Origin of the sequence: Enterobacter sp. HMSC16D10, from assembly GCF_001807145.1 — a bacterium.
Lineage (GTDB): Bacteria > Pseudomonadota > Gammaproteobacteria > Enterobacterales > Enterobacteriaceae > Enterobacter > Enterobacter roggenkampii.
In genome coordinates, this window is sequence record NZ_KV787896.1 from 57,672 (window position 1) to 102,379 (window position 44,708).

The following is a 44,708-nucleotide window of genomic DNA, read 5'->3' on the forward strand; positions in this document are numbered from 1 at the left end:
GAAGCTGAACCCAATAATCACCCGCGTGCTGTTCCCGGCGTTTGCCAAGATTCAGGACGACACCGAAAAGCTGCGCATTAACTTTTACAAGCTGCTTTCGGTAGTGGGGATCATCAACTTCCCGGTGCTGCTGGGGTTGATGGTGGTGTCCAGCAACTTCGTGCCGCTGGTGTTTGGCGATAAGTGGAACGGCATCATCCCGATCCTGCAGCTGCTGTGCGTGGTGGGGCTGCTGCGCTCCGTGGGAAACCCGATTGGGTCCCTGCTGATGGCAAAAGCGCGCGTGGACATCAGCTTTAAGTTCAACGTATTCAAAACCTTCCTGTTTATTCCGGCAATTATCGTCGGCGGGCACATGGCGGGCGCTATTGGCGTGACGCTGGGCTTCCTGCTGGTGCAGATCGTCAATACCGTCCTGAGCTACTTCATCATGATTAAACCGGTGCTGGGCTCCAGCTACCGTCAGTACATCCTGAGCCTGTGGCTGCCGTTCTATCTCTCATTGCCGACCCTGGCGGTGAGCTACGGCCTGGGCATTATCCTCAGCGGGCATCTGCCGCTGGCCGCGCTGCTGGCGGTGCAGGTTGCCGCGGGTGCGCTGGCCTTCGTCGTGATGATTGTGCTGTCGCGCAATGCGCTGGTCGTTGAGATGAAGCGCCAGTTTTGCCGTAACGAAAAAATGAAAACGCTGCTTCGCGCAGGCTAGTTATTTAAGAGGCCATTATGAAATTATTAATTCTTGGCAACCATACCTGCGGCAACCGTGGCGACAGCGCCATCCTGCGCGGTTTACTGGATGCAATTAACACCCTTAAGCCTGAGACCGAAGTGGACGTGATGAGCCGTTATCCTGTCAGCTCATCCTGGTTACTGAACCGCCCGGTGATGGGCGATCCGCTTTACAGCCAGATGAAACAGCATAACAACGCCGCGGGCGTGATGGGCCGCGTGAAGAAAGTACTGCGTCGTCGCTACCAGCATCAGGTGCTGCTTTCCCGGGTGACCGATACCGGCAAGCTGCGCAACATCGCCATCGCGCAGGGCTTTACCGACTTTGTTCGTCTGCTGTCCGGCTATGACGCCATTATCCAGGTCGGCGGTTCGTTCTTCGTCGATCTCTACGGCGTGCCGCAGTTTGAGCATGCGCTTTGTACGTTCATGGCGAAAAAGCCGCTGTTTATGATTGGCCACAGCGTGGGGCCTTTCCAGGATCCGCAGTTTAACCAGCTGGCGAACTATGTGTTTGGCCACTGCGATGCCCTGATCCTGCGTGAGTCGGTCAGCCTTGACATGATGAAGCGCAGCGAGATTGATACGTCAAAAGTTGAGCACGGCGTGGATACCGCCTGGCTGGTGGATCACCAGGACGACAGCTTCCAGCCGAGCTACGCGGTGCAGCACTGGCTCGACGTTACGGCGAAACAGAAAACCGTCGCGATCACCCTGCGCGAGCTGGCGCCCTTCGATAAACGTTTAGGCACGACGCAGGCGGCGTATGAGCAAGCATTCGCCGACGTGGTAAACCGCGTGCTGGACAGCGGGTACCAGGTGCTGGCGCTGTCCACCTGTACCGGTATCGACAGCTACAACAAAGATGACCGCATGGTGGCGCTCAACCTGCGCAACCTGGTGAACGATCCGTCCCGCTATCACGTGGTGATGGACGAGCTGAACGACCTGGAGATGGGCAAGCTGCTCTCCGCCTGCGACCTGACGGTGGGCACCCGACTGCACTCGGCCATTATCTCCATGAACTTTGGCACGCCGGCCATTGCCATTAACTATGAGCACAAGTCCGCGGGCATTATGCAGCAGCTCGGTATGCCGGAAATGGCCGTTGATATTCGTCATCTGCTGGACGGATCGCTCGGTGCGATGGTGGGCGACACGCTTGGCCAGCTGCCTGCAATCAATGAACGTCTGGCGCTGGCGGTGAAAGCCGAGCGCGAGAAGGGCATTGGGATGGTGAAATCGGTACTTGACCGCGTGCGGGAGGGGAAATGAAGGTTGGTTTCTTCTTACTGAAATTTCCGCTGTCGTCTGAGACCTTTGTTCTGAACCAAATCACCGCGTTTATCGATATGGGATATGACGTGGAGATTATCGCCCTGCAAAAGGGCGATACCCAAAACACCCATGCGGCGTATACCCAGTATGGGCTGGAGGCCAAAACACGCTGGCTGCAGGATGAGCCGTCCGGGAAGCTGAGCAAGCTGCGCCACCGCGCCAGCCAGACCTTACGTGGGATCCATCGCGCGTCGACGTGGCGGGCGTTGAATGTTTCCCGCTATGGGTCGGAATCACGCAATTTAATTCTCTCGGCCATCTGCGGGCAAACGGCGCAGCCGTATCGTGCTGACGTGTTTATCGCCCACTTTGGCCCGGCAGGCGTGACCGCCGCGAAGTTACGCGAACTGGGCGTGATTGACGGTAAAATTGCGACCATTTTCCACGGTATCGACATCTCCAGCCGTGAAGTGCTGAACCATTATACGCCGGAGTATCAGCAGCTTTTCCGCCGCGGCGACATGATGCTGCCCATCAGCGAACTGTGGGCCGGACGCCTGAAAAGCATGGGCTGCCCGGGAGAGAAAATTGCCGTGTCGCGCATGGGCGTGGATTTAACGCGCTTTACCCGCCGTCCGGTGAAGGTGCCGGGCAAGCCGCTGCAGATCATCTCCGTCGCGCGTCTGACCGAGAAGAAAGGCCTGCATGTGGCGATTGAAGCCTGCCGCCAGCTGAAAGCGCGCGGGGTGGATTTCCACTACCGCATTCTCGGGATTGGGCCGTGGGAGCGTCGTCTGCGCACGCTGATCGAACAGTATCAGCTGGAAGATGTCGTAGAGATGCCGGGCTTCAAGCCGAGCCACGAGGTCAAGGCGATGCTCGATGAGGCAGATGTGTTCCTGCTGCCTTCCGTAACGGGAGCCGATGGCGATATGGAGGGCATTCCGGTGGCGCTGATGGAGGCGATGGCCGTCGGGATACCGGTGGTCTCGACCATTCACAGTGGGATCCCGGAGCTGATTAAGTCTGACCATTCCGGCTGGCTGGTGCCGGAGAATAACGCCATGGCGCTCGCCGATCGCTTAGCTGCCTTCAGCGATATCGACCAGCAGGCGCTGGAGCCCGTGCTCCATAATGCCCGACAAAAAGTTGAAGCCGATTTTAACCAGCAGGTGATTAACCGTCAGTTAGCCAGCCTGCTGCAAACGTTGTAACGCCGAGGATGTATGCTGAAAAAGATTACCCGACGCACCTTTGTCTCGTCTCTGTCCGTTCTGGCGGCTACGCCGCTGCTGTCGTCCCGGATTGCGCGGGCGGCGAGTGGAAGAACGGTCTCTGTTAATCAGTACAATAACAACGACTGGATCGCGGCCTTTAAGCAGGCGTTTAATGACGGGGACACGGTCGTTGTCCCTGCCGGGCTGACCTGTGAAAACATCAACACGGGTATTTTCATTCCCGACGGTAAAACGCTGCTGATTCGCGGGGCGTTAACCGGCAATGGCCGCGGCCGCTTTGTTCTGCAGGAAGGCAGCAAGGTGGTAGGCGAAGGCGCTGGCCGCACGGAGAACATTACGCTCGACGTTCGCGGCTCTAACTGCGTCATCAAAGGGCTGGCCATGAGCGGTTTTGGCCCTGTGACGCAAATCTACATCGGCGGTAAGAAACCGAGCGTGATGCGCAATCTGGTAATTGATAACATCAGCGTGAGTCAGGCCAACTACGCCATCCTGCGCCAGGGTTTCCACAACCAGGTGGACGGCGCCCGCATCACCAACAGCAAATTTAGCCATCTGCAGGGCGATGCGATCGAATGGAACGTCGCCATCAACGATCGCAATATCCTGATCTCCGATCATGTCATCGACAACATCAACTGCACCAACGGCAAGATCAACTGGGGCATCGGCATTGGCCTTGCCGGGAGCACCTACGACAACGACTACCCGGAAAAGCAAACCGTTAAGAACTTCGTGGTGGCCAACATCACCGGCAGCAACTGTCGTCAGCTGGTGCATGTGGAAAACGGGAAGCACTTTGTTATCCGCAATATTAAGGCCAAAAATATCACCCCAGACTTCAGTAAAAAGGCGGGAATAGACAACGCCACGGTGGCGATTTATGGCTGTGATAATTTCATTATTGATAATGTCGACATGGTCAACAGCGCGGGAATGTTAATCGGCTATGGGGTCATAAAAGGCGATTATTTGTCCATTCCGCAGAACTTCAAGCTCAATAATATTCATCTCGATAACCGCCAGCTCGCCTATAAATTGCGCGGAATACAGATTTCATCCGGTAATGCGACGTCGTTTGTGGCGATTACCAATGTGGAAATGCAGCGCGCAACGCTGGAACTGCACAACAAGCCTCAGCACCTTTTCTTACGTAATATCAATGTGATGCAGGAAGCTGCCGTGGGTCCTGCCCTGAAGATCAACTTCGATCTGCGCAAAGATGTAAGAGGTAAATTTATGGCGAAAGACGAGACGCTGCTTTCGCTGGCGAACATCAAAGCTGTGAACGAGAAGGGGCAAAGCTCGGTGGATATTGACCGGGTCGACCAGCAGGTGGTGAATGTGGAAAGACTGAACTTTGCGCTGCCGCACAGATAATCGACAATAATCTGTTTTAAGACGATTCCTGGCATATAAGCGCGATCGAATCAGATTACAACTACAGAAATATGTGATGCTAAGGCGTAACATTGCTTCAGGATTACGGCAAATCATGCTGGCGAAAACAGGTTTAAGAGCTATAATTCGTCAACCATTTTAAGGTGGAAGAAATAATGATTAATTTGAAAGCAGTCATTCCGGTAGCAGGCCTGGGCATGCATATGCTGCCCGCCACAAAAGCCATTCCTAAAGAGATGCTGCCGATCGTCGATAAGCCAATGATTCAGTACATTGTCGACGAGATAGTTGCTGCAGGGATCAAAGAAATCGTCCTGGTTACGCACTCGTCCAAGAATGCGGTAGAAAACCACTTCGACACCTCTTACGAACTCGAAGCGTTGCTTGAGCAGCGCGTTAAGCGTCAGCTGCTGGCGGAAGTGCAGTCTATTTGTCCGCCGGGCGTGACCATCATGAACGTGCGTCAGGCGCAGCCGCTGGGTCTGGGTCACTTTATTCTGTGTGCCCGTCCGGTGGTGGATGATAACCCGTTCATCGTTGTGCTGCCGGATATCATTATTGATAACGCGTCTGCCGATCCGCTGCGATACAACCTGGCGGCAATGGTGGCACGTTTCAACGAAACGGGCCGTAGCCAGGTGCTGGCGAAGCGCATGAAAGGCGATCTCTCCGAGTACTCCGTAATTCAGACCAAAGAAGCGCTGGAAACGGAAGGGCAGGTGAGCCGCATCGTTGAGTTCATCGAAAAACCGGATCAGCCGCAGACGCTGGATTCTGACCTGATGGCGGTGGGCCGTTATGTTCTGAACGCGGATATCTGGGCCGAGCTGGAAAAAACCGAGCCAGGCGCCTGGGACCGTATTCAGCTCACCGATGCGATTGCCGAGCTGGCGAAGAAGCAGTCTGTCGATGCGATGCTGATGACCGGTGAGAGCTATGACTGCGGTAAGAAGATGGGCTATATGCAGGCGTTCGTGAACTACGGGCTGCGTAACCTGAAGGAAGGGGCGAAGTTTAGAAACCGGATTGAGAAGTTGCTGGCTAACGACTGATATTCCTGCCACAAATTGAACAAGCGGCAGTCATTATTTTGGTGTATTAATCTATAACCAAAATGATGGCTGCCGTTTTTTGTTATTAATGTAATGATTACATAGGGTTATGTGATTTAAATCTCAACAGCTTTGTAGCGATTTGTGCTTGTTTCTGAGGTCGTTTAGGACGACAATTAACGCCAGTTTTTTGTCTGTATCCAGACAAGAAAAATCATTTAATCAAGCATCGCTCAGTGCATTGGTAGCTGTTAAGCCAGGGGCGGTAGCGTGCTCAATTTCTGAAACCGTCAGTTAATAAGTACTCAGGTTTCAGAGCGGCAGTATCCAGACATTTCCAACATACGGAACAGATAACGTGAAAATTCTTGTGACGGGCGGGGCCGGCTTTATCGGCTCAGCGGTTGTACGACATATTATTAAAAATACCCAGGACGACATCGTCAACGTGGACAAGCTGACCTATGCCGGCAACCTTGAGTCGCTTAGTGAAGTCAGCGATAGCGACCGCTATGTTTTTGAGCATGCGGATATTTGTGACAAAGATGCCATGGATCGTATTTTCGCAAAGCATAAGCCTGACGCGGTGATGCACCTGGCCGCTGAAAGTCACGTCGATCGTTCAATTACCGGCCCGGCTGCTTTTATCGAAACCAATATCGTCGGCACTTATGTGCTTCTGGAAGCCGCTCGTGCATACTGGTCAACGTTGGATGAGCAGGCGAAGAACGCCTTCCGTTTCCATCACATCTCTACCGACGAAGTGTATGGTGATTTACCGCATCCGGATGAGCATCCGGCATCAACTGAGCTGCCACTCTTCACTGAAACTACCGCGTATGCGCCCAGCAGCCCTTACTCAGCGTCGAAAGCCTCCAGTGACCATCTCGTGCGTGCCTGGCTGCGTACCTACGGTTTCCCGACTATCGTCACCAACTGTTCGAATAACTATGGCCCGTACCATTTCCCGGAAAAACTGATCCCGCTGGTCATCCTGAATGCGCTGGACGGCAAAGCACTGCCTATTTATGGGAAGGGTGACCAGATTCGTGACTGGTTGTATGTAGAAGATCATGCGCGTGCACTCTACACCGTTGTTACTCAAGGAAAACCGGGTGAAACGTATAATATTGGCGGCCATAACGAGAAGCAGAACCTGGACGTAGTGCATACGATTTGCGATCTGCTTGATGAGATAGTGCCTAAAGAGGGGTCATATCGCGATCAGATTACGTATGTTGCTGACCGTCCGGGGCATGACCGTCGCTATGCGATTGATGCACATAAAATTGGCGTTGAACTGGGCTGGAAGCCTGAGGAGACGTTCGAAAGCGGCATTCGTAAAACGGTGGAGTGGTATCTGAGCAATATCGATTGGGTGGAAAACGTAAAAAGCGGGGCTTATAAAACCTGGATTGAGCAGAATTATGGAGAACGTAAATAATGAATATTCTGTTGTTCGGGAAAAATGGTCAGGTAGGCTGGGAGCTACAACGGGCACTCGCGCCCCTGGGAAATATTATCGCCCTTGATGTGCATTCTACCGATTTCTGTGGCGACTTTAGTAATCCTGAAGGTGTTGCTGAAACCGTACGAAAAATACGTCCAGATGTGGTTGTGAACGCTGCTGCACACACTGCTGTGGATAAAGCTGAATCCGAAGTGGACTTTGCACAATTGCTTAACTCCACAAGCGTAGAGGCTATTGCCAAAGCTGCTGCTGAAATAGGCGCGTGGGTTGTGCATTACTCAACTGATTACGTTTTTCCGGGTACCGGTGATGCGCCTTGGCTTGAAGAAGATGCCACTGCACCATTAAATGTTTATGGCAAAACGAAACTGGCCGGTGAAAGAGCATTACAAGAGCATTGTCCAAAGCACCTTATTTTTCGTACCAGTTGGGTTTATGCTGGCAAAGGCAATAACTTTGCAAAAACCATGTTACGTTTGGCTAAAGAGAAAACTGAACTTTCCGTCATTAACGATCAGTTTGGTGCGCCTACCGGTGCAGAATTATTGGCGGATTGTACCGCTCATGCTATTCGGATTGCACAGAAAAATCAGGAAGTTGCTGGCCTTTATCACCTCGTAGCGAGTGGTGTCACTACATGGTATGATTATGCTGCACTGGTATTTTCCGAAGCCAGAAAAGCTGATGTTGCACTTGCAATCAAGCAGTTAAATAAAGTACCAACCAGCGCTTACCCAACCCCTGCATGCCGACCAAATAACTCTCGTCTTAATAATGAAAAATTCCAGCGTACCTTTGGGCTTGTTCTTCCCAATTGGGAGAAAGGCGTTAAACGTATGCTGAATGAGTTGTTTGCTGCGACAGCAATCTGAATATAATGTTAGTGCCCGTCACTGGGTACTTTTGCGTATAAAGAGATAATGAAATGAAAACCCGTAAAGGCATTATTTTAGCTGGTGGTTCTGGTACCCGTTTATATCCAGTGACCATGGCTGTCAGCAAGCAATTGTTGCCCATATATGACAAACCAATGATCTATTACCCGCTCTCAACGCTAATGTTAGCGGGTATTCGTGATATTTTGATCATCAGCACTCCGCAGGATACACCTCGTTTTGAGCAATTACTGGGTGATGGCAGCCAATGGGGTTTAAATCTACATTATAAGGTTCAGCCTTCGCCGGATGGTTTAGCCCAGGCATTTATCATCGGTGAAGACTTTATCGGAAATGATGACTGCGCGTTGGTACTCGGCGATAATATTTTTTACGGACATGATCTGCCTAAATTAATGGAAACGGCGGTCAATCGAGAAAGTGGTGCGACCGTATTCGCATACCACGTTAACGATCCTGAACGTTATGGTGTCGTTGAATTTGATAAGAATGGAACTGCCATCAGCCTTGAAGAAAAACCGCTAGAACCGAAAAGTAATTATGCGGTCACCGGATTATATTTCTATGATAACGATGTTGTAGAACTGGCTAAAAACCTGAAGCCTTCCGCGCGGGGCGAGCTTGAAATTACTGATATCAATCGAATTTATATGGAGCAAGGACGTTTGTCTGTAGCAATGATGGGGCGCGGTTATGCCTGGTTGGACACGGGGACGCATCAGAGTTTGATTGAAGCCAGTAACTTCATTGCCACTATTGAGGAGCGTCAAGGCCTTAAAGTTTCTTGTCCAGAAGAAATTGCTTACCGCAAAGGATTTATAAATGCTGAGCAAGTTAAAAAATTAGCTGTTCCGCTATCAAAGAATGCTTATGGGCAATATTTGTACAAAATGATTAAAGGCTACTAGTAATGAATGTTATCAAAACAAATATTCCTGACGTATTATTGATTGAGCCAAAAGTGTTTAGTGATGACAGAGGCTTCTTTTATGAAAGCTACAATCATACGAAACTTGAGGCCTGTGTCGGTCGTACCCTTACGTTTGTTCAGGATAATCATTCCAGATCAAAACGAGGAGTATTGCGTGGATTACATTATCAGACTGGGCCTCATGAGCAGGGAAAATTGGTCCGTTGCATTGTAGGTGAAGTTTTTGATGTTGCAGTAGATATCCGGCCGGATTCAGAAACTTATGGTAAGTGGGTTGGCGTTATATTATCTGCAGAAAACAAACGACAGTTATGGATTCCTGAAGGTTTCGCACACGGTTTTGCCGTATTAAGCGATAATGCAGAGTTTTTATATAAGACTACTGACTATTATGCACCCACAGCAGAAAGAAGTATTGCGTGGAACGATCCCACGTTAAATATCGAGTGGCCTTTAGACGAAAATGAAATAATACTTTCTGTCAAAGATATGAAAGCTGGCAGTTTTGCAGATTTAAAATAAAGGAAAAAAAATGATTCCATTCAATAAACCCTATTTACATGGGGATGAATTAGTTTATATTGCACAAGCTGCAAAAGACGGAAAGATTTCAGGGGACGGAAAATTTACTAAGAAATGTCACGAGTTCTTTGAAAAAAAATACAATTTTAAAAAAGTATTACTTACTACTTCTTGTACTGACGCACTTGAAATGGCAGCAATATTGCTGGACATTAAACCAGGAGATGAAGTAATTGCACCTTCGTATACATTTGTATCGACTGTTAACGCTTTCTCATTAAGAGGAGCAAAAGTTGTATTTGCTGATAGCTATACTAACAATCCAAATGTTGATCCAGACTCAATACGTGCTTTAATTACACCACAAACAAAAGCGATAGTAGTAGTTCATTATGCTGGAATTGCATGTGATATGGATAAATTATTGGCTATATCTAAGCAATATAATATTCCTATTGTCGAAGATGCTGCTCAAGCGATTGATTCATATTATAAGGAACGCCCACTGGGAAGTATTGGAGCATTTGGAACGTTTTCGTTTCATGAAACAAAAAATATAATTTCTGGTGAAGGCGGCATGCTTGTTATTAATGATGACAAATATGTCAAACGAGCCGAAATAATTCGTGAAAAGGGGACTAACAGATCTTCATTTTTCAGAGGTGAGGTTAATAAATATGGCTGGGTTGATATTGGTTCTTCATTTCTCCCTTCTGATATCAACGCTGCTTATTTATATGCACAACTCGAAAATATGGATGATATTCAGAACAAACGTAAAGAGCTTTGGCAACGTTATCAAGAAAAATTAACACCACTTGCACAGCTAGGACTTATCAATCTACCTGTGGTTCCTGAGTATGCCACTAACAATGCTCATATGTTTTATATCGTATGCAGCAATATCAACGTTCGTACTGATTTAATTAAACATTTGAAGGATAATGGTATACATGCTGTTTTCCATTATTTATCATTAAATAAAAGTGATTTTTATTTATCTACTAACGAAGATGTAAACTTAAAAAATAGCGATTTGTTCACTGACAACTTGCTGCGCCTTCCCTTATTTTATGAATTAACTTTAGAACAAGTTGATTATATATGCTCCAATATAACTGATTTCTTCCGATAGAAAGAAAAGACGAGTTGATACTTTGTGAGTTGGTATGTTCAAAAAAATATCTATACTATATGCATCTCAATTATATCGAGCTGCATTTCCGTTATTGTTAGTACCTTTGATTATAGGATTATTAGGCACGGAGCGATATGGAATAGTTTCATTCTTTACTATGCTTATAACACTTATGGGGTTGTTAGATGCAGGTATCAGTGGAACATTTGTGAAATTAATAGCGACAAATAAGTATCAACTCGTAAGTTTCGCTAAAGTAATTAGTTTGTTTTTGAGAGTCTTTTGTGGCTTTGTTTTTATTGCTTGCATAGTTGCATTTATTTTTAACTATTTCTCACTATTTATAGTAAATGATTGGTTGAAAACAACTTTATCTAACAACGAAACATTATTTTGCATAAAATTGATAGGTATAATTTTAGCACTATTATATTTGCGATCTTATTTACAAAGTTTCATAAATGGAATGGAAAGGCAAGATCTCATAGCCCTATGGGGAATGGTCTATACAACTTGTTTTTATGGTGGCGGTTATATTGTTCTTGCCTATTACTCGAATTCATTAGCTGCTTTCTTTAAAGTATTGCTGGCTTTATCTGTTTTAGACGTCATCGTTACGGCTTATTGTGTTTACTACGTTATGCGCAAACATAATAAGCAACTGGAAGAAAAAGACAATAATAATAGCCTATATGAAGACGATGATCTTTCATTTGGAAAAGTAATAAAGTTTTCTCTACAACTTTCAGGCTTATCAATGATATGGGTTATAGCAAGTCAAGTTGATAAGATAGCTTTATCGACATATACAACATTAACAAATTACACACAATACCAAATCGGTGGCCAACTTAGTGCGGTAATCTTAACTCTGGTTATTCCCTTGTCACAAATTTTATTGCCACGATTGAGTGCGTTAATAAAAGAAAAAAACGAAAAGCAATTCATATCATTGTTCAGCTATAGTTCTATCGCATATGTTCTTCTCCTTGCACCATTAGTTCCGTATATGAATGTGTTTGGTAATGAACTGATTGCCTTGTGGCTTAAAAACGATGAGTTAGGCATTACCGTAAATCTTTATGCTAAATGGCTCGTCTCAGCTACTTTTTTTGCCGGTATAATGAATTTTATATTCATTCTGTTATACTCTATTGGAAAGTTAAAATATCATTTTTATGCATATGCTAGTTATTCAGCATTAACAATTCCATTGACAATAATTATTGCTAAGTATTTTGGTCCACATTGGTCTAGTATTTTCTATCTAATTCATACCGTTCTATTTCTTCTTATATGGGGTGGTTATTGTCTTCACAAAGAAATGGGCTCTTTTGTGATAACATTGACCCTTCTAACATTCTTTATATTATTATTGTCAACGCTTATTTTTGAGAGTATAAAGCGTTTCTCTTTATTTTCTGATTATAAATATGCTTACATATTTGGGTCTCCGCTAATAAATTTTGTTGTTTTGTCCGTTGGGGTATTGGTTCTACGTAATTATATTTTTCAAGCGATAGCTAAAGTTAATTTAAAAAATATTAATATTTAAATCAGTGAGATGGAAAATGAAAATCTTACATTTGTCGACCGGTGATAGCAAAGGTGCATTCTATGGCGCTTATCGTACACATACAAACCTTAAAAAATATAATCATGACTCTGTAATGTGTGTATTAGATAAAACATCAAATGACCCTGATGTTATCGAGCTATCACAAACTAAAAGAAAGATATTTAGTTTTATAAATAAATTACTTCGCCGTTTGATTGTTAATCGTGATATAAATGAAGATAAAACCTATCTAATATATAACACAACATTCAGCGTTAATGACATATTTAAGAAATACACACAAAAGCCTGATTTGATAATTGTATACTATGTAGCTGATTTTCTCTCTGATAAGGACCTGCACAAAATACAAAGATATTATCAATGTCCAATCGCTTTCTACCTTATGGATGCAGGGATGATCACTGGTGGTTGCCATTATCCGTGGCAATGTGAAGGCTTTAAAAGTGAATGTAAAAATTGTCCTGCAATGCTGTATCCTAAACTTATAAAAATGCCACAGCGTGTGCTCAATAACAGAAAAAAATATTATTCAGAAATGGACTGTTTTTACTTATCTGCAAGTAAATGGCTAGATGAGCGCTGTTCGATGAGTGCAATAAAAGCCAGGCATGGAATGAAAAAAGCGCTGATTGGCATTGATGAAACTATTTTTACTCCACGACCGGCACACATAGCAAGTAAGCATCTCGGCATTAGCATTCCGGAAAAAAATCGGGTTATTTTTTTAGGAGCTCAGTCATTAAATGATCCAAGAAAAGGCGTTAAGTATGTTCAGCAATCGCTAGAATATATTAAAAAAACTTATCCAGAACTTTTGCAAAATGTAACTATTTTAACTGTTGGCGCCCAGTCTCAAAATATGATTATAGAAGATGTATCATTAGTCAATATTGATTTTATCCATGATAAGACTAAATATCCATATCTATATAACATTGCTGATGGATTCATTTGTTCCTCCGTTGAGGATGCAGGACCGATGATGATAAACGAAGCTTTAATGTCCGGCACGCCTGTTATTTCATTTAAAATTGGTGTGGCCGAAGATCTTATAATTAACGGGGAAAATGGTTTTCTTGCTGACAACATTAGTGCTAATGCACTGGCAGATGCTATAGTTAATTTTTTAAAAATATCTGTTTCTGAATTAACAGTAATGAAAAATTCCAGCAGAAATGGAGCTCAAAAAAAATGCTCATCATTATCACAAGTAGAAGCAATTGAGTCATTGCTAACAGGTACATTAAATTAAAAACAATCCATTTATGTGCAATGAATTTTAAAGAGAAAAAAGTTAATCAAATAAGGTTGGTATATGATTGGTTATAAATTACGTATAAAATTGATTAGCCTTATTTTTCTTGCATCGAAGTGTAAAAGAAAATTAAATGCGCTTTGTTTTAATATGATCACTGGGCATAAATTCAAAACGGTTGGGAAAAACTTTAAACTCAATGTTAAGCCTTATAATAAGAATAAAGATGGTGACACCAGATGGATAGATGGGCGAATCGGCGACAATTGTTGGATAGAGGCTGTATATTATTACGGTGAGCAATGTCTAGATCCACGAATGAATATTGGCAAACGATTATGCTTAAGTGATAATGTTCATATTTCATGCGCTGATGAAATAACTCTTGGCGATGATATACTTATTGGAAGTAAAGTATACATTGGAGATCACAGCCATGGAAGTTATAAAAAAGATCATTATGAATTTGCTCCTCCTGCCACAAAAATTTTAGGAGATGCAGCAGCTGTAAAAATCGGGAATTGTTGTTGGATTGGTGATAATGCCGTTATTTTGGCAGGAAGTGAAATATCTGATGGCAGTGTGATTGCTGCTAATTCAGTCGTTAAAGGATTGAAAGTTAGTAAACCAAGTTTAATTGGTGGGATCCCCGCTAAAGTTCTTAAGGTATTTTAACATGAATGTTTTTATCAGTATCTGTATACCGTCATATAATCGCGCAGAATTTTTAGAGCCTTTATTGGAAAGCATATATAACCAAGATTATGCTATTAATAATACAGACTTTGAGGTGATTCTTTGTGAAGACAAGTCTCCACAAAGGGAACAAATAGCTCATATTGTTGAAGAATATAAAATAAAAAACAATAGAACAAACTTACATCTTAATTTAAATAAAGATAATCTTGGTTATGATAAAAACTTAAAAAATTGCATAAGTTCTGCTACTGGTAAATATTGTATGATTATGGGTAACGACGATCTTCTGGCAGAAGGAGCATTATCAAAAATCGTTAGTGTCTTGAAAGCTAATCCTGAAATCGTATTGGCTACTCGTGCTTATGGCTGGTTTAAGGAAAACCCGAATGAATTATGTGATACCGTCCGTCATTTAACACAAGATACATTATTCCAACCTGGTGCTGAGGCCATTAAATTTTTCTTCCGAAGAGTTGGTGTAATTTCCGGTTTTATTGTTAACGCTGAAAAAGCAAATAAATTATCTTGTGATAAATTTGATGGCCGTTTGTATTATCAAATGTATCTTGCTGGAATGCTCATGGCTGAAGGACAGGGTTACTATTTCAGCGATGTTATTACTTTATCCCGAGATACAGAGGCTCCAGATTTTGGGAATGCAGGAACAGAAAAAGGCATTTTCACCCCGGGTGGTTATAAACCTGAGGGGCGAATACATATGGTTGAGGGACTTCTCCTTATCGCAAAACATATCGAAGATGCAACAAAAATAGATGGGGTTTATGATGGGATTAAAAAGGACTTAGCCAACTATTTCTATCCTTATATCCGCGATCAACTTAATCTACCATTTTTAGTCTATTTAAAAATGATAAATAGCTTCCGTAAAATCGGATTCTCAAATGAAAAGTTTTTCTATATACATGCCTTTTTGGGGTATATCTTGAAACGGAGAGGCTATGATGCATTAATTAAATACATTCGTAGTAAAAATGGCGGCACACCGCGTCTCGGTATTTAACCTTACAAAATTAAAAAAGTAGTTATATGAATATATTCTTTGCTGCGATATTATGTATTAATTTATTTTCTCCATACATCAGTTCATGGATGGTCGGAATCTTGCCATTTCCTCCTGGTGCCATCCTTAGAGATGTGTTGAACGCACTGTTTGTATTATCTGTACTTTTGCGTTTTGTCATTGATAGAAAAAAATCTCCTGTATCACTGATTTTTACCATCTTTGTATGGATAGCATTAATTTCATGGGTTGCAGCATTGATTATTTTTTCATCTGACAAAGTACAAGCAATAATGGGAGCTAGAAGTTATATTTTATTCCCCGCAGTCTTCATCTCTTTAGCAATATTGAACGTATCGTACCCAGAATCGTTAAATGTTAAAAAAATTGTTGTCTATATTATCCTTTTAATGTCTGCTGTTGCCGTCATATCGATTATCGATGTGTTAATGAAAGGTGAGTTCGTTAAATTACTTGGTTATGATGAGCATTATGCTGGTGATCAATTAAATCTTATTAACAGCTATGATGGAATGATTCGGGCCACTGGTGGCTTTAGCGATGCACTGAATTTCGGATATATGTTGGCGCTAGGTATCTTGTTATGTATGGAGTGTTTTTCGCAAGGATATAAAAGGACATGGATGCTAATTGTTAGCTTGGTTATTTTTACTGCAATCTGTATGACCCTAACAAGAGGGGCTATCCTTGTTGCGGTTATCATCTATGCTTTTTACATTATTTCAAATCGAAAGATGCTACTAAGCGGTATTACGTTATTTGTGATCTTTATACCTATTCTGGTCGTGTCCACAAATATCTTTGACAATTATATTGATACCTTAGTGGGCAGGTTTACAGACTCCTCGCAGAGTTCTCGTGGATCGACACAGGGACGAATAGATATGGCGATAAATTCATTGAGTTATCTTTCAGAGCATCCATCAGGTATAGGCTTAGGCACACAAGGTTCTGGAAATATGCTTTCAGAAAAAGATAATAGACTGAATACTGATAACTACTTTTTCTGGATGGCACTCGAAACTGGTATTGTTGGTTTATTTATAAATATGTTCTATATGGCAAGCCAATTTTATTCTTCGGTTTTTTTGGATAAAAAATATGGTTCACATCGAAACTATACTCATTTAAGAATCTATTTTTTGCTTGGAGTCGCTTTCTTTATAAGTGCTGCGTTAAGTTCTGCCCCTTCATCATCAACTTTTTCAATTTTTTATTGGTCGGTTCTTGCATTAATACCTTTTCTTAACCTAACCAACAACAGGTTCAATACTAATGAATAATAAAAAAATATTTATGGATGTTAGTTGGTCTAACATGGGCGGGATTGGGCGTTTTACTGATGAGATCGCTAAAAGACTCCCGGATATATCTCTCAAAAAAATATATAAAAAATGTGCTTCTCCTATAGCTCCCTTGGGCTTGGCTATTAATATTGCCTTACTTAATAAAGCCGATTTGATTTTTCTTCCTGGCTATATACCTCCTTTATTCTCCTCAAAAAGGTATATTGTGACAATTCATGATTTAAATCATCTTGATATAGATGATAACTCATCTTTTTTTAAAAAATTATTTTATAATTATTTTATTAAGCGTGGATGTCATAAAGCCTATAAGATTTTCACGGTTTCTGAATTTTCTAAAGAAAGAATAGCAAAGTGGTCAGGTGTTGAACCGGATAAAATTATAACTGTATTTAATGGCGTTTCTGAGGAATTTAATATTGATGTCCGACCAATGGAACTTGGATATGAATATCTATTATGCATTGGAAATAGGAAAACTCATAAGAATGAGCACCGTATAATTTCCGCTTTTGCTAAAGCAGAAATTAATCCTTCTATTAAACTCGTTTTTTCAGGAAATCCAAGCGATAATTTAGAAAAACTAATAATGGAGTGTGGGTTAGGTGAGCGTGTTAATTTTTTGGGGTTTATTTCCGACCATGACTTACCATCATTATATAAAGGCTCGAAAGGGTTAGTTTTCCCTTCATTATATGAAGGATTTGGATTACCAGTAGTTGAGGCTATGGCTTGTGGTGTCCCCGTATTAACTTCAACTACTTCATCCTTGCCAGAGGTCGCAGGAAACGCTGCTATACTGGTAGAACCTACTTCGGTAGATGCTATTACAGATGGCATTACAAAATTAGTTAATGATTCGATACTACGCGAGCAATTAATCTCTGAAGGCCTTATTCGTGCCCAAAAGTTTACTTGGCAAAACGTTATAAATAAGATCGAAATGGCATTTAAAGAGGCATGCAATGAAACTAAATGAGGCGAAAATATCTCTTGTTCATGAATGGTTATTAAGCTACGCGGGTTCTGAACAGGTCTCATCAGCGATATTACATGCTTTTCCTGAAGCTGAACTTTTTTCAGTTGTTGATTTCTTAACAGAAGAACAAAGAAAGAATTTTCTGGGAAAACATGCAACGACATCATTTATTCAAAAGTTACCAAAAGCTAAAAAATACTATCAGAAATACCTTCCATTGATGCCATTAGCTATTGAGCAGTTGGATCTTTCTGAAGCAGATATTATCATTAGCAGTGCTCATTCTGTTGCGAAAGGAGTTATTACAGGGCCAGATCAACTACATATTAGCTATGTTCATTCTCCAATCAGATATGCATGGGATTTACAGCATCAATATCTGCGAGAGTCTGGTCTGAATACTGGCGTTAAAGGGTGGTTAGCTAAATGGTTTCTTCACAAAATACGGATTTGGGATTATCGTACAGCTCATGGAGTTGATCACTTTATTGCTAATTCACAATACATTGCACGTAGAATAAAAAAAGTATACGGACGAGAAGCTTCTGTAATATATCCACCTGTAGATGTTGAAAATTTTGAAGTAAATAACGAAAAGCAGGATTATTACTTTACTGCCTCTCGTATGGTTCCGTATAAGCGTATTGATCTCATTGTCGAAGCTTTCAGCCAAATGCCAGATAAGAAATTGATAGTTATTGGTGATGGACCTGAAATGAAGAAAATACAAAGCAAGGTAAAAGATAATATAACTTTGCTTGGATACCAGCCATTTTCTGTTTTAAAAGAACATATGCAGAATGCGAAAGCGTTTGTGTTTGCAGCAGAAGAAGATTTTGGAATAATTCCTGTTGAAGCTCAGGCCTGTGGGACACCAGTCATTGCATTTGGCAAAGGTGGTGCTTTGGAAACCGTTCGACCGGTGGGTATCGAAAATCCAACAGGTATTTTCTTTAAGCAACAGACAGTTACTTCATTGCAGGACGCAATCGATGAGTTTGAGAAGACACAATCACTATTCACACCTAATGCATGTAGAGAAAATGCCGAAAGATTTTCGCGTGCAAGATTTGATCAGGAATTCAGAAACTTTGTAGAAGAAAAGTGGAGTCTTTTCACTACAGAGAAAATTATTAAACGTTAATAATGGTTTATTAAATGTCTAAATTAGTACCAGTAATTATGGCGGGGGGGACGGGTAGTCGCTTGTGGCCACTTTCGCGTGAACATCATCCGAAACAGTTTTTAACTGTAGAGGGTGAATATTCGATGTTACAAAATACCATCAGACGGCTGTCTCCACTTTTAGCTAGTGATCCAGTTGTCATCTGTAACGACAAACATCGCTTCCTCGTTGCTGAACAACTTCGTGCGCTTGATAAACTAGCTAATAATATTATTCTTGAGCCTGTTGGGCGTAACACAGCGCCTGCTATTGCCCTTGCCGCCTTTTGTGCTCTCCAAAATTCAGATGTGGAAGATCCGCTCTTGCTGATTCTGGCTGCGGATCACGTCATCCAGGATGACAAAGCCTTTATCGGGGCTATTAATCATGCTGAATCTCTGGCTGCTCTCGGTAAGTTAGTCACGTTCGGTATAGTCCCAACACATGCTGAAACGGGTTATGGCTATATTCGTAGAGGTGATGCAATTGGGGGCGATGCATTTGCTGTAGCGGAATTTGTTGAAAAACCAGATTATGATACTGCACGTGATTATATTGAATCAGGGCAATATTACTGGAATAGCGGAATGTTTTTATTCAGTGCAAAATCTTATCTGCATGAATTAAAACATCTATCACCCGATATATATGATGCTTGCCAGAAAGCTGTAGGATATATCAACCCGGATCTGGATTTTATTCGTATCGATAAAGAGGCCTTTACTGCATGCCCAAGTGATTCCATAGACTATGCAGTCATGGAACATACACAGCATGCAGCGGTTGTACCAATGGATGCCGGCTGGTCAGATGTCGGATCGTGGTCTTCATTATGGGATATATCAAAAAAAGATCAGCAAAAGAATGTTTTGCACGGAGATGTGTTTGCACACTGCAGTGAAGGTAACTACATATATTCCGAAAACGCCTTTATTAGCACAATTGGTGTAAATAACTTAGTTATTGTTCAGACCTCTGATGCTTTATTGGTAGCCAATAAAGATTCAGTACAAGATGTTAAAAAAATTGTTGATTATCTAAAAGATAATAACAGAAAAGAGCATGTACAGCATTTAGAAGTGTTTCGCCCGTGGGGCAAATATACTGTAATTGACAATGGTGTTAATTACCTGGTCCGACGTATAAATGTTAAACCGGGTGAAAAATTTGTCGCACAACTGCATAAGCATAGAGCAGAACACTGGATAGTCGTGTCGGGTACCGCTCGTGTTACAAAAGGCGAAAAGACTTTTTTAGTTTCAGAAAATGAATCAACGTTTATACCCGTTAATACTATCCATGCACTTGAAAACGCTGGCGTAATCCCGTTAGAGCTTATTGAAATCCAGTCAGGAAATTACCTTGGCGAGGATGATATTATTCGCATGGAAACGCGTTTTGGATATTCAGAGTGAGAGATAAATGAACCAGGTTTATAATAGTCGAGATATTATCAAAAATTCAGGCATCGCTTTTGGAACTAGCGGTGCCCGTGGTCTTGTTAGCGATTTTACACCTGAAGTTTGTGCTGCTTTTACTGTTTCATTCCTGACCGTAATGCAGCAACAGTTCTCGTTCGATACAATAGCACTTGCAATTGATAATAGACCAAGCAGTTACCAAATGGCTCAGGCTTGTGCCGCGGCGCTAAAGGGCAAAGGAATTGATACTGTATTCTATGGGGTTGTACCTACTCCAGCCTTGGCTTATCAATCTATGTCAGATTATGTGCCTGCGATCATGGTCACGGGTAGTCATATCCCGTTTGATCGCAATGGCCTAAAGTTTTATAGACCTGACGGTGAAATTACTAAAGAGGATGAAAATGTTATTGTTCAAGCTGAAGCTTCGTTCGGATACATTAAGACAGAAGAGTTATTGACTTCCTCGCTTGCCGCTGAAAATTATATCGCACGATATACCTCGTTATTTTCAACACCATTCCTGAAAAATAAACGTATTGGCATTTATGAGCATTCAAGTGCGGGCCGGGATCTTTATAAGCCTTTGTTTAATGCTTTAGGTGCTACTGTTATCAGTTTAGCCAGAAGTGATGAATTTGTTCCTATTGATACTGAAGCAGTAAGTGAAGATGATAGTCGTAAGGCAATAAAATGGGCAAAGGAATTACAACTAGATGCAATATTTTCTACTGATGGAGATGGTGACAGACCTCTTATCTCAGATGAAAATGGAAATTGGTTACGAGGTGATGTTTTAGGCTTATTATGTTCACTGGAATTAACCGCGGATGCTGTAGCGGTTCCTGTGAGTTGTAATAGTATCATTTCTTCACATAATTACTTTAAGCATGTGATGCGAACCAAAATTGGTTCTCCTTATGTTATTGCTGCATTTGCTGAGCTAGCTGCAAATTATGATTGTGTTGTAGGTTTTGAAGCTAATGGTGGTTTTTTATTGGGCAGTGATGTCTTTATTAACCAGCACTTGCTTAGAGCGTTACCAACTCGTGATGCAGTCCTCCCTGCTATTATGCTACTTTACAGAGCAAAAGATAATGGCATTGGTGAACTTGTTTCACAACTGCCAGCACGTTATACCCATTCCAATAGATTACAGAATGTAGATTCTGTAACAAGCGTGTCATTAATTAATTTGGGACTATCAGACCCCGTTAAGTTTATGGAGTATATCGGATTAAATGATTGTCAGATATTGAACTCAGATATTACTGATGGGTTTCGAATTACATTGGACAATAATAGTATTGTACACTTGCGCCCTTCAGGCAATGCTCCTGAGCTACGTTGTTATGCAGAGGCTGACACTCAAGACGCAGCATACAAACTTGTTGAAACTGTCCTTGCTAATATCGAAAAGCAGGTTGGGTAAAATCTTCAAATATAGTAAACCTTAAGCGTTTATCTTGTGAACGCTTAACTTGGCTATTTGGTACCCATTTAGAGGGCGTGAGTTTAATGGATAGTATTGATAACAAGTATAATCCACAGTTATGTAAGATATTATTGGCTATTTCAGATTTATTTTTTTTCAATGTAGCGTTGTGGCTATCTTTAGGGTGCGTATATTTAATTTTTAATGAGGTTCATCGTTTTATTCCGCAAGAACAATTAGACTCGCGCTTCTTTTCCCATTTCTTACTTTCAATCGTCTGTGTAGGATGGTTTTGGATACGTTTGCGTCATTACACTTATCGCAAACCATTCTGGTATGAATTAAAAGAAATTATTCGAACTATTGTGATTTTTGCCGTGTTTGACTTGGCGCTTATTGCGTTTACAAAATGGCAGTTTTCTCGTTATGTTTGGGTATTTTGCTGGTCGTTTGCGCTGATTTTGGTACCCTTTTTCCGTGTACTCACAAAGCACTTGCTCAATAAATTAGGCATCTGGAAAAAAACAACCGTCATTCTTGGCAGTGGTGAAAATGCGATCGGCGCATACAATGCCTTGCAGAGTGAAGAGATGATGGGTTTTAATGTTGTGGCTTTCTTTGATGCTGATGCTGCAACGTCTGAAGTTTGCTCTCTACCTGTAATACAAGATGCAGAGAAAATTTGGAGTTTAAATCGCACCGGAGATATTCATTATATACTTGCCTATGAATATACCGAGCTTGATAAAACACAATTATGGCTTCGTGAGTTATCTAAACACCATTGTCGTTCAGTTACAGTTGTGCCTTCTTTCCGCGGATTGCCCTTATATAATACCGATATGTCCTTCATTTTTAGCCATGAAGTGATGTTATTGAGGATACAAAACAATCTTGCCAAAAGGACCTCTCGTTTTCTTAAGCGTACTTTCGATATTGTTTGCTCTTCATTAATATTGTTAGTCGCATCACCACTCATGATTTACCTGTGGTACAAAGTGACACGTGATGGTGGGCCAGCCATTTATGGTCATCAGCGCGTAGGGCGAAACGGTAAGTTATTCCCGTGCTACAAATTCCGCTCAATGGTGATGAATTCTCAGGAAGTGTTAAAAGAGCTTCTGGATAGCGATCCGGAGGCGAGGGCTGAGTGGGAAAAAGATTTTAAATTAAAGAATGATCCACGTATTACTGCTGTGGGACGTTTTATTCGTAAAACCAGCCTTGATGAATTACCGCAATTATTTAATGTGCTTAAAGGCGAAATGAGCCTTGTCGGCCCACGGCCTATTATTTCTGATGAGTTGGAGCGGTACTGTGATGATGTTGACTATTATCTCATGGCGAAGCCTGGCATGACGGGCTTATGGCAGGTGAGTGGCCGTAATGATGTTGATTATGATACACGCGTCTATTTTGATGCCTGGTACGTCAAGAACTGGACACTATGGAATGACATAGCCATTTTGTTTAAGACGGTGAAAGTTGTGTTACATCGTGATGGTGCATACTGAGATCCTCAGACGATAATTTACTAGAAAATATGCGGTTTTGTGATGAGTGCATCAATTGCTACCCTCTTACCTCTCCCTTGAGTTAACATGTTTTTTACTTAACCCGTCGCTTTCATTCCGGCGGGGTATCCACACCTGACAGGAGTATGTAATGTCCAAGCAACAGATCGGCGTTGTCGGTATGGCAGTAATGGGGCGCAACCTGGCGCTCAACATCGAAAGCCGTGGTTATACCGTCTCCGTTTTCAACCGCTCCCGTGATAAGACCGAAGAAGTGATTGCCGGGAACCCAGGCAAGAAACTGGTTCCTTTCTATACGGTTAAAGAGTTTGTTGAGTCTCTGGAAACGCCTCGTCGTATCCTGTTAATGGTGAAAGCAGGCGCAGGTACCGATGCAGCTATCGACTCCCTGAAGCCTTACCTCGAAAAAGGTGACATCATCATTGATGGCGGTAATACCTTCTTCCAGGACACCATTCGTCGTAACCGTGAACTGTCCGCTGAAGGTTTCAACTTCATCGGTACCGGTGTATCCGGTGGCGAAGAGGGCGCGCTGAAAGGCCCATCCATCATGCCTGGCGGCCAGAAAGACGCATACGAACTGGTTGCGCCTATTCTGACTAAAATCGCCGCTGTTGCAGAAGATGGCGAGCCGTGTGTGACTTATATCGGTCCTGACGGTGCCGGTCACTATGTGAAAATGGTGCATAACGGCATCGAATACGGCGACATGCAGCTGATTGCTGAAGCTTATTCCCTGCTGAAAGGCGGTCTGAACCTTTCTAACGAAGAGCTCGCTGAAACCTTTACCGAGTGGAACAAAGGCGAACTGAACAGCTACCTGATCGACATCACCAAAGATATCTTCACGAAAAAAGATGAAGAGGGTAAATACCTGGTTGATGTGATTCTGGATGAAGCAGCGAACAAAGGCACCGGTAAATGGACCAGCCAGAGCTCTCTGGATCTGGGCGAGCCGCTGTCGCTGATCACCGAATCTGTCTTCGCACGTTACATCTCTTCTCTGAAAGAGCAGCGCGTCGCGGCATCTAAAGTACTGTCTGGCCCACAGGCTAAACCAGCAGGTGATAAAGCCGAGTTCATTGAAAAAGTGCGTCGTGCATTGTACCTGGGGAAAATCGTTTCTTACGCGCAGGGCTTCTCTCAGCTGCGTGCGGCATCAGACGAGAACAACTGGGATCTGAACTACGGTGAGATCGCGAAGATCTTCCGCGCGGGCTGCATCATTCGCGCGCAGTTCCTGCAGAAAATCACCGATGCCTATGCTGAAAACGCCGGTATCGCCAACCTGCTTCTGGCACCGTACTTCAAGAAAATCGCTGACGAATATCAGCAGGCGCTGCGTGACGTGGTTGCCTACGCTGTCCAGAACGGTATCCCGGTTCCGACCTTCTCTGCGGCAGTAGCCTACTACGACAGCTACCGTGCTGCCGTTCTGCCTGCTAACCTGATTCAGGCCCAGCGTGACTACTTCGGTGCGCATACCTACAAACGTACCGATAAAGAAGGCGTATTCCATACCGAATGGATGGAATAAGTTAACTGACTCGCTGTCATCAAAACCCGGAGCCTGTCTCCGGGTTTTTTTATGCAAAAACTGCCGCCTGTTACTCGAAGTAGTCTGAATCTCATCCTCCTCGCAGTGATTACTCCTGGTTTGCCTTGACAGCTCAGTTTGTCAGGAGGTACAAAGCCCAACAGTTATGTTTATCGCGATGGTCTGGCGGCCATCAGTACAGTTAACTCACAGAAGTCATTAGCGAATGAAAATAACAATCTCCGGAACAGGGTATGTCGGTCTTTCTAACGGCATTTTGATTGCTCAGAATCATGAAGTGGTTGCGCTGGATATCGTGCAAGCCAAAGTGGATATGCTCAATCAGAAGAAATCGCCGATTGTCGATAAAGAAATCCAGGACTATCTCAGCAATAAACCGCTGAATTTCCGCGCCACGACAGATAAAGAAGATGCATACCGCGATGCGGATTACGTCATCATTGCGACGCCTACTGACTACGATCCTAAAACCAACTATTTCAACACCTCAACGGTAGAAGCGGTAATCAAAGACGTTATCGCGATCAACCCTGATGCGGTGATGGTGATTAAATCGACCATCCCTGTCGGTTTTACCAAATCCATTAAAGAAAAATTCGGTATTGATAATATCTTCTTCTCGCCGGAATTCCTGCGTGAGGGGAGAGCGCTTTACGATAACCTGCATCCTTCGCGTATCGTTATTGGCGAACGTTCTGAGCGCGCTGAACGTTTTGCTGCGTTGCTTCAGGAAGGGGCGCTCAAGAAAGATATTCAGGTGCTATTTACCGATTCCACTGAAGCTGAGGCGATCAAGCTCTTCGCGAATACCTATCTGGCGATGCGAGTGGCTTATTTTAATGAGCTCGACAGCTACGCAGAAAGCCTTGGACTGAATACTCGCCAGATTATTGAAGGGGTGTGCCTCGACCCGCGCATTGGCAATCACTACAACAACCCGTCATTTGGCTACGGTGGCTATTGCCTGCCAAAAGATACGAAGCAGCTGCTGGCAAACTATCAGGCGGTGCCGAATAACCTCATCTCGGCGATTGTTGATGCCAACCGTACGCGTAAAGACTTCATCTCCGATTCTATCCTTGCACGTCAGCCGAAAGTGGTCGGTGTGTATCGTCTGATCATGAAGAGTGGTTCCGATAACTTCCGTGCCTCTTCCATTCAGGGGATCATGAAGCGTATCAAGGCGAAAGGCGTTGAGGTTATTATCTATGAACCTGCTATGTCGGACGATCAGTTCTTCAATTCACGGGTGATCCGCGATCTGGACGCCTTTAAGAAAGAAGCCGATGTCATCATTTCAAACCGCATGGCGGAAGAGCTGGCTGACGTGGCGGATAAGGTTTATACCCGCGATCTGTTTGGTAGTGACTGATTCTCTGCTCTATATTGTAAAAAACCCGGCTGAGTTGCCGGGTTTTTTATTTTTAGACTTTGTAGAAATCGCGGTACCAGTCAACGAAATTCTTCACCCCATCCTTAACCGAGGTTTGCGGTTTAAATCCGATCGCGTCATAAAGTGGCTGGGTATCGGCGCTGGTTTCCAGAACATCTCCTGGCTGAAGAGGCAGCATATTCTTCTCGGCTTTTTTACCCAGCGCGTCTTCCAGCGCAGTGATGTAATCCATCAGTTCTACTGGCGAACTGTTACCGATGTTATAAACCCGGTAAGGTGCTGAGCTGGTTGCCGGAGAGCCGGTCTCAACGGTCCAGTTTGGATCTGCCTGAGGAATAATATCCTGCAGACGAATAATGGCTTCAGCGATGTCATCAATATACGTAAAGTCGCGCTTCATCTTACCGTAGTTATAGACATCAATGCTTTTTCCTTCAATCATCGCCTTGGTAAACTTAAACAGCGCCATGTCCGGGCGTCCCCACGGACCGTATACGGTAAAGAAGCGCAGCCCAGTTGTCGGCAGGTTGTAGAGATGCGAATAGGTGTGTGACATCAGCTCATTAGCTTTTTTGGTCGCAGCATAAAGCGAAACCGGGTGATCCACGGAATCGTCAGTTGAGAAGGGCATCTTGCGGTTGAGGCCATATACGGAGCTTGATGATGCATACAACAAATGCTGAACGTTGTTATGGCGGCAGCCTTCCAGCACGTTGAGGTGGCCGATAAGGTTGGCGTCCGCGTACGCATGGGGGTTTTCCAGGGAGTAGCGAACACCCGCCTGCGCGGCCAAATGAATCACACGATCAAACTTCTCACCAGCGAAAAGCGCAGCCATGCCTTCACGGTCTGCTAACTCCAGCTTGTGAAAAGTAAAACGCTCTGATTTCAACAGTTCCAGGCGCGCCAGCTTCAGGCTTACATCGTAGTAGTCATTGAGGTTATCGATACCAACAACCTGATGTCCGGCCTCAAGGAGGCGTTTACTGACATTTGCACCGATAAAACCCGCTGCACCCGTTACCAAAAATTTCATAGCGTTCCTCATAATGCTATATTCTTACCGATGCCATAACGCATCGCACTGCATCTATCATAGCGCGAAGGGGGTAAGTTACATAACCTATCTTTCCGATATTACTCATCGGATTCTTATAGAAAAATCGCCAGTAATCGATAAACTATGCAAACTTAATTATGTTCCGCCCTTTTTCATCTGTTAGGGATTGTATGACGCAAAACAACAATAGCCAGGTCGGTCGAAATCATGACCCTGAGCAAATTGATTTACTTGATTTAATGCTGCAACTTTGGCGTGGAAAGTGGATGATAGCAACCTTTGTTATTGTTTTTATTGCCCTTGCTGTCGGATATCTGTTTGTTGCTAAAGAAAAGTGGACCTCAAGTGCAATTATTGCGCAACCCGATGCGGCTCAGATAGCACCCTATTCAAATGCATTGAATATCCTTTATGGTACCGCAGCACCTTCAATGCTGGATATTCAAACGCGCGCTATTGACCGTTTTAATGCATCTTTCTCAGCGTTATCGCAGGCGCTGGACAATCAGGCTGTGCCTGAAAAACTCACCATCGAGCCTGCGGTTAAAGGGCAAGCGCTGCCATTAAGCGTCACCTATACCAGTACATCAGCAGAGGCGGCTCAGAAGCAGCTGGCGCAGTACATTCAGCAAGTCGATGAGCAGACCGCAAAAGAACTAGCCCTTGATCTTAAGGACAATATTAAGGAGCAGATCAAAACCCTGAATGATTCACTGCAAAACCAGGAGAAGGTCGCGCAGGAACAAAAAGATCTGCGTATCAAACAGATTGCTGAGGCACTGAAAAACGCTGAGGCAGCGAAAATTACTTCGCCACAGCTCCAGCAAACCGAGGATGTCACACAGGAAACATTATTCCTGCTTGGCAGCGAAGGGCTTAAATCGATGATTGACAACGAAGCATCGCGCCCACTGGTTTTCCCCACCGCCTATTATCAGACCAGGCGAAATCTCTTGGATATCCAGAATCTGAACGTAAACCCGGACACAATCCACGTCTATCGTTACGTTATGAAGCCGGATCTTCCTGTCCGCCGTGACAGCCCGAAAAAAGCCGTGATTCTGGTTCTCGCCGTGCTACTTGGCGGAATGATTGGTTCAGGTGTGGTACTGGGGCGTAACGCCTTACGAAACTACAAACCAAAGGTCTGATTTGCAGATTAAAAAAAACCGGGGATATACCCCGGTTTTTTTATTTGTGACGTTTGCGAAGGTTTTCTATCACCGCCGTCAAATCCAGCGCCTGATCCTGCAGCAGCACCAGCAGGTGATACATCAAATCAGAGGCTTCGTTCGTCAGCTCCTCGCGGTCATGCACGGTCGCGGCCAGTGCTGTCTCAACGCCTTCTTCACCCACCTTCTGCGCAATACGCTTGGTTCCGCTGGCGTACAGCTTCGCGGTATAAGAACTCTCCGGATCCGCCGATTTACGCTCCGCCAGCAGCTGCTCCAGTTGGTACAGGAACAGCCACTGGTGACTCGCCTCGCCGAAGCAGCTGCTGGTGTCCTTGTGGCAGGTTGGTCCGATCGGATTGGCCAGCACCAGCAGGGTGTCGTTATCGCAGTCCGGCGTAATGCTTACTACATTCAGGAAATGGCCCGAGGTTTCGCCTTTGGTCCACAGGCGCTCTTTCGTGCGGGAGTAAAACGTCACTTTGCCACTGTCGATCGTTTTCGCCAGCGCGTCCTGGTTCATATAGCCCAGCATCAGCACTTCGCCTGAGACGGCATGCTGGACAACCACCGGCAGTAATCCGTCCGTTTTTTTCCAGTCCAGCTGCGCCTGTTGTTGCTCTGTTAACATACCCTGATCTCCACGCCCTGGTCGGCCAGGTACGTTTTTAACTCACCAATATTAATAATCTGTTTGTGGAACACGGAAGCGGCCAGCGCGCCGTCCACGTTCGCATCGCGGAAGGCTTCGAGGAAATGTTCCATGGTGCCCGCGCCGCCGGAGGCAATCAGCGGAACGTGGCAGACCGCACGAACTTTTTTCAGCTGCTCGAGATCATACCCGTTACGCACGCCGTCCTGGTTCATCATGTTGAGGACAATCTCGCCCGCGCCACGCTTCTGCACTTCCTGCACCCAGTCGAGCGTTTCCCACTGCGTCACGCGCGTGCGGCTTTCATCCCCCGTGTACTGGTTGACGTGATACTTGCCCGTTGCGGCGTCATACCAGGTGTCGATCCCAACCACAATACACTGCACGCCAAAACGATCGGCGAGGCGGGTAATGAGCTCCGGGTCGGCTAGGGCAGGGGAGTTGATGGAAATCTTGTCGGCACCAAACGAGAGAATTTTGGCGGCGTCGTCGGCGGATTTAATCCCGCCCGCCACGCAGAACGGAATATCGATCACTTCCGCTACGCGCGCGACCCAGCTTTTGTCGACTACGCGGCCATCGCTGGACGCGGTAATATCGTAGAACACCAGCTCATCTGCGCCTTCATCGGCATAGCGTTTTGCCAGCGGAACGATGTCGCCAATGATCTCGTGGTTGCGGAACTGCACGCCTTTCACGACCTGGCCGTTACGTACGTCCAGGCAAGGGATTATCCGTTTTGCCAGCATTGAATCGCCTCCGTCACCGTAAATTTACCTTCCAGCAGGGCCCGGCCCACAATCACGCCCTGTACCCCCGTTCCGCGCAGCGCGGCAATATCGGCTAAGTCACCGATGCCGCCAGATGACTGGAACGCCACCTGCGGATAACGGGCGCAAACTTCTTCATATAAAGAAACGTTGGAACCCGCCAGCGTGCCGTCACGGGAGATATCCGTGCACAGCACGTGCTTGAGGCCAACGGGCAGATAGGTATCAACTAGCGCCTCCAGCGTCACGCCGGAGTTTTCCTGCCAGCCGCTGACCGCCACCTGTTTATTACCCTGTTCGTCAATGCGCACGTCCAGCGCCAGCACCAGCGCGTCGGCGCCAAAGCGGCGGAACCAGCCCTTCACCGTCTCAGGATCTTTGACGGCGGTTGAACCGACCACCACGCGCGCCACGCCCGCGTCCAGCAGCGCCGCCACGTCATCTTCCGTACGCACGCCGCCGCCGACCTGTACCGGCACATCAACACCGGCAACCAGATTTTTCAGCAGCGGGATCTGGCGCTTCGCCGGATCTTTCGCACCCGTTAAATCGACCAGATGCAGCACCTGAGCACCCTGGGCGGCATAATCCTGCAGACGCGGCAGCGGGTCGTTTCCGTAGTCTCGCTGCTGCCCGTAATCGCCCTGATGAAGACGGACAACCGTGCCGTCAATTAAATCTAACGCGGGAATAATCATCACATCTCCAGGAAGTTTTTCAGCAGCTGCGCGCCCGCGGCGCCCGAGCGCTCCGGGTGAAACTGTACGCCGAAGAAATTGTCTTTCTGCACGGCTGCGGTAAACGCCTCGCCGTAAGTGCACTGGGCGATGGTATTGACGTTCACCGGCATGGCGTAACTGTGCACAAAGTAAAAATACGCGCCGTCTTCAATGCCGCGAAACAGCCGGTCGCCCGCTTTGGCGTACACGCGGTTCCAGCCCATATGCGGCAGAGGCAGACCGTGGTCGGTCATCTTCGGCACGTCTTCGTCGATAATGCCCAGCAGGTCAACGCCGTTGCTCTCTTCGCTGCGGCGGCCCAGGATCTGCATACCCAGGCAAATGCCCAGCACCGGTTGGGTACAGGCTTTGATCAGATCGACCAGCTCGCGCTCGCGAATCTGATCCATCGCCGCCTGCGCAGTGCCTACGCCCGGCAGAAATAACTTGTCGGCACGCAGCACCACGTCCGGGTCACGGCTGACCACCGGTTCGTAGCCGTGGCGGGTAATGGCCGACTTTACGGAGTTCAGGTTGGCGCATCCGGTATCCAGAATCACCACGTTCATTACAGCACTCCTTTTGATGAGGGCAGGGCGTCGCCTTCCACGCGAATTGCCTGGCGCAGCGTGCGGCCGAAGGCCTTGAAGAGACTCTCCACGCGGTGGTGGTCGTTCTTGCCTTTGGTCTTCAGGTGCAGCGTCAGGCCCATGGTGTAGGACAATGAACGGAAGAAGTGCTCCACCATTTCGGTGCTCAGATCGCCCACGCGCTGGTAATTGAAGTCTGCTTTGTATTCCAGATGCGGACGACCGGAGATATCCATCGCGCAGCGCGCCAGACACTCGTCCATCGGCAGGACAAAGCCAAAACGGTTAATGCCGCGCTTGTCGCCGAGCGCCAGCTTCAGGGCTTCACCCAGCGCCAGGCCGGTATCTTCCACGGTGTGGTGATCGTCAATATAGAGGTCGCCTTTTACCGCGATCTCCATGCGGAAACCGCCGTGGGTGGCAATCTGGTCCAACATGTGGTCGAAGAAACCCACGCCGGTGTGGATCTTGCTGCCGCCTTCGCGGTCCAGCCAGACCTTCACATCAATCTGTGTCTCTTTGGTGTTGCGTTCAACGTGTGAGTAGCGGTCACGTTTTGTCAGCTGCTCGCCAATCATCGCCCAGTTAAGGTTGTTGCGGTCATAGCGCAGCCCCGCGATGCCCATGTTCTCCGCCAGCGTAATATCGGTGATGCGATCGCCGATGACATAGCTGTTAGTCTTATCCAGCACATCCTCCGCCAGATAGTGCTCGACCAGCTTCACCTTTGGCTTACGGCAGTCGCACTCGTCGGCTGGCATGTGCGGGCAAATCAGCACTTCATCGAACACCACGCCCTGCGAGGTCAGCACCTGCATCATCAGATTATGCGGGCCGTCAAAGTCTGCCTGCGGGAAGCTGTCGGTACCCAGACCGTCCTGGTTGGTGATCATCACCAGCTTGTACCCGGCTTTTTGCAGCTTGAGCAGCACCGGGATCACGTCAGGTTCAAACGCCAGCTTGTCGAATCGGTCGACCTGAAAATCAGCTGGGGGCTCCGAAATAAGGGTGCCGTCACGATCGATGAAAAGGATCTTCTGGGTCATACTTTCTCCGCTTTCAGGGCGTCAATCACGCGCTGGCTCTCTGCACGGGTGCCGACGGTAATGCGCAGGCACCCGCTCAGAGAAGGTTGTTTATTCTGGTCTCGTAAGATAATGCCCTGATCCCATAAAGATTTAAATACGGCGCTGGAAGCGGTAAAGCGCACCAGGATGTAGTTGGTTTCTGAGTCGAATACCTGCTCCACGCACGGGATATCCTTCAGGGCGGTCACCAGGTACTGACGTTCCTCCAGGATTTGCGCCACGCGCTCGCGCATCGCGTTAATCCCCTGAGGCGTCAGCGCCTGTGCCGCAATATCGGCAACCGGCGTCGAGAGGGGGTACGGGGCGATCACCTTCAGCAGCAGGTCGATGACCTCTTTATTTGCCAGCGTGAATCCGCAGCGCAGACCCGCGAGAGCAAAGGCTTTTGACAGCGTACGCAGCACCACCAGGTGCGGGTACTCTTCCAGCCAGCCAGCCAGCGTCGCCTGCGGGCAGAACTCGATGTAGGCTTCGTCCGCGACCACCAGGGCTTTTCCGCGCGTCATCTCCAGCAGGGTACGGATATCCTGCGGGTTAATAATCTGCCCGGTCGGGTTGTTCGGGCTGCAAACAAACACCACTTTTACGCCTTCGAGATTGTCGGCAATCCCCTGCAGATCCAGCTGCCAGTTCTCCAGTGAGAGCACGTTGCGGCACGCCACCCCGAAGGTTTCCGCGCTGACGCTGTACATGCCGTAGGTCGGCTGGCAGTACATTACCGCGTCTTTGCCCGGCTCGCAGAAGGCACGGATCAGCAGTTCAATGCCCTCATCCGCACCGCGACTGACCAGCACCTGCTCTGGCTTCACGCCAGCGTACTGCGCGTAGTTTTCAATAACCGCCTTCGGCTGACATTCCGGATAGCGGTTCAGCGTCTGCTGCGACAGCTCAAACTGCACCGCCGTTGGATATTCGTTGGCGTTCAGCCAGACATCCCCTTTACCGCCCAGACGACGCGCAGACTGGTAAGGCGTCAGGCGACGGACATTTTCGCGGGCTAATTCTTCAATGTTCATGCTTGCTCCTTCAGGGCTGCAACGCGCAGCGTAACGGCGTTTTTGTGAGCGGTCAGGCGCTCGGCGGCGGCCAGGGTTTCAATAGTGGACGCCAGTGAGGCAAACCCTTCGCGGGAGAGTTCCTGCACGGTCATGCGTTTCTGGAAATCCGCCAGTCCCAGGCTGGAACAGGTTGAGGTATAACCATACGTTGGCAGTACGTGGTTGGTGCCGGAGGCGTAATCGCCCGCGGATTCCGGTGACCAGTCGCCGAGGAACACCGAGCCCGCGCTGGTAATGCTGTCGACCAGATCGCGCGCATTTCGGGTCTGAATAATCAGGTGCTCCGGACCGTACTGGTTAGAAATGGCAATGCACTGCTCGAGATCGCGCGCCACAATCAGACGGCTGGCCGCTAACGCCTGGCGTGCCGTGTCGGCGCGGGGCAGGTCGGCAAGCTGACGCTCCACGGCTTCGCCCACGCGTTTCGCCATATCGGCATCCGGCGTCAGCAGGATAACCTGCGAGTCCGGGCCGTGTTCCGCCTGGGAAAGCAGGTCAGACGCGACGAAATCCGGCGTTGCGCCGCTGTCGGCAATCACCAGCACTTCAGACGGTCCGGCAGGCATATCGATGGCCGCGCCGTCCAGACGCTGGCTGACCTGACGCTTAGCCTCGGTCACATACGCATTGCCCGGGCCAAAGATTTTGTCGACCTTGGGAATGGATTCCGTGCCGAACGCCAGGGCCGAAATCGCCTGCGCGCCGCCCACTTTATACACCGCCTGCACGCCGCAGAGCTTCGCCGCGTAGAGGATCTCATCGGCAATCGGTGGCGGTGAGCACAGCACCACTTTCTGACACCCGGCAATGCGCGCGGGAGTCGCCAGCATCAGTACGGTGGAGAAAAGCGGGGCAGAGCCGCCGGGAATATAGAGGCCGACGGACGCAACCGGGCGCGTGACCTGCTGGCAACGCACGCCGGGCAGGGTTTCGACATCCACGGTCTGCAGCTTTTGCGCGGTGTGGAAGGCATCAATGTTTTTCACCGCGACGGCCATCGCCTGCTTGATGTCGTCACCCAGGCGATTGCTGGCATCAATGATTTCCTGCTCGGTAACCTGCAATGCGCTGACGTCCGTCTTATCAAACTTCGCGCTGTATTCACGCAACGCGTCATCGCCGCGGGCTTTGACGTTATCCAGGATCTCCGCCACGGTGCGCGAGATGCTTTCAGAGGCGGAAATTGCCGGGCGCATCAGCAACTCGCGCTGCTGTGCGTCGCTACAGGTATTCCAGTCGATGATTGTGTTAAAGCTCATGGCCATTACTCCATCATCTTCTCAATTGGCAGCACCAGGATGGAGCTTGCGCCCAGCGCCTTCAGTTTTTCCATGGTTTCCCAGAACAGGGTTTCGCTGCTCACCATGTGCATCGCCACGCGCTGCTGATCGCCTGCCAGCGGCAGGATGGTTGGTCGCTCGGCGCCCGGCAGCAGGGCAATCACTTCATCCAGACGCTCGGTTGGGGCGTGCATCATGATGTATTTGGATTCACGTGCCTGAATCACGCCCTGAATGCGGGTCAGCAGCTTGTCGATCAGCTGCTGCTTAGCGTCGGCCATCTCTCCGTCACGCTGGATCAGGCACGCTTTAGAGCGGTAGATGACTTCCACTTCGCGCAGACCGTTCGCTTCCAGCGTCGCGCCGGTAGAGACCAGGTCACAGATGGCGTCCGCGAGACCCGCACGCGGCGCCACTTCAACAGAACCGTTCAGCAGACAGGATTTAAACAGCACGCCTTTCTGATCCAGATAGCGCTTTAACAGGTGAGGGTAGGAGGTGGCGATACGTTTGCCGTTCAGCGCGGCCGGGCCGTCCCAGGCTTCATCAACCGGCGTCGCCAGCGACAGGCGGCAGCCGCCGAAGTCCAGACGACGCAGGGTGAAGTAACGCGGGTCTTCGCCCTGCGCGCGGCGGGTCAGCAGCTCTTCTTCCAGCACGTTTTCACCGATGATGCCGAGGTCAACGACGCCATCCATGACCAGGCCGGGAATATCGTCATCACGCACGCGGAGAATGTCGATGGGCATGTTTTCAGCCAGAGCAATCAGGCGCTGGGTGTGCAGGTTGATTTTAATCCCGCAGCGGGCCAGCAGTTCGCGTGAATCGTCACTTAAACGGCCTGATTTTTGAATAGCTATGCGTAAACGTGAGTTATCTAACATTCTTTATTCCTCGTTAACCTGTTTTAACCTGTCTGAATTCGGTCCAAAAAAAAGCCCCCGGAAGACGATCTTCCGGGGGCTTTTTCATGCGTTCATGCACCACTGGAAGATCCAAACGTCTTCCAGCACACATCGCCTGAAAGACTAGTCAGGATGATGGTGATGATGGTGGTGTTTAAATTGAACGCGTGTCATATAAATTCTCGATGAATGCTTATTCATTTGATGTCTTTTAACCTAAACCAGTTGTGCGACATATTGCAAGGGCTTTTTTTGATCATTAATTCATTTCATATTGATGCTATGAATTGTGTGTTCTGCCGGGCTGGCGTAGCCTTATGAAAGACGAGTGAGAGTCAGGAGAATTCGCATGAAAAAGGTCGCGATTGTCGGTTTAGGATGGCTGGGAATGCCGCTGGCGATGTCATTAGCCGCGAAAGGCTGGCAGGTAACCGGGAGCAAGACCACCCGAGATGGGGTCGAAGCGGCGCGCATGTGCGGTATTGATGGCGTTGAACTGCGTCTGGAGCCGGAACTGGTGTGTGATGCGGACGATCTGGACACGCTGATGAACGTCGATGCGCTGGTGATTACGCTACCCGCGCGGCGCAGCGGCCCGGGTGAATCATTTTATCTGCAGGCGATGCAGGAGATAGTCGACAGCGCGCTGGCGCATCACGTACCGCGCATTGTTTTCACCAGCTCGACGTCGGTCTATGGTGAGGTTGAGGGCGTAGTAAAAGAAACTTCCGAGCGCCGTCCCGTTACCGCGAGCGGTCAGGTCCTGAAAGAGCTGGAAGACTGGCTGCACAATCTTCCCGGCACGCAGGTCGATATCGTTCGTCTGGCGGGGCTGGTAGGCCCTGGCCGCCACCCGGGACGCTTCTTTGCCGGAAAGACTGCGCCAGACGGCCAGCATGGCGTGAATCTTGTCCATCTTGAGGATGTTATTGGCGCAATTGAGCTACTCTTACAGGCTCCGAAAGGCGGACACATCTATAATATATGTGCACCGACTCATCCGGCGCGCAGCACCTTTTACCCGCTGATGGCACGTCAGCTGGGCCTGGCTCCGCCGGTCTTTGGTGAGGCAAAAGATGGCAGTAAAGGCAAAATTGTTGATGGCAATCGCATTTGTCATGAGCTGGGGTTTGAGTATCAGTATCCCGATCCGCTGGTGATGCCCATGGAATAAGTTCCGCAGCGGAGACGATCGCACACCAGAAGGGGGCGAGCATGAAACCGCTGCTGGATGTTCTTATTATTCTGGATGCACTGGAAAAAGAGGGGAGCTTTGCCGCTGCGTCGGCAAAGCTCTACAAAACCCCTTCGGCCCTGAGCTATACCGTCCAAAAACTGGAAAGCGACCTCAATATCCAGATCCTCGATCGCTCCGGGCATCGCGCACGCTTTACCCGCACCGGACAGATGCTGCTGGAAAAAGGCCGTGAAGTCCTCCACACCGTTCGTGAACTCGAAAAACAGGCCGTCAAACTGCATCAGGGATGGGAAAACGAGCTGGTGATTGGGGTGGATGACACCTTTCCGTTTTCTCTCCTGACGCCGCTGATTGAAATGTTTTACCAGCATCACAGCGTCACCCGGCTTATTTTCATCAACGGCGTGCTGGGCGGTTCCTGGGATGCCTTAACCCAGGGCAGGGCGGACATTTTTGTCGGTGCATTGCATGAGCCTCCCCAACTCAGTGAATTTGGTTTTGCCCGCCTTGGCGTGCTGGAGCAGGTATTTGCCGTGGCGCCTCATCATCCGCTGGCTCAGGAGCCCGAGCCGCTTAACCGCCGCGTGATTAAAGGCTACCGCGCGATTGTAGTGGGTGACAGCTCTCGCCCGGAATGTGCGGTCTCCTCGCAGCTGCTTGATGAGCAGGAAGCGATTACCGTTTTCGACTTTAAAACCAAGCTTGAGCTGCAAATTAGCGGTCTGGGCTGCGGCTATTTACCCCGCTATCTGGCGCAGCGCTTTATTGACAGCGGTGCGCTTGTTGAAAAACAGGTACTTGCTCAAAACAGCCATGAATCGGTGTGGGTGGGCTGGAATGAACAGACCGCCGGGCTGGCGAGTGCCTGGTGGCGGGACGAAATTTTAGCAAATAGTGCTATCGCTGCTGTATATGCTCAGGGCAGCGTCGAGAAATCAGCCAGTTAGCAAAAAGAAAATTACCCGGTGCGTTGCAAAGTATTGCCTTTTGTATCCGATGTGGGGCAAAATGCCGCCGCTGCAACCAAATGAATAATCGACGATATAAAAGGCGTCGGTTATTTTTTTTTGCATGTACGAAACGAAACTAAAAACCAAGAGGCCGGGCTTCGTACCGGATAGATATTTACTAAAATCCGACAGTTGTTGTCGCTGAGGAAGAAAGAAATGGGGCAATTTTTCGCTTACGTGGCGGTTATCACCGTAAAGGAGAATAACTATGTCGCATAACGCAACTCCAAACACCTCTCGCGTGGAATTACGTAAAACGCTTACGTTGATTCCGGTTGTTATGATGGGCCTGGCCTATATGCAACCGATGACGCTGTTTGATACATTCGGTATCGTATCAGGCCTCACAGACGGTCATGTGCCAACGGCATATGGCTTCGCGCTGATTGCGATCCTCTTTACCGCGCTGAGCTACGGTAAACTGGTGCGTCGCTATCCGTCTGCGGGTTCCGCCTACACCTATGCCCAGAAATCCATCAGCCCGACGGTTGGCTTTATGGTGGGCTGGTCTTCGCTGCTCGACTATCTGTTCGCGCCGATGATCAACATTCTGCTGGCAAAAATCTATTTTGAAGCGCTGGTGCCGTCGATTCCATCCTGGATGTTCGTTGTGGCGCTGGTGGCCTTTATGACGGCCTTTAACCTGCGCAGCATCAAGTCTGTCGCCAACTTTAACTCCGTTATCGTTGTGCTTCAGGTTGTGCTGATTGCGGTTATTCTTGGCATGGTGATTTACGGCGTATTCCACGGCGAAGGCGCGGGCACCCTGGCGAGCAGCAAGCCGTTCTGGTCTGGTGATGCGCATGTTATCCCGATGATTACCGGGGCAACCATTCTGTGCTTCTCCTTTACCGGTTTTGACGGGATCAGCAACCTGTCTGAAGAAACCAAAGATGCAGAGCGCGTAATTCCTCGTGCCATCTTCCTGACGGCGCTGATTGGCGGTCTGATCTTTATTTTCTCGACCTATTTCCTGCAGCTGTACTTCCCGGATATCTCTCGCTTCAAGGATCCGGATGCGTCTCAGCCGGAAATTATGCTGTACGTGGCGGGTAAAGCGTTCCAGGTCGGCGCGCTGATCTTCTCCACCATCACCGTACTGGCGTCCGGTATGGCCGCGCATGCAGGCGTTGCGCGTCTGATGTACGTAATGGGCCGCGATGGCGTATTCCCGAAAAGCTTCTTCGGCTACGTGCATCCAACCTGGCGTACCCCGGCAATGAACATTATCCTGGTCGGTGCGATCGCGCTTCTGGCGATTAACTTTGACCTGGTGATGGCAACGGCGCTGATTAACTTCGGTGCGCTGGTGGCGTTCACCTTTGTTAACCTGTCGGTGATCTCTCAGTTCTGGATCCGTGAAAAGCGTAACAAGACGCTGAAAGATCACTTCCAGTATCTGTTCCTGCCGATGTGCGGTGCCCTGACCGTGGGCGCGCTGTGGGTTAACCTGGAAGAGAGCTCGATGGTGCTTGGCCTGATTTGGGCGGGTATCGGTCTGGTTTACCTGGCCTGCGTCACGAAGAGCTTCCGTAACCCGGTTCCGCAGTACGAAGACGTCGCGTAAGACTGTGTCGGGTGGCGGCTATGCCTTACCCGACCTACATACCCCGTAGGCCCGCGTAAGCGCCGCGCCACCGGGCAAAAAAAAGCCGGAGACTTCGCCTCCGGCTTTTTTATACCTATCGATCAAACTATCTCTTGCGCGTACTGGAACAGGGATTTCAGCAGCGCCTGTTTCTCAGCATTCCCTTCATACTGGCCGTAGAGCATCTCCAGCTCCTGTGCATAGCTGTGCAGGTATTCTGGGGTAAACACGTTGCGACGATGCTGCAGCCAGCGTTCCTGCTCGGCTTCATCCAGCGTGCCGGGGTAATTACGCGCGCGGTAATTAAACATCAGCTTTTCGATGCGCTTATCGGCGAAGGTGATATCCAGCGCCGGTAAGTTGCGCGGCTCTGTTTGCAGAACGATATTCATGGCCGCGCGATCGGCATCGCTGAAGAAACCGTTATAGAGTTGGGCGTCCACGTTTTCAGACGGCACGAACGGCTCGGCTTCGGCAAAAATGGCCACGGCTTTCTCGCGCACCTGCGGATTTTCACGCAGCACTTTGAGATTATCGAGGCAGTGCTGGCGGTTAATGCCCAGCCTGTCAGCATCTTCCGGGCGCAGCGTATTCGCCTGCGCCAGGACCGGACATTTATTGATATGCACCAGTTTGACCGGCACCGCCGGCAGATCGCCGAGCTCGTTTTTCGGGGTATAAAGCCGTTCGCGCAGGGTATCGCTGTCGAGTTCGAGCAGCGGTGAAATATCGCCCGCCAGGTCCACCATGATGACCGCATTACGGTTGTCCGGATGCCAGGCCAGCGGCGCAACCCAGCTGGTATTGCCGCGCCAGGCGCCAAACATGCCGGAAATATGCACCAGAGGTTTCATCTGCGGTACGTCGATAAGGGTCATAAGCTTCTGCTTGCTGCGATGGCTCAGCAGATACTCAAACAGCCGGGGCTGTGCGCTTTTCACCAGCTTTGCCATGGCAATGGTGGCATAGACGTCCGCCATCGCGTCGTGGGCATTGCTGTGCTCGATACCGTTGGCGCGCGTCAGGTGTTCCAGCCGGAAGCTGGTCAGCCCTTCCTCATTTTCCGGCCAGTGAATGCCTTCAGGACGCAGGGCGTAGCAGGCGCGCATGATGTCGAGTAAATCCCAGCGTGAATTGCGGTTCTGCCAGCTCCAGGCATAGGGATCGTAGAAGTTGCGATAGAAGATGTTGCGCGTCACTTCGTCATCGAAGCGGATGTTGTTGTAACCGACCACGCAGGTATTGGGAACGGTAAAGAGATCGTGAATGCGTCGGGCGAACTCTGCCTCGTTAACGCCTTTCTCCCGCGCTTCCTGCGGGGTGATGCCGGTAACCATGACCGCGCCGGGCTGCGGCAGGTAGTCATCAGCCGGTTTGCAGTAAAAGACCTCAGGCTCGCCAATAATGTTGAATTCGTCGTCGGTACGGATGGCGGCAAACTGCGCCGGTCGGTCCAGCGCCGGATGCGTGCCAAAGGTTTCGTAGTCGTGGAACAAAAAAGTCGGGCGAGCGGCAGAGTCAGACACCAGTAATACCATCCTGTTAAAAAATGACGTCACTATGGTAAACGATCGCGCGGGTCAGACCGAATAAAAAGCACCGCCGCGAGGCAAATTTGCGCGCCAGCTTCAGAGAAAAATCTGCGTTCTGTCACATTTTTTTGCAATTAAGCCAGGTAACGACATCAGAACTCCCGTAAAAAGGTCATCGATTTTTAATGACCTGAGGATATACCGTTGAAACGCCGTCTGTTTATTGCTGTTTCTTTACTCGCTTCGAGTGTCTCATCTGCTTTTGCGGCCGAACCACTGGATTTTTCGCCGCAGCCTCCGGCCATTCAGGCTGGCTCCTGGGTGCTGATGGATTACACGACTGGTCAGATTTTAACGGCGGGCAACGAACATCAACAACGTAATCCGGCGAGCCTGACCAAGCTGATGACGGGTTATGTGGTGGATCGGGCCATTGATAGCCACCGCATTACCCCGGATGACATCGTCACCGTAGGGCGTGATGCCTGGGCAAAAGGGAACCCGGTGTTTGACGGTTCATCGCTGATGTTCCTGAAGGAGGGCGATCGCGTCACCGTGCGCGATCTGAGCCGCGGCCTGATTGTCGATTCCGGCAACGACGCCTGCGTGGCGCTGGCCGATCACGTGGCGGGCGGGCAGCCGCAGTTCGTGAAGATGATGAACGACTATGTGCAGAAGCTGAACCTGCGTGATACCCACTTCGAAACCGTCCACGGGCTGGACGCGCCTGGCCAACACAGTTCGGCGTATGACCTGGCCGTTCTCTCCCGGGCCATTATCCACGGTGAGCCCGAGTTTTATCATATGTACAGCGAAAAGAGCCTAACCTGGAACGGGATCACCCAGCAGAACCGTAACGGCCTGCTGTGGGATAAGACCATGAACGTAGACGGGCTGAAAACGGGGCATACCTCGGGGGCCGGCTTTAACCTGATTGCATCCGCCGTTGACGGCCAGCGTCGTTTGATTGCCGTTGTAATGGGAGCGGACAGCCCGAAAGGGCGTGAGGACCAGGCCCGAAAACTGCTGCACTGGGGGCAGCAGAATTTCGATACGGTGCAGATCCTGCATAACGGAAAAAAAGTGGGAACGGAGCGTATCTGGTACGGCGACAAGGAGCAGGTAAAACTGGGCACCGACCAGGACTTCTGGCTGGCCTTGCCGAAAGCGGAGGTGCCCAATATCAAAGCCAAATACGTGCTGGATAAAAAAGAGCTGGAAGCGCCGATTGCCGCGCATCAGCGTGTCGGGGAGATCCAGCTTTACGATCGTGACAAGGTGGTAGCCCACTGGCCGCTGGTCACGCTGGAAGCCGTTGATAAAGGCGGCCTGTTCTCTCGTCTGAGCGATTATCTGCATCACACGCTTTAACCGCCTATGAGCAGACTGGCAGGGTTGCGAGTCTGCTCACATAATAAACACTCCTCGTTTGCTGATAATGATAACCCAGTTTTATAGTGTATAAATATACAGTGATAAACGGAGGCAGCATGGACTACAGCATTACGCAGCAACAGAAACGTAAGATTGCCGGTTTTCATTTGGTCGGTCCGTGGGAGCACACGGTAAAACAGGGCTTTGAACAGCTGGTCATGTGGGTCGACGGGCGTCACATTGAGCCGCTGGAGTGGGTGGCGGTCTACTACGATAACCCCGATGAGGTCCCGGCCGAAAAACTGCGCTGCGATACGGCCGTTACCGTACCGGACGATTTTGTTATCCCGGAAAACAGCGAAGGCGTCATGATGACGGAAATCGCGGGAGGGGATTATGCCGTGGCGACGGCGCGTGTGGAAAACTACGACTTTGCCACGCCGTGGTATCAGTTCTTCAATTCCCTGCTGCAGGACAATAAGTATCAAATGGCGCTCAAACCCTGCTTCGAGCGCTACCTGAATGACGGCAACGCGGACGGCTACTGGGATATTGAAATGTATATCGCGGTAGAGCACAAACCGGTTTAGGCCTGCTGAATAAAGGGTTTTTCAGCCGGGACCGTTCCGCCCGGCTGAAAACACAGTACAATTGTGATTTGCCGTGTAGCTGGAGAGCGGGTGTGCGTCCCGACAAATCATTAACCCCTTTTGAAATTCGGTTGTATAAACACTACCGCGTGGTGCACGGGTGTCGCATCGCGCTGGCATTCGTATTGACGTTTGTACTGGTGCGTTTGCTGGAGGTTCCGGAAGGGACGTGGCCGCTGATCACGCTGGTGGTGGTGATGGGGCCCATCTCGTTTTGGGGCAACGTTGTCCCGCGCGCCTTCGAGCGTATTGGCGGGACCGTGTTAGGTTCGGCCCTGGGGCTAATCGCCCTGAAGCTGGAGCTTATCTCGTTCCCGGTCATGCTGATATGGTGCGGTGCCGCCATGTTCCTGTGCGGCTGGCTGGCGTTGGGCAAGCGTCCTTATCAGGCGCTGCTGATTGGTATCACGCTCGCGGTGGTGGTCGGCGCACCCGCCGGGGATATGACCACGGCGCTGTGGCGAAGCGGGGATGTCATTCTGGGTTCACTGCTCGCCATGCTGTTTACCGGCATCTGGCCGCAGCGGGCTTTTCTGCACTGGCGTATCCAGATGGCCAACTATGTCACCGCGTTTAACCGCGTCTATCAGGCCGGTTTTTCCCCTAATCTGGTTGAACGCCCCCGGCTGGAAAAGCATCTGCAAACCATCCTCAACGACGTGGTCAAAATGCGCGGCCTGATCACGCCCGCCAGCAAAGAGACCCATATTCAGAAAGCGATTTTCGAAGCCATCCAGACGGTAAGCCGCAACCTGGTGTGCATGCTTGAACTGCAAATCAACGCGCACTGGGCCTCTCGCCCGAGCCATCTGTTGATGCTTAACGCGCAGACCCTCAAAGAGACCCAGCAGATGACGCAGCAAACGCTGTTGACCATCGCTCATGCGCTCTACGAAGGTAACCCGCAGCCGATACTGGCAAACAGCGAGCGGCTGAATGAGATCGTTGCGGAGCTGAAGCAGTTAATCAATGAGCGGCAGGGCGATAACGTGGCGGAAACGCCCATTCATGGCTATGTCTGGCTGAGTATGGAACTGGCGCGACAGCTTGAGCTGCTATCGCATCTGATTTGTCGGGCGCTGCGCAAATAAAACGCGGATGTGACGCCTGCTGCTTCGATTCAGCAGCAATTGGGGTTATGATAGTTTTAAACGATATACTCATTGTCATTCGCAGCCGCTGTCAGTAAGGTTATTGTTACAACGGTTGCTTTAACGAATCCGAATCTCACATTATCAGGGGTGTAAAAATGGAAACTACCAAGCCTTCGTTCCAGGATGTTCTGGAATTCGTCCGCCTGTTCCGCCGCAAAAACAAGCTGCAGCGTGAAATCCAGGACGTTGAGAAGAAGATCCGTGACAACCAGAAACGTGTTCTGCTGCTCGACAACCTGAGCGACTACATCAAGCCAGGCATGAGCGTTGAAGCTATTCAGGGCATCATCGCCAGCATGAAGAGCGACTATGAAGACCGTGTTGATGATTACATCATCAAAAATGCTGAACTGTCCAAAGAGCGTCGCGACATCTCTAAGAAGCTGAAAGTGATGGGCGAAATCAAAAACGGCGAAGCAAAAAGCGAGTAATCGCAGCGAATCGTGAAAAAGGCTCTCTGGTGACAGAGAGCCTTTTTTTATGACTCAGAACGTGGCTGTAGCTGATAAATCCAGGCTTGAACCTGCTTGCCTTCAGAGGTAGTCACCGTGACCTCAACCCGGTCATAGCCGTCTTCAAACTCATCCAGCATTTGCCAGTGTGCGGAAAGGTTATCAGAGATAAACAGATAGCCTTCGACGCGCGGTCCATCGGAGTGGAGGACAATCCCGGGAAAGTCTGCCGCCGCACCCCAGCCGCGTTCGTAGAACGTACCGGAGACGAAACCGGCCAGCCATTCACCGCCGATGTTTTCAAGGATATGCGCATTAGAATGGCCCGGACGCAGCGTGCCGTAGACAAACAGAGCGTTCATTTTCCCTCATCCGCAAAGCAAAAAGCCTGCTTTAAAAGCAGGCTTTTTAAATTTGGCTCCTCTGACT

At 48.2% G+C, this 44,708-nt stretch carries 43 protein-coding genes and 1 other annotated feature (1 of these 44 only partly in view); of the genes, 31 read left to right on the plus strand and 12 right to left on the minus strand.

The features are described from left to right. The 22 genes from wzxC to ugd form a co-directional block, all read left to right on the plus strand. Positions 1 to 706 carry the 3' portion of a colanic acid undecaprenyl disphosphate flippase WzxC gene (wzxC, locus tag HMPREF3143_RS17300; RefSeq protein ID WP_039025004.1) on the plus strand. It extends 773 nt beyond the left edge of the window, so the window shows 706 of its 1,479 coding nt (coding positions 774-1,479); its start codon lies beyond the left edge, outside the window; its stop codon occupies positions 704 to 706. 17 nt (positions 707 to 723) lie between these two features. Beyond that, positions 724 to 2,004, plus strand: coding sequence for a colanic acid biosynthesis pyruvyl transferase WcaK (wcaK, locus tag HMPREF3143_RS17305; RefSeq protein ID WP_070533830.1), 1,281 nt, complete (start codon positions 724 to 726; stop codon positions 2,002 to 2,004). After that, positions 2,001 to 3,221 carry a colanic acid biosynthesis glycosyltransferase WcaL gene (gene wcaL / locus HMPREF3143_RS17310; protein WP_008499432.1) on the plus strand — a complete coding sequence of 407 codons (1,221 nt, stop codon included), beginning with the start codon at positions 2,001 to 2,003 and terminating at the stop codon, positions 3,219 to 3,221. The genes wcaK and wcaL overlap by 4 nt, the downstream gene beginning before the upstream one ends. Before the next feature lie 12 nt (positions 3,222 to 3,233). After that, on the plus strand, positions 3,234 to 4,625 hold the full coding sequence (gene wcaM / locus HMPREF3143_RS17315) for a colanic acid biosynthesis protein WcaM (RefSeq protein WP_044596700.1): 1,392 nt from the start codon (positions 3,234 to 3,236) through the stop codon (positions 4,623 to 4,625). Between the two features lie 176 nt (positions 4,626 to 4,801). Next, positions 4,802 to 5,698: a UTP--glucose-1-phosphate uridylyltransferase GalF gene (galF, locus tag HMPREF3143_RS17320; RefSeq protein WP_070533831.1), complete on the plus strand. Its 897-nt coding sequence runs from the start codon at positions 4,802 to 4,804 to the stop codon at positions 5,696 to 5,698. A gap of 358 nt (positions 5,699 to 6,056) precedes the next feature. Continuing rightward, positions 6,057 to 7,142 carry a dTDP-glucose 4,6-dehydratase gene (rfbB, locus tag HMPREF3143_RS17325; protein ID WP_045337051.1) on the plus strand — a complete coding sequence of 362 codons (1,086 nt, stop codon included), beginning with the start codon at positions 6,057 to 6,059 and terminating at the stop codon, positions 7,140 to 7,142. Beyond that, the gene (gene rfbD / locus HMPREF3143_RS17330; RefSeq protein ID WP_045337052.1) at positions 7,142 to 8,041 is read left to right on the plus strand and encodes a dTDP-4-dehydrorhamnose reductase; all 900 of its coding nucleotides are present in this window, start codon (positions 7,142 to 7,144) and stop codon (positions 8,039 to 8,041) included. The genes rfbB and rfbD overlap by 1 nt, the downstream gene beginning before the upstream one ends. 53 nt (positions 8,042 to 8,094) lie before the next feature. Further along, a complete protein-coding gene (gene rfbA, locus HMPREF3143_RS17335) occupies positions 8,095 to 8,973 on the plus strand; it encodes a glucose-1-phosphate thymidylyltransferase RfbA (protein WP_045337054.1) in 879 nt (292 codons plus the stop codon). Positions 8,974 to 8,975: 2 nt separating this feature from the next. Further along, positions 8,976 to 9,518, plus strand: a complete 543-nt coding sequence (rfbC, locus tag HMPREF3143_RS17340) for a dTDP-4-dehydrorhamnose 3,5-epimerase (protein WP_032646464.1) — start codon at positions 8,976 to 8,978, stop codon at positions 9,516 to 9,518. Positions 9,519 to 9,528: 10 nt separating this feature from the next. Next, positions 9,529 to 10,653 (plus strand): dTDP-4-amino-4,6-dideoxygalactose transaminase, encoded by a 1,125-nt coding sequence (rffA, locus tag HMPREF3143_RS17345; RefSeq protein WP_045337056.1) that lies wholly within the window; start codon positions 9,529 to 9,531, stop codon positions 10,651 to 10,653. A 34-nt stretch (positions 10,654 to 10,687) separates the two neighbouring features. Next, positions 10,688 to 12,211 (plus strand): lipopolysaccharide biosynthesis protein, encoded by a 1,524-nt coding sequence (locus HMPREF3143_RS17350; RefSeq protein WP_084832196.1) that lies wholly within the window; start codon positions 10,688 to 10,690, stop codon positions 12,209 to 12,211. Between the two features lie 16 nt (positions 12,212 to 12,227). Further along, positions 12,228 to 13,490: a glycosyltransferase gene (locus HMPREF3143_RS17355; RefSeq protein ID WP_070533834.1), complete on the plus strand. Its 1,263-nt coding sequence runs from the start codon at positions 12,228 to 12,230 to the stop codon at positions 13,488 to 13,490. A 63-nt stretch (positions 13,491 to 13,553) separates the two neighbouring features. Next, the gene (locus tag HMPREF3143_RS25085; protein WP_032646459.1) at positions 13,554 to 14,168 is read left to right on the plus strand and encodes an acyltransferase; all 615 of its coding nucleotides are present in this window, start codon (positions 13,554 to 13,556) and stop codon (positions 14,166 to 14,168) included. Between the two features lies 1 nt (position 14,169). After that, a complete protein-coding gene (locus HMPREF3143_RS17360) occupies positions 14,170 to 15,213 on the plus strand; it encodes a glycosyltransferase family 2 protein (RefSeq protein ID WP_032646458.1) in 1,044 nt (347 codons plus the stop codon). Positions 15,214 to 15,239: 26 nt separating this feature from the next. Next, the gene (locus tag HMPREF3143_RS17365; RefSeq protein ID WP_290127723.1) at positions 15,240 to 16,517 is read left to right on the plus strand and encodes an O-antigen ligase family protein; all 1,278 of its coding nucleotides are present in this window, start codon (positions 15,240 to 15,242) and stop codon (positions 16,515 to 16,517) included. Next, positions 16,510 to 17,520, plus strand: coding sequence for a glycosyltransferase family 4 protein (locus HMPREF3143_RS17370; protein WP_070533836.1), 1,011 nt, complete (start codon positions 16,510 to 16,512; stop codon positions 17,518 to 17,520). The genes HMPREF3143_RS17365 and HMPREF3143_RS17370 overlap by 8 nt, the downstream gene beginning before the upstream one ends. Further along, positions 17,507 to 18,664 (plus strand): glycosyltransferase family 4 protein, encoded by a 1,158-nt coding sequence (locus HMPREF3143_RS17375; RefSeq protein WP_070533838.1) that lies wholly within the window; start codon positions 17,507 to 17,509, stop codon positions 18,662 to 18,664. The genes HMPREF3143_RS17370 and HMPREF3143_RS17375 overlap by 14 nt, the downstream gene beginning before the upstream one ends. 14 nt (positions 18,665 to 18,678) lie before the next feature. Continuing rightward, positions 18,679 to 20,100 (plus strand): mannose-1-phosphate guanylyltransferase/mannose-6-phosphate isomerase, encoded by a 1,422-nt coding sequence (locus HMPREF3143_RS17380; protein ID WP_070533840.1) that lies wholly within the window; start codon positions 18,679 to 18,681, stop codon positions 20,098 to 20,100. A gap of 7 nt (positions 20,101 to 20,107) precedes the next feature. Continuing rightward, positions 20,108 to 21,538 carry a phosphomannomutase gene (locus tag HMPREF3143_RS25090; RefSeq protein ID WP_084832197.1) on the plus strand — a complete coding sequence of 477 codons (1,431 nt, stop codon included), beginning with the start codon at positions 20,108 to 20,110 and terminating at the stop codon, positions 21,536 to 21,538. A gap of 86 nt (positions 21,539 to 21,624) precedes the next feature. Continuing rightward, positions 21,625 to 23,055 carry an undecaprenyl-phosphate galactose phosphotransferase gene (locus HMPREF3143_RS17390; RefSeq protein WP_032646453.1) on the plus strand — a complete coding sequence of 477 codons (1,431 nt, stop codon included), beginning with the start codon at positions 21,625 to 21,627 and terminating at the stop codon, positions 23,053 to 23,055. 151 nt (positions 23,056 to 23,206) lie between these two features. After that, on the plus strand, positions 23,207 to 24,613 hold the full coding sequence (gndA, locus tag HMPREF3143_RS17395; protein WP_070533843.1) for an NADP-dependent phosphogluconate dehydrogenase: 1,407 nt from the start codon (positions 23,207 to 23,209) through the stop codon (positions 24,611 to 24,613). A gap of 226 nt (positions 24,614 to 24,839) precedes the next feature. Beyond that, entirely contained in the window at positions 24,840 to 26,006 is a 1,167-nt protein-coding gene (gene ugd / locus HMPREF3143_RS17400; RefSeq protein ID WP_032675157.1) for a UDP-glucose 6-dehydrogenase, read from the plus strand. A gap of 52 nt (positions 26,007 to 26,058) precedes the next feature. Here the strand turns inward: ugd and HMPREF3143_RS17405 are convergent, their stop codons facing one another. Then, a complete protein-coding gene (locus tag HMPREF3143_RS17405) occupies positions 26,059 to 27,063 on the minus strand; it encodes an NAD-dependent epimerase (RefSeq protein WP_063922187.1) in 1,005 nt (334 codons plus the stop codon). A 194-nt stretch (positions 27,064 to 27,257) separates the two neighbouring features. Here HMPREF3143_RS17405 and wzzB point away from each other — a divergent pair, with 194 nt between their 5' ends. After that, positions 27,258 to 28,238 carry an LPS O-antigen chain length determinant protein WzzB gene (gene wzzB, locus HMPREF3143_RS17410; protein WP_070533845.1) on the plus strand — a complete coding sequence of 327 codons (981 nt, stop codon included), beginning with the start codon at positions 27,258 to 27,260 and terminating at the stop codon, positions 28,236 to 28,238. Positions 28,239 to 28,278: 40 nt separating this feature from the next. Here the strand turns inward: wzzB and hisIE are convergent, their stop codons facing one another. The 9 genes from hisIE to hisL form a co-directional block, all read right to left on the minus strand. After that, positions 28,279 to 28,890 (minus strand): bifunctional phosphoribosyl-AMP cyclohydrolase/phosphoribosyl-ATP diphosphatase HisIE, encoded by a 612-nt coding sequence (hisIE, locus tag HMPREF3143_RS17415; RefSeq protein ID WP_070533846.1) that lies wholly within the window; start codon positions 28,888 to 28,890, stop codon positions 28,279 to 28,281. After that, positions 28,884 to 29,660, minus strand: a complete 777-nt coding sequence (gene hisF, locus HMPREF3143_RS17420) for an imidazole glycerol phosphate synthase subunit HisF (RefSeq protein WP_023325610.1) — start codon at positions 29,658 to 29,660, stop codon at positions 28,884 to 28,886. Before hisF ends, hisIE begins: the two co-directional genes overlap by 7 nt. Beyond that, a complete protein-coding gene (gene hisA, locus HMPREF3143_RS17425) occupies positions 29,642 to 30,379 on the minus strand; it encodes a 1-(5-phosphoribosyl)-5-[(5-phosphoribosylamino)methylideneamino]imidazole-4-carboxamide isomerase (RefSeq protein ID WP_023325609.1) in 738 nt (245 codons plus the stop codon). Before hisA ends, hisF begins: the two co-directional genes overlap by 19 nt. Beyond that, a complete protein-coding gene (hisH, locus tag HMPREF3143_RS17430) occupies positions 30,379 to 30,969 on the minus strand; it encodes an imidazole glycerol phosphate synthase subunit HisH (protein WP_021241433.1) in 591 nt (196 codons plus the stop codon). The genes hisA and hisH overlap by 1 nt, the downstream gene beginning before the upstream one ends. Next, positions 30,969 to 32,036, minus strand: coding sequence for a bifunctional histidinol-phosphatase/imidazoleglycerol-phosphate dehydratase HisB (gene hisB, locus HMPREF3143_RS17435; RefSeq protein ID WP_021241432.1), 1,068 nt, complete (start codon positions 32,034 to 32,036; stop codon positions 30,969 to 30,971). The genes hisH and hisB overlap by 1 nt, the downstream gene beginning before the upstream one ends. Continuing rightward, the gene (gene hisC, locus HMPREF3143_RS17440) at positions 32,033 to 33,094 is read right to left on the minus strand and encodes a histidinol-phosphate transaminase (RefSeq protein ID WP_023325608.1); all 1,062 of its coding nucleotides are present in this window, start codon (positions 33,092 to 33,094) and stop codon (positions 32,033 to 32,035) included. Before hisC ends, hisB begins: the two co-directional genes overlap by 4 nt. Beyond that, entirely contained in the window at positions 33,091 to 34,395 is a 1,305-nt protein-coding gene (gene hisD / locus HMPREF3143_RS17445) for a histidinol dehydrogenase (RefSeq protein ID WP_023325607.1), read from the minus strand. The genes hisC and hisD overlap by 4 nt, the downstream gene beginning before the upstream one ends. 5 nt (positions 34,396 to 34,400) lie before the next feature. Further along, positions 34,401 to 35,300: an ATP phosphoribosyltransferase gene (gene hisG, locus HMPREF3143_RS17450; RefSeq protein WP_070533848.1), complete on the minus strand. Its 900-nt coding sequence runs from the start codon at positions 35,298 to 35,300 to the stop codon at positions 34,401 to 34,403. Positions 35,301 to 35,345: 45 nt separating this feature from the next. After that, positions 35,346 to 35,469, minus strand: a sequence feature (His leader region). Then, on the minus strand, positions 35,445 to 35,495 hold the full coding sequence (gene hisL / locus HMPREF3143_RS25785) for a his operon leader peptide (RefSeq protein WP_001364200.1): 51 nt from the start codon (positions 35,493 to 35,495) through the stop codon (positions 35,445 to 35,447). Its footprint overlaps the feature before it by 25 nt. Before the next feature lie 175 nt (positions 35,496 to 35,670). On the opposite strand from hisL, the gene HMPREF3143_RS17455 reads away from it, so the two are divergent. The 4 genes from HMPREF3143_RS17455 (at position 35,671) to plaP (ending at position 39,096) form a co-directional block, all read left to right on the plus strand. Continuing rightward, entirely contained in the window at positions 35,671 to 36,495 is an 825-nt protein-coding gene (locus HMPREF3143_RS17455) for an SDR family oxidoreductase (protein ID WP_008499460.1), read from the plus strand. Positions 36,496 to 36,536: 41 nt separating this feature from the next. Continuing rightward, positions 36,537 to 37,466, plus strand: coding sequence for a LysR substrate-binding domain-containing protein (locus HMPREF3143_RS17460; protein ID WP_021241428.1), 930 nt, complete (start codon positions 36,537 to 36,539; stop codon positions 37,464 to 37,466). 219 nt (positions 37,467 to 37,685) lie between these two features. After that, positions 37,686 to 37,748 carry a membrane protein YoeI gene (gene yoeI / locus HMPREF3143_RS25790; RefSeq protein WP_099458931.1) on the plus strand — a complete coding sequence of 21 codons (63 nt, stop codon included), beginning with the start codon at positions 37,686 to 37,688 and terminating at the stop codon, positions 37,746 to 37,748. Further along, a complete protein-coding gene (gene plaP, locus HMPREF3143_RS17465) occupies positions 37,738 to 39,096 on the plus strand; it encodes a putrescine/proton symporter PlaP (RefSeq protein WP_008499462.1) in 1,359 nt (452 codons plus the stop codon). The genes yoeI and plaP overlap by 11 nt, the downstream gene beginning before the upstream one ends. 122 nt (positions 39,097 to 39,218) lie before the next feature. Here the strand turns inward: plaP and sbcB are convergent, their stop codons facing one another. Beyond that, a complete protein-coding gene (gene sbcB / locus HMPREF3143_RS17470; protein ID WP_175441126.1) occupies positions 39,219 to 40,646 on the minus strand; it encodes an exodeoxyribonuclease I in 1,428 nt (475 codons plus the stop codon). 207 nt (positions 40,647 to 40,853) lie between these two features. On the opposite strand from sbcB, the gene dacD reads away from it, so the two are divergent. From dacD to HMPREF3143_RS17490, 4 genes are all read left to right on the plus strand, one after another. Continuing rightward, complete coding sequence (gene dacD / locus HMPREF3143_RS17475; protein ID WP_008499464.1) at positions 40,854 to 42,020, plus strand: serine-type D-Ala-D-Ala carboxypeptidase DacD; 1,167 nt, start codon at positions 40,854 to 40,856, stop codon at positions 42,018 to 42,020. A gap of 119 nt (positions 42,021 to 42,139) precedes the next feature. Then, positions 42,140 to 42,613, plus strand: coding sequence for a DNA gyrase inhibitor SbmC (gene sbmC / locus HMPREF3143_RS17480; RefSeq protein ID WP_008499465.1), 474 nt, complete (start codon positions 42,140 to 42,142; stop codon positions 42,611 to 42,613). A 92-nt stretch (positions 42,614 to 42,705) separates the two neighbouring features. Then, positions 42,706 to 43,764 (plus strand): FUSC family protein, encoded by a 1,059-nt coding sequence (locus HMPREF3143_RS17485; protein ID WP_008499466.1) that lies wholly within the window; start codon positions 42,706 to 42,708, stop codon positions 43,762 to 43,764. Between the two features lie 158 nt (positions 43,765 to 43,922). Continuing rightward, positions 43,923 to 44,258, plus strand: coding sequence for a DUF496 family protein (locus HMPREF3143_RS17490; protein ID WP_008499467.1), 336 nt, complete (start codon positions 43,923 to 43,925; stop codon positions 44,256 to 44,258). Positions 44,259 to 44,305: 47 nt separating this feature from the next. On the opposite strand, the gene HMPREF3143_RS17495 is transcribed toward HMPREF3143_RS17490, so the two are convergent. Further along, positions 44,306 to 44,641 (minus strand): gamma-glutamylcyclotransferase family protein, encoded by a 336-nt coding sequence (locus HMPREF3143_RS17495; RefSeq protein WP_023325604.1) that lies wholly within the window; start codon positions 44,639 to 44,641, stop codon positions 44,306 to 44,308. Positions 44,642 to 44,708: the final 67 nt, after the last annotated feature.

Coding starts and splice junctions, on each gene's coding strand:
- wcaK (WP_070533830.1), top strand. CDS start 724: ATGAAATTATTAATTCTTGGCAACCATACCTGCGGCAACCGTGGCGAC.
- wcaL (WP_008499432.1), top strand. CDS start 2,001: ATGAAGGTTGGTTTCTTCTTACTGAAATTTCCGCTGTCGTCTGAGACC.
- wcaM (WP_044596700.1), top strand. CDS start 3,234: ATGCTGAAAAAGATTACCCGACGCACCTTTGTCTCGTCTCTGTCCGTT.
- galF (WP_070533831.1), top strand. CDS start 4,802: ATGATTAATTTGAAAGCAGTCATTCCGGTAGCAGGCCTGGGCATGCAT.
- rfbD (WP_045337052.1), top strand. CDS start 7,142: ATGAATATTCTGTTGTTCGGGAAAAATGGTCAGGTAGGCTGGGAGCTA.
- rfbA (WP_045337054.1), top strand. CDS start 8,095: ATGAAAACCCGTAAAGGCATTATTTTAGCTGGTGGTTCTGGTACCCGT.
- rfbC (WP_032646464.1), top strand. CDS start 8,976: ATGAATGTTATCAAAACAAATATTCCTGACGTATTATTGATTGAGCCA.
- rffA (WP_045337056.1), top strand. CDS start 9,529: ATGATTCCATTCAATAAACCCTATTTACATGGGGATGAATTAGTTTAT.
- HMPREF3143_RS17350 (WP_084832196.1), top strand. CDS start 10,688: ATGTTCAAAAAAATATCTATACTATATGCATCTCAATTATATCGAGCT.
- HMPREF3143_RS17355 (WP_070533834.1), top strand. CDS start 12,228: ATGAAAATCTTACATTTGTCGACCGGTGATAGCAAAGGTGCATTCTAT.
- HMPREF3143_RS25085 (WP_032646459.1), top strand. CDS start 13,554: ATGATTGGTTATAAATTACGTATAAAATTGATTAGCCTTATTTTTCTT.
- HMPREF3143_RS17360 (WP_032646458.1), top strand. CDS start 14,170: ATGAATGTTTTTATCAGTATCTGTATACCGTCATATAATCGCGCAGAA.
- HMPREF3143_RS17365 (WP_290127723.1), top strand. CDS start 15,240: ATGAATATATTCTTTGCTGCGATATTATGTATTAATTTATTTTCTCCA.
- HMPREF3143_RS17370 (WP_070533836.1), top strand. CDS start 16,510: ATGAATAATAAAAAAATATTTATGGATGTTAGTTGGTCTAACATGGGC.
- HMPREF3143_RS17375 (WP_070533838.1), top strand. CDS start 17,507: ATGAAACTAAATGAGGCGAAAATATCTCTTGTTCATGAATGGTTATTA.
- HMPREF3143_RS17380 (WP_070533840.1), top strand. CDS start 18,679: ATGTCTAAATTAGTACCAGTAATTATGGCGGGGGGGACGGGTAGTCGC.
- HMPREF3143_RS25090 (WP_084832197.1), top strand. CDS start 20,108: ATGAACCAGGTTTATAATAGTCGAGATATTATCAAAAATTCAGGCATC.
- HMPREF3143_RS17390 (WP_032646453.1), top strand. CDS start 21,625: ATGGATAGTATTGATAACAAGTATAATCCACAGTTATGTAAGATATTA.
- gndA (WP_070533843.1), top strand. CDS start 23,207: ATGTCCAAGCAACAGATCGGCGTTGTCGGTATGGCAGTAATGGGGCGC.
- ugd (WP_032675157.1), top strand. CDS start 24,840: ATGAAAATAACAATCTCCGGAACAGGGTATGTCGGTCTTTCTAACGGC.
- HMPREF3143_RS17405 (WP_063922187.1), bottom strand. CDS start 27,063: ATGAAATTTTTGGTAACGGGTGCAGCGGGTTTTATCGGTGCAAATGTC.
- wzzB (WP_070533845.1), top strand. CDS start 27,258: ATGACGCAAAACAACAATAGCCAGGTCGGTCGAAATCATGACCCTGAG.
- hisIE (WP_070533846.1), bottom strand. CDS start 28,890: ATGTTAACAGAGCAACAACAGGCGCAGCTGGACTGGAAAAAAACGGAC.
- hisF (WP_023325610.1), bottom strand. CDS start 29,660: ATGCTGGCAAAACGGATAATCCCTTGCCTGGACGTACGTAACGGCCAG.
- hisA (WP_023325609.1), bottom strand. CDS start 30,379: ATGATTATTCCCGCGTTAGATTTAATTGACGGCACGGTTGTCCGTCTT.
- hisH (WP_021241433.1), bottom strand. CDS start 30,969: ATGAACGTGGTGATTCTGGATACCGGATGCGCCAACCTGAACTCCGTA.
- hisB (WP_021241432.1), bottom strand. CDS start 32,036: ATGACCCAGAAGATCCTTTTCATCGATCGTGACGGCACCCTTATTTCG.
- hisC (WP_023325608.1), bottom strand. CDS start 33,094: ATGAACATTGAAGAATTAGCCCGCGAAAATGTCCGTCGCCTGACGCCT.
- hisD (WP_023325607.1), bottom strand. CDS start 34,395: ATGAGCTTTAACACAATCATCGACTGGAATACCTGTAGCGACGCACAG.
- hisG (WP_070533848.1), bottom strand. CDS start 35,300: ATGTTAGATAACTCACGTTTACGCATAGCTATTCAAAAATCAGGCCGT.
- HMPREF3143_RS17455 (WP_008499460.1), top strand. CDS start 35,671: ATGAAAAAGGTCGCGATTGTCGGTTTAGGATGGCTGGGAATGCCGCTG.
- HMPREF3143_RS17460 (WP_021241428.1), top strand. CDS start 36,537: ATGAAACCGCTGCTGGATGTTCTTATTATTCTGGATGCACTGGAAAAA.
- plaP (WP_008499462.1), top strand. CDS start 37,738: ATGTCGCATAACGCAACTCCAAACACCTCTCGCGTGGAATTACGTAAA.
- sbmC (WP_008499465.1), top strand. CDS start 42,140: ATGGACTACAGCATTACGCAGCAACAGAAACGTAAGATTGCCGGTTTT.
- HMPREF3143_RS17490 (WP_008499467.1), top strand. CDS start 43,923: ATGGAAACTACCAAGCCTTCGTTCCAGGATGTTCTGGAATTCGTCCGC.
- HMPREF3143_RS17495 (WP_023325604.1), bottom strand. CDS start 44,641: ATGAACGCTCTGTTTGTCTACGGCACGCTGCGTCCGGGCCATTCTAAT.